The following is a 42,348-nucleotide window of genomic DNA, read 5'->3' on the forward strand; positions in this document are numbered from 1 at the left end:
AGCACCCACCCCTCGCCGGGGCAGTCAGCCGAGGGTGGCCGCGGTCGGGCCGTCCGGGCGGACGGTGATGCCGTAGGCAGCCTTGGTCGGCGCGGCGTCGAAGGCCACGGCGTGGGCCGGGAGCAGGCGTTCGAGCAGGGCGGTGGTCTCGCGGAGCGCGAACTGCAGGCCGAGGCAGGCACGGGGACCGAGGCCGAACGGCAGGTAGCCGCCGGTGACGGCGGGGCGCGCGCCGGGGGTGGTGAACCGGGTGGGGTCGAAGTGCTCGGGGTCCGGCCAGAGTTCGGGGTCGCGGTGGGTGAGGTAGGGGCAGACCAGCACGTCGGTGCCGGCCGCGATGGCGTAGCCGGCCACGGTGTCGTCCGCGGTGGCGTGGCGGGGCAGCATCCAGGCGGAGGGGTAGAGCCGCAGCGTCTCGTGGACCAGCGCCTGGACGGCCTCGCGGCGTTCGGCCGAGCCCTCGGGCCCGGCGGCCAGCACCTGCTCCCGGGCGGCGGGGTGGCGGTCGAGCAGCAGATGGAGCCAGGTCAGGGTGTTGGCCGTGGTCTCGTGGCCGGCGAACAGCAGGGTGACCAGCTCGTCGCGGATCAGCCGGTCGGTGTACTCGGGGCGCTCGGCGGCGGCCGCCAGCAGGACGTGCAGCAGGCCGGGGCCGTCGGGGCCCGCACCGTGGCGGGCGGCCTCGATGGCCAACCGGGCGACGGCGTCGAGCCTGGCCAGCTCGGCGGCGACCACCGGCGGCACCTCGACCGCGTCGGCGGGCAGCGTCGGCAGGGCGCCCACCAGGTTGTCGACGGAGGCCAGTTCGGCCTCGGTGGCGGCGTCCACGGGGTGACCGGTGAGGGAGCGCCAGATGCTGTCCAGGGCGAAGCGGCGCATCTCCTCGGCGAGGTCGAAGCGCTGCCCGGTGCGGGCGTACCCGGCCCAGCGCTCGGCGCAGGTCTCGACCGCCCCGGCGATCCGCTGCTCGTAGCGGCGCATTCCGGTGCCGGTGAACTGGGACTGCAGCAACCGGCGTTGCTGCTTCCAGGCGTCACCGGTGGCGGACAGGACGCCGTCGCCGACCAGCAGCCGGGCGCGGTGCGAGCGCTTGACGTACCGGTCCGGGTGCTGGGCGAGCACGTGCTGGACCGCCTGCGGATCGGTGATCAGGACGGTGGGCCCGGCTCCGAGGCGGACGGCCGCGACCCCGCCGAGCCGCTCGCGGGCCAGCGCCAGCAGCTCGACCAGTTCGCCGCTCTCCGCGTGCCAGCGCTTCACCAGGGCGGGGTCCAGTTCGGGGACCGGGCGGGCGCTGCCCGGGCCGGTGCCGTCGCCGGTGCCGTCGCCGGTGCCGGTGCCGTTGCCTGAGCCGGTGCCTGGACCGGTGCCGGTGGTCGGGCTGGTGGGCAGGGGACTCGCTCCGGTGGCCACGGCCCTCCTCCTGTTTCGGCTGCTGGACTGCGGGGCTGAACGTACTGTCGGCGACGCCGACGGTACGGACTGTACGCGATTCGGCGGGCCGGCTGACAGGCCGACAGAGCGACCGGGCAGCGGGCCGGCCGACCGGCCGGCGGGGGCGAGCGGGCGGCGCAGCGACCGGCCGGCAGTGGACCGCAAGGGGAAAGCAAGCGGTACGGCAAGCCCTCCGCAAGGCGGTCCGCGTACGGTCGCTTCCGCGACACCACCTGCACGTCACGAAGGGCCCTGCGATGACCTCCACTCTGCTGCTGTGCTTTCCGCACGCGGGCGCGGGGCCCTCGTTCTTCGTGCCCTGGCGGTCGCTGGCGCCGGCCGGGCTCGACGTCGCGCCGGTCGCCCTGCCCGGCCGGGAGCAGCGGCTGGCCGAGCCGCCGCTGCGCCGGGTGGCGGACGTGGTGGCGGACGTGCTGCCGTGGGTCCGCGAGCGGGCCGCGGAGCACCAGGGCGTGGCGCTGTTCGGGCACGGCCTGGGCGCGGTGCTGGCGTTCGAGGTGGCGGGCCGGCTGGCCGCCGAAGGCGCACCGGCGCCGCGCGGCCTGTTCGTGAGCGGCGCGGCGGGCCCCGCGAGCCGGCTCGGGCCGGGTGCCACCGGCCTGCCGGACGCGGAGTTCCTGGACCACGTGGAGCGCGCCGAGGGCTACCGCCGCCCGGCCTTCGACAACCCGGCCCTGCGGATGGCGCTGCTGCCGGTGCTGCGGGCCGACATCGCGATGCACGAGCGGTACCGCCCCGCGGCGCGGCGAAGACTGAACGTCCCGATCACCGCGATCCGCGGCTCGCAGGACCAGTTGATCGGCGCCGAGCGCCTGGCGCAGTGGCGCGACCACACCGCGGCGGACTTCCGGTCCGCCTGCCTGCCCGGCGGGCACATGTACCTGCTCGACTTCCCCGCGGCGCTGCTCGGCCTGATCGACGGCCGGCTGCACCACCGCGTCCCGTCCGCCCGGTAGCGAAGGACCTCAGCCCGGGGCCCGCCGGTCAGCGGCCTCGATGGCACTCAGAAAGGAACCAGGTGTCCGGAATCGCCGGCTGGATCGACTTCGAGCGGGACGTGGCGCGCGAGCGGCACGCCGTCCTCGCCATGACGGCCTCGCTGGCCGGGCGCGGCCCGCACGGGGAGGGGATGTGGGCCTGCCCGCGCGCGGTGCTCGGACAGCGCGGCACCGGCGCGGTGTACGAGACCGACGGCGGCAAGCCGCTGGTGGTGGCCGAACAGGGCCGACCGGTGGCGGTGATCAGCTACGACGGGTCGGTCTCCAACATCGCCAGGCTGCGCCGGCAGCTGACCGACGCCGGCGAGCGCTTCAGCTTCGGCAGCGAGGCCGAGGTGGTGCTGCGCGCCTATCTGCGCTGGGGGACGGCGGGGGTGCGGCGGCTCGACGGCATGTTCGCGTTCGCCATCTGGGACCTGCGGGTCAGTCAGCTGGTCCTGGTCCGGGACCGGCTGGGCATCAAGCCGTTGAGCTACCTGCCGCTGGAGGCCGGCGTCCTGTTCGGCTCGGAGGCCAAGGCGGTGCTGGCGCACCCGCTGGCCGAGGCCCGGGTGGACGCCGACGGGCTGCGCGCCGTGCTGACGGCGATCAAGGTGCCCGGGCGCGGCGTCTTCCGCGGCCTGCGCGAGGTGCCGCCGGGGCACCTGGTCCAGGTGGGGGTGAGCGGCATCCACACCGAGGCGTACTGGCAGCTGCGGGCGGCCCCGCACACCGAGAGCCTGCCGGAGACCCTGGACACCGTGCGCCGCCTGCTGACCGGCGCGGTCTCCTCGGCCATGGCCGGCGAGCCGGCGCCCGGGATCCTGCTCTCCGGCGGCCTGGACTCCAGTGTGGTGGCCGCACTGGCGGCGGGCCGGACGCCGGGCGGCGAGCCGCTGCGGACGTTCACCGTGGGGATCGGCGTCAACGCGGACAGCGTGCCGGACAGCCCCTACGCGGCCCAGGTGGTGAACCACCTGGGCACCCGGCACCTCGAAGCGGCACTCGACCCGGAGGTGCTCGCCGACCCGGTGGTGCGCACCGCGGTGCTGATGGCCAAGGACCTGCCGACGCCCTACGGGGACCGGAACATCACGCCCTACCTCTTCTTCCGCTCGGTGGGCGAACACACCCGGGTGGCGCTGTCGGGCGAGGCGGCCGACCCGGTGTTCGGCGGCTTCGACTGGGCCGGGGAGCAGGAGGTGCTGGCGGCCGAGATGTTCCCCTGGCTGACCCGGGCGCGCCGGCTCGGTCCGACCCGCGGCCTGGGCGCCGGGCTGCTCGACCCGGCGCTGCTCGACTGGCTGGCCCTGGACGGCTACTGCGCCGACCAGTACCAGGACGCGATCGCCGAGGTCGAGCACCTGCCGGAGTCCACCGGCCTCGAACGCCGGATGCGCGAACTGGGCCACCTGCACCTGACCCGGTGGCTGGACCCGCTCCTGCTGCACTCCGAACGGCTGGGCACCGCGGCCGGCCTGGAGATCCGCTACCCGTTCTGCGACCACCGCCTGGTGGAGTACCTCTACAACACGCCGTGGGCGATGAAGACGTACGGCGGCCGGGCGAAGGGCCTGCTGCGCGCGGTGGCCGGGGAGCTGCTGCCGCCCGCGATCCTGGCCCGGCCCGGGGCGCCGTTCCCCGCGACCTACGACGACGGCTACACCACACACCTGCGGGACGCGCTGGCGGGCGTGCTGGCCGACCCGCACGCGCCCGTCACGGCGCTGCTGGACACCAAGGCCGCGCGGGCCTTCGTGGAGGACCCGCGACTGGTCGACCGCGGCGGCTGGCCGGACCGGGCCGACGTCGAGATGGCGCTCCAGCTGAACACCTGGCTCGACCGGTACGGGATCCGCCTGACGCTCTGAGCCCCGGACCGGGCCAGGCCAACCCTGGCCCCGGTCACGCCCGGCACGGCCCCACCACTGGCCCGCCGGGCCGATCGCACGCAGCCCCACCGAAGGCGAGAAGCAGCATGACAGACCGTCCGAACACCTCCCGGCCGGCCGGCTCCCGACCGACCACGCCCCGGTCGGCCGGCTCCCGGCTGGACACCTCCTGGGGCGACGGCGCACCGGCCGCCCGGAGCCGGCCGGTCCGGTGATGCCGAGCAACCCACTCCCCCGCCGCAGCACAGCCCCGCACCTCCGGATGGAGACCATGGCGACCAGCCCGCGCCCGCAGAACCCCTGGCACGTCCCCGGGGTGCCCAGCTTCCTGGAGGACCTCTACCGCGGCGAGTTCCGCTGGGACCTCATCCACCCCTTTCCGGTGCAGGACAAGGAGGACCGGCTGGCCGGCGAGCGCGTGCTGGCCGCCTTCGGGGCGCTGCTGCGCGAGCGGGTGGACCCCACCGAGGTGGACACCGAGCGGCAGTTGCCCGCCGGTCTGCTGGAGGCGCTGGCGGCCGGCGGGTACACCCGGCTCCGCAGCGCCCCCGAACTCGGGGGCCTGGGCCTGTCCGGGATGAACGCCTTCCGGATCGTCCAGGCGGCCGCGAGCTGGTCCATGCCGGTGGCGCAACTGCTCTCGGTGCACAACACCGTCGGCGTCGGGGCCTATCTGCCGGCCCTGCCCCCGGGGCCGCTGCGCGAGGCGCTCGGCGCCCGGGTCCGGGCCGGGCACCTGTGCGGCCACGCGGACACCGAGCCGGCCGGTGCCGCCAACCGGCAGCGCGGCACCAGGGCCGTCCCGGTCGAGGGCGGCGCCGCGTACCTGCTGACCGGGCAGAAGGTGTTCACCAGCAACGCCCCGGTCGCGGGCATGCTGAGCGTGACCGCGACGGTGCGGGAGGCCGGCGGCGACCGGGTCCGGATCTTCTTCGTGGACACCACCAGCCCCGGCCTCACGGTCGCCGCGCAGCACGAGTTCATGGGACTCAAGGGGTTCCCGCTCGGAGCGATCACCCTCAAGAACGTGCGGGTGCCGGCCGAGCTGATGCTGGCCGAGGAGGAGCAGGACCAGGGCGTGGCCCCGGAGCCGAACCAACTGATCGTCCGCGGCCGGGTGCACACCATCGCGGCCCCGGCGCTGGCCCTCGGCCGGCTCTGCCTGCACTGGTCGCGGGAGTTCGCGGGCCGGCGTCAGGTGGACGGCCGCCCGCTCGGCTCCTTCGAGGAGATCCAGCGCATGATCGCGGCCACCCTCGGCGAGGTCTTCGCACTGGAGACGCTGGCCCAGTGGTGCCTGCTGGGCGAGGACGCCCAGCCGGGCGAAGGGGCGGTCAACCTGCGCTACGAGCAGCTCGCGGCCAAGAACCTGTCCTCGGTGACCTGCTGGCGCATCGTCGACCGGACCATGTCGCTGCTGGGCGCCGAGGGCTACGAGACCGCGCGGAGCAAGGCCGGCCGCGGAGCGCCACCGCTGCCGCTGGAGCGGGCCTTCCGGGAGGCCCGGGGCCTGCGGATCGCCTGCGGGGTGGACTTCCAGCTCGACAACTGGGCCGCGCAGCTGGGCGTCCTCGGCTGCTACTACCCGGAGCCGGCGAACGCGCGGGCGATCGAGTCGGAGCCGGCCGATGTCGGCTGCCTGGACCACGCCGACCTGACCGAGCCCAACCTCGGCCACCTGCGGTTCACCGCCCACCAGGTCAAGGCCTTCGCCCGGACCTGCCTGGCACTGGTCCGCCGCCACCCGGATCCGCGGGAGCTGTTCGAGCAGGAGCACCTGCTGATCCAGCTGAACCAGGTCGCGGGCGAGCTGCTGCTGATGTCCCTGGTGCTGGCCCGGACCTCGCGGAACGGCCGGCTGGGGCCCGAGAGCACCCAGGAGCTGGCCGACCTCTACTGCGCGGCCGCCCGGCGGCGGATCGACGACCTGTGGCGCCGGATCACCGTGGAGCAGCCCAGCGGGCACGCCGACGCCAGCGCCGCCTGGCTGAGCGGCGAGCGGTGGGCGGACCTGGTGTCCGACGTGCTGACCGACACCCCGCCGGCGGCCGGCTGACGACGGGTCCGGGGCGGGCACGGGGCGGGCACGGGCCGGGTCCGGGCGCCCTTTACCCGGGCGCGGTCCGCGTGTTACTTGTTGACAAGCGACTGGGCTTGCGCCGAGGGCGGTGCGGCCACGCTGCGTGCCTGTTGGATACTCCTCGGTCATGTGCCATGATCCAAAGCAGGTGGTGACGACACGTCTCGTCGCTGACCCGGGGCGGCGATCCAAGGGGGCGTATGTCTGAGTCCGGCGGTCTTCGCTTGCGCGTGTTCGGACCGATGACGGCGCAGCTCGGCGACCGCGAACTCCCGCTGGGGCCGCCCCGGCGACGCGCGCTGCTCGGCCTGCTGCTGATCCAGCTGGGCCGGACCGTCTCCACCGGCCAGCTGGTCGAGGAGCTGTGGGGCGAGCACCCGCCCCGGCAGGCCAAGGCCTCGCTGCAGAGCTACGTCTCCCACCTGCGCACCGCGCTGGCGCCGAAGGCCGAGCCGGGCGGCGCGGAGCCGCTGGTGCGGCACGTCGCCTCGGGCTACGTGCTGGACCTGGACGAGGACCAGGTCGACGCCTACCGCTTCGAGCGCCTGGTCGCCCGGGGCCGCCGGCTGCAGCGCGAGCACGAGTTCCCCGCCGCCCGCGCGCTGCTCACCGAGGCGCTGGACCTGTGGCGCGGGGCACCGTACGCCGATCTGACCGAGTACGGGCCGCTGGCCGGCGAGGGCGCGCGGCTGGAGCAGGTGCGGCTCACCGCGGTGGAGACCCGGGCCGACGCCTGCCTGATGCTGCGCCAGCCCGAGGCGGTGGTGGCGGAGCTGGAGCGCGAGGCGGGCCGGTATCCGCTGCGCGAACGCCTGGTGGGGCAGCTGATGACCGCGCTGTACCGGCTCGGGCGGCAGGCCGACGCACTCTTCGTCTACGAACGCACCAGGGCCAGCCTGCTGGAGGAGCTCGGCGTCGCGGTCAGCGAGGAGCTGCAGGACCTGCACGGCGCGATCCTGCGCCAGGAGCTGGACGGCCGCGGCAGCCCGTCCGGCGAGGCCGAGCGGGCCTGCGTCCATGAGCGCGCCCCGGAGCCGCCCGCCTTCACCGAGGCGCCCAAGACCCGCGGGTTCGCCGGGCGGGAGGGCGAACTGCTGGAACTGCGCTCGCTGGTGGCGGACACGGTCGCCGGCGACGGGCGGGTCGCGGCGGTCCTGGGCGAGGCGGGGATCGGCAAGACCCGGTTGCTGCTGGAGCTCAGCACGCCGTTGAAGAACCGGGATCCGGACGTGATGTGGGGACGCTGCTTCGCCGGCCAGGGCGTCCCGCCGTACTGGCCGTGGGCCCAGGTGCTGCGTCAGCTCTCGGCGCGCCGTCCCGAGGACTTCACGGCTGCCGCCACCCGCTTCGGCACCGCGCTGGCACCGCTGATCCCCGAGCTGCTGCCGGCGACCGAGCAGCAGTCGCCGGAGGAGGCCGGCGCCCAGGAGCGGTTCCGCACCTACGACGCGGTCTGCGAGGTGCTGCTGGCGCTGGCCGACCGGAGTCCGCTGCTACTCCTGCTGGAGGACCTGCACTGGGCCGACGCGCCGTCCCTGGACCTGCTGCGGCTGCTCACCACCCGCCAGCACGGGCGGCCGCTGGGCCTGGTGATGACCGCCCGGGACAGCGACATCGGGACCAACCCGGTCCTGGCCCAGAAGCTCGGCGAGGTGCTGCGCGACCCGCGCACCGAGGCGCTGCGGCTCGGCGGCCTCTCCGAGGCCGAGGTCGGGGTGCTGGTCCGCAGCAAGGCGGGCTCGGGCATCGGCGCCGCCGTGACCCGCGCGCTGTACGAACGCAGCAAGGGCAACCCGTACTTCGTCGCCCAGCTGCTCTCGCTGCTGGGCGGCACCAACGGGCTGCACGATCCGCACGCCGCCCGGCTGCTGCTCACCCGGGTTCCCTCGGGGGTGCGCGAGGTGCTGCGCCAGCGGTTCGCCACGCTGCCCGCCGAGGCGCTGCGGACGCTGCGGACCTGCGCCGTGCTGGGCACCGAGGTCGACCTGCGGCTGCTGAACGAGATCACCGGCGAGGACCGATCCACCCGGGCCGCCGTCGAGTCGGCGGTGCTGGCCCAGTTGCTGCGCGCCGACTCCCACCATCCCGACCTGCTGCACTTCACCCACGCGCTGGTCCAGGAGACCCTCTACGAGGAACTGGACCAGGAGCAGCGCGCCCTGCTGCACGCCCAGGTCGCCCGCACCCTGCTCGACCGCTCGTACGTGCCGGACGAGGACGTCGAACAGGTCGCCCACCACGCCTGGGAGGCGGGCTGCGAGATGCCCGCCAAGGAGGCACTGCCCTCGCTGCTGCGCGCCGCCGAACAGGCCGAGCAGCGGCTGGCGTACGAGCAGGCCGAGACCTGGCTGCGCCGGGCGATGTGCCTGCTGCGCGAGCTGCCGGCCGGCAACCCCGCGACGCCGGGGCTCGACCAGCGCCTGCAGATCCAGCTGGGCCAGGTGCTGGCCCTCATCCGGGGCTACGGCGACGCCGAGGCCGAGATGGCCTTCAACCGCAGCCGCGAACTCAACGCCGTCACGGGCACGCCCGACCGCCCCTCGGTGCTCTGGGCGCTGTGCGCCGCACACCTGGTCACCGGGCGGTACCAGGAGTCGCTGGCGTTCTCCGGACGGCTGCGGGAGATGTCCGCGAGCGATCCGGACCCGGTGGCGGTGCTCGGCGCCGCGTACGGCCAGGGCATCGTGCTGCATGTGCGCGGGGACCTGCCGGAGGCGCTGGCCGAGCTGGAGCGGGGCGTCAGCGCGGCGGATCGTTTCTGCAGCGGGCAGGGCAACACGCTGGCGAAGGCCTTCCAGCACGACCCCCGGGTCTCCTGCCGGTCCTACAACGCCTTCACGCACTGGCTGCTCGGCGACCAGCGGGCCGCGATGGAGCGCCGCGAGGAGCTGCTCGCGCTGTCCGGCCGCGACGCCCGGCCCTCCGACCGGTCCTTCGCGCTCTACGTGGACGCGGTGCTGGCGGGGCTGGAGGGCGACGTCGAGCGGGTCGAGCGGTCCGGCGCGCTGGGCGTGGAGGTGGCGGCCGAGGCCGGGCTGCGGTACTGGAAGGCGATGCTGGAGGTCTGCCTGGGCTGGGCCGACGCGCACCGCGGCGAGGGCTGCGCCGGGGTCGCCCGGATCCGCGCCGCCCTCGCCGTGCTGCGCACCAGCCGGACACTGCTGCGGCTGCCGCTGCACCTGGGCCTGCTCGCCGAGGCCCAGCACCACGCGGGGCAGCTGGCGGACGCCCAGGTCACGCTGCGCTCGCTGATCGCGGAGGTGGAGCAGCGCAGCGAGCACGTCTACCTCAACCCGCGACTGCCCGCGGCGCGGCTCAGCGCGGAACTGCTGGGGACGGACGTCCGGGTGCGGTAGGGGCGGGATCGGGGCTGAGGTTCTCAGAGCAGCGCGGCGGTGGCGGCCGCGCACCCCCAGGAGAGCGTGACGCCCGCACCGCCGTGGCCATAGTTGTGCACCAGCCGGGTGCCCGGCAGGGTGTGCTCGTCCACCGCCAGCCGCACCCCGCCGCGGCGGGCCGGGCGCAGGCCGACCAGGTGGCCGGTGACCTCGGCCCCGGACAGCTCGGGCACCGCGGCGGTGCAGCGACGCAGGATCGACTGTGCGGTCCGCGGGTCGACGGCGGTGTCCCAGCTGTCCTCCTCGAAGGTGCCGCCCAGCACCACGTCGGTGCTGCGCGGGTGGACGTAGGTGTAGCCGGCCGGGTGGCCCTCGATCCGCAGCGAGAGGCGCAGGCCCGGGTTGCGGACCAGCACGATCTGGCCGCGCACCGGATACACCGCCCGGTCGGCGCAGAGCAGGCGGGCTCCCAGCCCGCTGGCGTTGACCACGGCGGGCGCCCAACCGGCCAGCTGGGCAAGGGAGTCGAGGCGCTGCTGGACCACCCGGCCGCCGCCTTCGCGGAACCGGTCGAAAAGCCGGCCCAGGTAGCGCGGCATCTCGATGGAGGGCGCGGTGAACTCCCAGCCGTGCCGGGTCGGCCCGCCCGGCCGGGCCGGGGCGGGCGCCGTCAGGGGCCGCAGGTCCGGGACGGGCGCCGCCCACCACGGCACGGGCGGGCCGTCCTGCCCGGTGGGTGCACCGGACCCAGGCGATTCGGTGAGCATCCGGGTGGGGCTCATCGTCACCCCCGGCACGCCTTGGGCGGCCTGGCGGGCGAACTCGGCGTAGCTGTCCGCCGACCACCGCGCGACCTGGTCCCCGCCCGTCATCCCGGTCGGATACCAGACGGCCGCCGCCACGGCGGAGGTGGTCGACAGCGGCAGGGCGTCGGCGACCACCATCACCCGGGCCCCCTGCTCCTGCAGACTCAGCGCGCTGGTCAGGCCGACCACTCCGGCGCCGACCACTACCACGTCCAGCATGCGTACCCCTGCTTCCCGTCGCTCCGAGTCGATCTGACGCATCGTCAGCACATGCCGGCGGATCACCGCCGGACCGATCACCGCCGGACCGATCACCGGCGGATGGAGGACAGCGTGACCGGAGCACGCGGCACCCGTCCAAGACCAGCCCTGGCGCCGACGATAAGCCGCGCTTATCATCGCCCGCATGGACCTCCGACAGATGCGCTACTTCACGGTACTGGCCGAGGAGTTGAACTTCACGCGCGCCGCGCGGCGGCTGCACATCGCACAGCCCGCGCTGAGCCAGCAGGTCAAGGCCATGGAGCGGCAGCTCGGCGCCCGGCTGATCGAGCGCGGCACCACCGGCTGCACCCTCACCGCGGTCGGCGCGGTGGTGGCCCAGGAGGCGCGGCAGGTCCTCACCCGGGCCGCGGCGGCCGAGGAGCGGATCGCAGCCGCGGTCGCCGGGCGGCACGGCCGCCTGAACCTGGCCTACACCCGCTCCGCGCGCGGGGGCCCCACCGACGCCCTGGTCACCGCCTTCCGTGACCGCCACCCCGACGTCGACCTGCGGCTGCAGACCGGCTGGACGGCCCACAACGTGACCCTGCTGCTCGCCGGGCAGCTCGACGCGGCCTTCGTCCGCCCGCCGCTCGACGTCCCCGATCTGGCCTGCCTCCTGCTCGCCGAGGAGGAACTGCTGCTGGCCGTCCCGGCCGACCACCCCCTCGCCGCCACCCGCTCCCGGATCAGCCGCCGCCGGATCGCCAACGAACCGGTGCTCCTGTGGCCCCGCGAAAACGGCCCCGGGATGCACGATCTGATCATCCGTCAACTCTGGCCCGGGCACGGCCCGCGGATCGTGCGCGAGGAGCCCGACGACGAACAGCTGCTGCTGGCCGTGGCCGCCGGCCACGGCGTCGCCCCGATCCCCGCAGGCCGCGCGCACACCCTGCGCGTTCCGGGCATCCGGCTGCGCCGGCTCACCGCCCCGACACCCACGGTCGGCCTCGGTCTGGCGTACGATCCGCGCGTCGAGTCACGCCCGCTGCGGCTCCTGCTGGCCCTGGCGGCTCACAACCGGTAACACCCGAGAACCGACGAACACGAGGGGGCCCTGATCGATGCCTGCCCGCCCACTGCGATCCAACCGCGACTTCACCATCTTCTGGGGTGTCCAGGCGCTCTCCGAACTCGGTAACGCCTTCTCGCTGGTGGCACTTCCGCTGCTGGTGCTGCACACCACCGGTTCCGCCGCGCAGATGGGACTGCTCACGGCGATCGCCGGCGTCGGGTCCATGCTCACCGGCCTGTTCGGCGGCGCCTTCGCCGACCGGTTCGACCGCCGCAGGATGCTGATGCTCAGTGACACCGCCCGGATGGTGCTCTACGGAGCGATCCCACTCTGCTGGGCGATCAGCCCGCAGATCTGGGTGCTCTACGTGGTGATGGCCCTGGCCTCGGTCTTCGAGATGATGTTCAGCATCACCTACGTGACCGCCGTCTCCAACCTGGTCGACCGGGAACAGATCACCGAGGCCAACGGCAAGTTGGAGGCGACCAACGCCATCGCCTACATCGTCGGGCCCGCGCTGGCCGGGCTGGTGGCCGGGCTGTTCGGCGCCACGGCCGCGATCGCGATCAACGCAGCGAGCTTCGGCATCTCGGTGATCGGCCTGGCGCTGATCCGGCTGCGGCCCACTGAACGTCCCGCGGCCGTGGCGACCGAGGAGGCGCCGGCGCGGCAAGGCCGGCGCAGGATGCACTCCGGCTTCATGACCGGCGCCCGGTTCCTGTGGCACAACCCGGTCCTGCGCGCGCTCACCGTACTGCTGACCATCGCCACCTTCCTCAATCTCGGCATGACCGACGTGCAGATCTACCAGATCCGCCACGGCCTGGGGCAGAGCGAGCGGACGGTCGGCTACGTGCTCGCGCTCTCCGGCCTGGGCACCTGCATCTCGGCTGCCGCCACCGCCCGGCTGCGCCGCAGTTGGGGCTTCGGCGCCTGCTGGATGGCCTCCTACACGGTGTGCGGGCTGGCGGTGCTGCTGCTCGCGCTCACCGGCAGCGTGACGATGGTGGCGGCCTCGGCCTTCCTCTACGGTTTCGGGATGTCGCTGGCCGGCATCTGCTCGATGTCGCTGCGCCAGCAGGTCACGCCGGACCACCTGCTGGGGCGGGTCACCTCCGCGTTCTGGACCATCCACAGCAGCCTGGCTCCGCTCGGCGCTTTCCTGCTGACCGCGCTGGTCGGGCGGGTGGGCGCCCGCGGCCCGCTGCTCGGCGTGGCGGCGGTCCTGCTGGCCCTGGTGGGTGCCGCCCTGTTCACCCCGATCCGGCAGCGCTCCCCCGAGCAGACCTTCGTGGTGCCGACGCCGAGCCCCGAGGTCTGAGACCCGAGACCCGAGACCGGGGCGAGCTGCCGTTGGCACGATCCAATCCGTACGCCATCCTTGACTCGACGTCACGCGATCCGGCCCCAACCGCCCCTGGCGGCAGGCCGGTAGCGCGAACTCAGGTGGGGACGGGGACGAGGAGGGACGGATGACGGACTCGCGGGATCAGCAGGGCTGGGCGAGGCGGGTGTTCGGCGGCGCGCGGCGGGACCGGCGTGCCCTGGCGAACCTCGACGCCCTGCACGGCACGCTCGCCACCATGGGCATGGGCTACCGGGACGTGGTGGAACGCCTGCTGGCCCTGGTCGACGGCGGGCGGGTCGAGGAGGCCGTCCAGCTCGCCGAGCAGGCACGCGCCGGCCGGGAACCGGGCAACCGGGCGGCCGCCGAAGTCATCACCGCTCTGCTGGAGTTGGCCGAGGAACGGTACTCCGAGGCGCTGGCGGCCGCCGACCGGATGGTGGCCCTCGCCGGAGCCGAGGCGGCGCCCGAGGCCGCCTACTACCGCGGCATCGTCCACTTCCAGCTGGACGACCGGCCGCGCGCGATCGAGCAGTTCACGATCGCCGCCACCTCCCCCGTCGCCGCGATAGCCACCTCCGCCGCACTCACGCTCAGCCGCCTCTTCGTGGCGGAGCAGGACGACGGGAGCGCGCTGCCCGCCGAACTCGGCCGGCAGGGGGACGCGGTGGCGGACGCCGTCCCCGCGAGCGGGCCGACGGGCGTCACGGACTCCCTGGCCGCGGTCAAGGCGATGATCGAACTGGCGGACGAGGCACGGTCCAAGGGCGATCAGCAGGAGGCCGAGCGCCTGCTGCGCACCGCCGTCAGCTCGTCCGTCGCCCCCTACCGTCAGCTGGCCGAGGTGCGGCTCGGCGGGCTGCTCAGCGAGACCGGGCGCGTTCCGGAGGCCGTCACGCTCTGGCTCAAAGCGGCCGAGGGCCCGGATCCGCAGCTGCGGCAGGCCGTCGCCGAGCAGTTGGGCCACACGCCGTTCGTCGACGCCGGGTTCCTGGTGCACGCCGACCCGGCGATCGTGCTGCCGCTGCTGCCCGATGCCTGGGGCTCGGCCGGGCGGCTGGGGGCGGCGGTCTACCAGGCCTCCGCCACCCGGCACCGGGACGCCGGCCCGGCGGTGCGCCGCCAGCTGCTGGCGCTGGACGCGGCCCGGTACGGATCGCCGGTCCTGGCCGCGCGGATCGACGCCGTGCCGGTACCGGACGAGCCCGCGACGCACCGACGGGTCGCGTGGTCCAGCGGCACCCAGCTCGGTGCCTTCCGGTGGACCGCGACCGGCCACGAGGAGGGCGTCCGGTCCCTCGCCACCACGACCTTGGACGACCGGCCGGTCGCGGTCACCGGCGGCGGCGACGGCACCGTCCGGCTCTGGGACCTGGCCGGCGGCACCCCGATCGGCGAGCCCATGACCGGCCATCGCGCAGCGGTCCGGGCGGTGGCGACGGGCGAGGTGGCGGGCCGTCCGGTGGCGATCAGCGGCGGCCACGACCAGGCGATACGGATCTGGGACCTGACGACCCGCCGGCTGCTGCACCCGCCGCTGACCGGCCACCGCGGCTGGGTGACCGGCCTGGCCACGGCGGAGCTGCGCCACCGCCCCGTGCTGGTGAGCTGCGGCGACGACCGGACCGTGCGGCTCTGGGACCTGACCACCGGCGCCCCGGTCGGCGAGCCGCTGTACGACCACAGCAGGGCCGACGGCCCGCTGGGCGGCAAGCTGCGGGCGGTGGCGACGGTGCGGCTGGGCCGGCGGACCATCGCGGTGACCGGTGACAACAGCGGGACCGTCCGGGCCTGGGACCTCACCAAGGGACGCCGGCTGAAAGAGCCCGTCGCCAGTGCCGGCGGCGCGGTGGAGGCGCTGACCACGGTGCTGGGCGGCGGTCGGCCGCTCGTGGTCACCGGCGACTTCGGCGGCCGGACCACGCTGCGGGAGCTCGCGACCGGAGTGCGGGTGGGCCGGACCCTGGCCGGCGACGCCGGCTCGACGCAGGCGGTGGCCGTGGCGGAGCTCGGCGGCCGCCTCATGGTGGTCACCGGTAGCGCCAGCGGCATGGTGCGGCTCTGGGACGCGGACAGCGGGCAGCAGCAGGCCCACTCCTTCGCCGGGCCGCGCGGCCCGGTCTCGGCGGTGGCCACGACCGTGGTCGACGGGCAGCCGGTGGCGATCATCGGCTGTGCGGACGGCACGGTCCGCCGCTGGGACCTGCCCGGCGGCCCCCGGCCTGGCGATCCGCTGCCCGGTCACGGCGACACGGTGAACACCCTGACGGCCTCGGTGCGGCGCTGGGGCCCCGGCGGCAGAACCGTGGTGATCAGCGCCGGCTGGGACGGCACGGCCCGACTGTGGGACCTCACCACCGGCGCCCTCGTCGGCGAGGTCTTCGCCGGCCACGACGACCTGGTGTTCGGGGTGGCGACGGCGGTGCTCGACGTCCGTCCCGTGGTGGTCACCGGCGGACGCGACCGGAAGGTGCGGATCTGGGACCCGAGGACCGGCGCACAGCTGGGCGAGCCGCTGGAGCACGACACCGGCGTGGCCGCCGTCGCCACCGCCGTGCTGAACGGCCGCCCGATCGTGGTCACCGGCAGCTGGCGCGGCACCGTCCAGGTGTGGGACCTGACCACCCGACAGCCCCTGTACGAGCCGCTGACCGGCCATGAGGCCGACGTGAACGCGCTGGCCACCGCGGTGGTCGACGGCCGCCCGGTCGCCGTCAGCGGCAGCACCGACGGCACCGTGCGGATCTGGGACCTGGCCACCGGAACGGCGATCGCCGGGCCGCTGCGCGGTGGGGGCGTGGCAGGCGGGGGCGTGGCAGGCGGGGGCGTGGCAGGCGGGGGCGTGGCAGGCGGGGGCGTGGCGGACGCCCGCCCGGTGGACGAGGAGGACGGCGAGGACGGCGACGGCTTCGAGGACGACGAGGACGACTTCGAGGACGCGCCCACCGTCGCGGGTGTGGCCACCGTGCAGCTCGACGGCCGCCCGGTCGCGGTCACCGGCACCTCCGACGGCCTGCTGCGGGTCTGGGACCTGGCCACCGCCGCCCCGCTCGGCGAGCCCGTCACCGTCGCCGAGGACTGGCTGACCGCGGTGGCGGCGGGGGTGCTCGACAGCCGCCCCGTGCTCGTCGCGGGCGGTGAGGACGGCACGGTGCGGACCTGGGACCTGGCCACCCGGGCCCCGCTCGGTCCCGACCTGGTGCTGCCGCTGGGGGTCACGGCGCTGGCCGTGGCGCCGGGCGGCCGGCTGGCTGTCGGCTTCGGCTGGGAGGTCGCGGTCTTCGGGCCGCCGGCCCCCTCGTCCGCGTCCGGCTGAGAACGCGGTGACCGCTGCCGTCCCCGCGGACGGGGACGGCAGCGACCGGTGACCAGGCCTCAGACGCGGTCGGCGGCGATCATCAGGTAGTGGAAGCTGCCCTCCTTGTAGGCGGTGAGGAAGGGGTCCTCCACGCCGGTCGCCACCGAGGACTTGGCGCGCAGCTCCCAGTACGGGATGGTCGCGGCGGTCAGGTCGACCACACTGATCGGGATCAGGTTGTTGGCCGACATGGCGGCGAAGTACTCGCTGCGCGGGTGGATGTCGCAGATGTAGTGCGCGTCGATCTGGCTGACGGCCCGGGAGGGCTGGCGGCCGTGGAGGTCGTTGAAACAGCCGGTGATGGTGACGTAGCGGCCGCCGGGCTTCAGGACCCGGGCATGCTCGGCGAAGAGCTCGTGCAGGTCCACGTACATGGTGCTCTCGTTGTTCCAGATCGCCTGGAAGGTGGCGTCGGGAAACCCGTTGCCGAGCATGTTGCGGAAGTGGAAGGCCACCTTGTCGGCCACGCCCCGCTGCTGGGCCTGGTTGTTGGCGAACTTCACCTGCTCCTCGGAGATCGAGATGCCGTCCACCTGGCAGCCGAACCGCTGGTTGGCCACGAAGCTGGTGCCACCGCGGCCCGACCCGGCGTCCAGGATCCGGTCGTCGGCGCCGAGGGCGCCGAGCTGCTCCACCAGGAAGTCGGCCTGGGCGGCCTCCAGCCGGTGCATCTCCTTGATGATCCGCTCGTCGCGGGTGGCCTCGTCACCCTCCAGCACGGACCAGTCCACGTCACCGATGCCGTAGTGGTGGTGGAAGGTGCCGGAGACCTCGCCGAGCCGGATGTTGACCGGGTCCTTCTCCTGGTTCCAGTAATCGGCCACGGACTGCTGGTACTTGGTGGCCAGTACCGGGGCGGTGGTGTCGGAGATCGTCATGTGTCGGTCCTCTGGTCTCGTTGGATCGGGGATACCGCTCGTTGCGGTCGGGAAGGCTAGGCGTTGTAGCGGGGGCTGCTGGCGTGCCACTCCCGGTTGCCGCCGAGCCAGGCCCACAGGGCGCCCAGGTAGCGGGTCAGGATCGGGTCGCCGGTCAGCGTGAGGGCGGCCGAGGCCGCCTCGAAGGAGCGCACGAGTTCGTTGTGGAGTTCGACGGAGCGCCGGGTCGCCTCGACGAGCGAGCAGCCCTCCTCCGCCGCCAGCACGGTGGGCAGGTTGTACTCGACGCCCTGGGCGTCGCCCTCCTTGTGCATCGAGTAGATGTCGTTGAGCAGCACGGAGGCGAGGGCGGCCTGCAGGGTCGCGCGGCGCACGTCGGGGCGGCCGTAGACGTCGGCGGGCAGTTCGTAGCCGCCGACGGCGTCGACCAGGGTCATGCAGGGCAGGAAGCTGTTCATCTGACGGTTCGCCAGGTATTCGGAGACCGACGGCGCGCTGCCGCCGATCCGCCAGCCCGCCTCGGCGTCCATGCCGAGGAAGAGGCCGGCGATCTCCTGCCGGAGCCGGTTGACCTGCGAACCGCTGGCGTAGGCCGCCAGGTCCCGCACCGAGCAGCGCAGCGCGTTCAGCACGGGTTGCTCGCGCATCGAGCGCTCGTAGCGCTCCTGGTAGCGGCCGGGCAGCCGGGGCGGGTCGATCGCCGACTGGGCGAGCATCAACTGCGGCCCCAGGCGCTCGGGGTGGTCGCCGGTGGTGGCGTCCTCGCAGAAGTAGTCGTCGACCGCGAACTCCGCGGCCAGGCAGCGGCCGGCGGCCAGCAGCCGGTCCGGGTCGTCGGTGTCGGGGTGGGTCAGCATGAGGAGCCGGCCGAAGTCGGCCTGCCGGAACTTCTCGGTCCGGCCGGCGTAGATGCCCACCTGCCGGGTCCAGTCGACCAGGCGCTCGTTGACCTCCTCGGCCAGCGCGCGGTCGTCGCGCAGGTGGGGCGGGCAGTACAGGCCGGGGACGGCGCGGCCGCCGGTCTGCGAGACGGGGGCCGGTGGCGTGACGAACGGTGGCGTGACGGGCGGTGGCGTGACGGATGGTGGGGCAACGGCCAGTCGGGCGAGGGACGGTGGGGCAACGGCCGGTCGGGCAACGGTCTGCGGGGTGGCGGCCGGCAGGGTGGGGGCGGCCGCGGTGCGCGGGCGCAGCAGGTCGGTGATCCGGGCGGCTGAGGTGCCCAGGCCGGTCGGGCCGGTCGGAATCGTCCGGCCCGCCCCAGCGGCGGTGTCGAAGGCTGCCATCGGGTCTTCTCCTGACCGCCGGATCAGGACCGCGGCGCGGCGATGTCGACGTTCTCCAGGATGCCGACGGCGTCGCCCACCAGGATCGCCGCCGAGTAGTAGGCGGTGACCAGGTACTTCATGATCGCCTTGTCGTCGATGCCCATGAACCGGACGTTCAGGCTGGGCTCGAACTCGTCGGGGATCCCGGTCTGGTGCAGCCCGATGACGCCCTGGTCCTGCTCGCCGGTGCGCATCGCGAGGATCGAGGAGCTGTGGCCGGCGATCGGGATCTTGCCGCACGGGAAGATCGGCACGCCGCGCCAGGCGGGCACCTGGTGGCCGCCGACGTCCGTGCTGTCGGGGTAGATGCCGCGCTTGGTGCACTCGCGGAAGAACGCGGTGATCGCCTTGGGGTGGGCGAGGAACAGGTCGGTGCCGCGGCGCATCGACAGCAGCTCGTCCATGTCGTCCGGGGTCGGCGGGCCGGACCAGGTGTTGATCCGCTGGTCGTAGTCGGCGTTGTGGAGCAGGCCGAAGTCCCGGTTGTTCAGCAGCTCCCACTCCTGACGCTCGCGGATCTCCTCGACCGTCAGCCGCAGTTGCTGCTCCAGCTGGTTCATCGGCTCGTTGTAGAGGTCGGCGACCCGCGAGTGCACCCGCAGGATGGTCTGGGTCAACGACAGCTCGTACTCGCGCGGCGCGAGGTCGTAGTCGACGAAGGAGGTGGGGACGTCGGGTTCGCCCTGGTGGCCCGCGGCGATGGCGACCTCGACCTCGCCCTTGGAGTTGACCTTCCGCGCGGAGCTGGCCAGGAACCGGTCGACGTGGTCGCGCAGTTGCTCCGAGCGGTCGAACAGCTCCAGGAAGGTCGCCCAGGGCAGCACCATGACGGTGCCGGCCGTGCTGGCCCGCACGGTGGCCGTCCACCGCGGGTCGGGACGCAGCAGCGCCTCGTCGCCGAGGTGGTCGCCGTCGGACAGCACGCCGAGGGTCTTGCTGTCGCCGTACTTGCCGGTGGCGATCCGCTCGATCCGGCCGTGCGCGACGATGAACACCTCCTCGACCGGCCGGCCCTCCTCGACCAGCACCTCGCCGCTGCTGACGTCGCGCGGCGTGAAGCGGGCGGCCAGCTCGGTGAGCAGCGCGTCGTCGTCGAAGCCGCGCAGCGCCGGGATCTCGCGCAGCGTCTCGGGGATGATCCGCACATCATCGGCCCCGGCCTGGACGAAGCCGACCCGGCCGCGGCCGACCGCCAGCGAGAGCCGGCGGTTGACCCGGTAGGTGCCGCCGGAGACCTGCACCCAGGGGAGCTGCCGCAGCAGCCAGCGCGAGGTGATGCCGCGCATCTGCGGAGCGGACTTGGTGGTGGTCGCCAGGTTCCGGGCGGCGGCGGTGCTCAGGCTCAGCTGTGAGGGGGTGGGGCCGGGCACGAGACCCTGGGCGAAATCCGGATCCGCTGCTATCGACATCGGGGTTCTCCTGTGGGACGGGCCGGGTGGCGAGGGAGGGACCTGCGCGGGGCTGGTGTCGTACCGTCAGCCATAAATGGAGAAGGTCATTCCGGTTCGACGGCAGCCGACGCTACCGAAAACCGAACAGCGGGGAACGAAGATTCGACGCGAACTCGCCAACACCTGACACAGGTGTCCCTCTTGGCCACAGCAGCACCTTGTGGGACGCCCCGTCAGCAGTGCGGCAGGCCGGCCCGGCCCCCATGTCCGGCGGACGGCAGGGCAGTTGCCGATCCGCGGGAGGCACCCTCCGCAGCCGCGGGCGACCGGAACGTCACGGCTCACGGGCGGCGGATTCTGGCTGGAACTATCTGATCACGGTGCGTGATGGCCGCAGGGCATGCTAAAGGACCCGGCGGCGTCCCGGGGAGCGCCGCCGGGGCGCGGCGCCGTGTCGGGCCGGGGTGGGCCGGGGTGGGCCGCCGGGTCGGGCCGGCGCGGCCGGCGGGCCCGGGCCCGGATCAGGCCTGGCGCGACTGGCGGGCCCGGAAGGCCGCGGCCTTGGTGCGGTTCTGACACGCCGTCGAACAGAACTGGCGCGCGCCGTTGCGCGACCCGTCGACGTACACCCGGTCGCAGTGCGCGGCCTGGCAGACGCCGAGCCGGCCCGCGAGATCGCTGCCGACCGCCAGGGTCAGGCCGGCCGCGCAGCCCGCACTCCAGCCCACTGCCAACGAGTCGTCCGCGCCGTGGAAGTGGACCTGCCAGGGCTCGCCGGGGACCTGGTCGAGCTGCGGGCGGGCCCCGGTCGACAGCAGCAGCCCGTTCAGCACCCCCGCCGCCTCGTCGATCCGCCCCGCGCTCGCGGCCTCGAAGATCCGGCGCAGCCGGTGCGCCGTACCGGCGAGGTAGGCCGCCTGCTCCGGATCGATCGCGCGCGGACGCGTGCCCGTGCCCGTGCGCGGCAGCGCCGCGTCGACCGCCGCCGGCAGGTCGGCATCGTGCGGCGCTACATACGGCCGGCCGCGCGCCTCCCCGTCGGTCAGGGAGTTGACGAGCGAGACCGCCGCCTCCAGCAAGGTGGCGAGATGACTGTCGAACATCACTTGACCAGTTACTCCTTCCAGCCCTAGCGTTCGTCACTGACGATATCAGCTTAGCCAGTGACGAAACACGGGGTGACCCATGCCCACCCGGACGGGCCCTGGCGGCGGGCGACTGCCACGCGGGGTACGACTACTGATCGCCGCCCGAGCCGTCAACCGGCTCGGCGCCTTCTCCCTGCCCTTCCTGACGGTGCTGGTCAGCACCGAGTTCGGCGCCGGCCTCGCCACCGCCGGGCTGATCTCGGCCGCCTTCGGGCTCGCCACGATCCCCTCCCGACTGGCCGGGGGCCGGCTCGCCGACCGGCTGGGCCGCCGCCGCACGATCCTGCTCGGCCTCGGCGGCTGCGCGATCGCGGAGCTCGGGATCGCGGCGGCGGGCTCACTGACGGCGGTCGCGCTCTTCGCGGTGCTGCTCGGCCTGGTCTTCGAGCTCTACGAACCGCCGAGTCAGGCGATGATCGCCGACGCGGTCGAGCCCGCCGAACACGTCCGCGCCTACGGAGCGCTGAACGCCGCGCTGGCCGGCGCGGGCATGGGCGCCGGACTGCTCGCCGCCACCGTGGGGCGCCTGGACCTGCGCTGGCTCTTCGTCACCGACGCGCTGACCAGCCTGGCCTGCGCGATCGTGGTGCGCGCCGTGCTGCCCGCCGACCGCCCGCACCCGGCCGCCGACAGCGGCCGCGACCCGGCCGGCCGGTCCGCCTGGCGCGACCGGGCCCTGCTGGCCATGCTCGCCTGCGGCACCCTGTTCGCCGTGGTCTACCTCCAGGTCATGGTCTCGCTGCCGCTCTCCCTGGTCCGGCGCGGTCTCGCCGCCTCGCAGGCCGGCCTGCTGCTCACCGTCTCCGCCGTGACCGTGGTCGCCGGACAGCCGCTGCTGCGCCTGCGCCGGACCGCCGCGCTCCCGGCCCCCACCGCGCTCGCCCTCGGCTACCTCCTGCTCGCGGGCGGCCTGACCGGCTACGCGGCGGCGCGCACCCTGCCCGGGTTCCTGGCGGCCACCGTCCTGTGGAGCCTGGGCGACCTGCTGATGATGGGACGCATCTACGCCGCGGTGGTCGACCTCGCACCGGCCGAGGCCCGCGGCCACTACCTCGCCGTCTACGGCACCAGCTGGGGCCTGGCCGGCATCGCGGCCCCGCTGCTCGGCACCCAACTGCTCGCGCACGTCGGGGTGACCTGTCTGTGGAGCGTGCTGGCCGCCGGCTGCGTGCTGCTCGCCGCCGCGCAGCCCCTGCTCGGCCGGGTGCTGCCGGGCGGGGGCCGGCCGGCCGGTGCGGTCGGGCCGCCCTGACGGTGACCCTCCCGTGCCGTGACCGGACGACGCGGCGCCCGGGGACCACGCGGCGCCCGGGCGGGAGCCCGGGCGCCGCTACCGGCGGGCGGCTGCCGGCAGGCAGCTACCGGCGGGCAGCTACCGGCAAGCCGCTGCCCTACCGGTGGACCGGCCTACCGGACACCGGTCGCCGCCTCGGACGGGGCCGGGGCGTAGCCGGTGGGTCGGGCGGTGAAGGTGCCCCGGCCCTGGGTGCGGCTGCGCAACCGGGTCGCGTAGCCGAACAGTTCGGCCAGCGGCACCGTGGCCGTGACCGCCACCGTGCCGCCCCGAGCGGTCGAGCCCAAGACCCGGCCGCGCCGGGCCGCCAGATCGCCGAGCACCCCGCCCACCGCGTCCTCGGGCACCGTGACCGTGACCTCCACCACCGGTTCGAGCAAGGCCAGCGCGCAGGCGCGCAGCGCCTCGCGGAGCCCTTGCCGCCCGGCGGTACGGAACGCCAGCTCCGAGGAGTCCTTGGGATGGGTGGCACCATCGGTCAGGGTGACCAGCAGCCCGGTCACCGGGTGCCCGCCGAGCGGCCCGTCGGCCAGCGCGTCCCGGCAGCCGGCCTCCACCGCCCGGACGTACTCCTGCGGCACCCGTCCGCCGACGACGGTCGACCGGAAGACAAAGCCCTCCGGGCTCTCCCCCGCCGGCCCGGCATCCACCGTCAGTGGTGCTACATCGAGCACCACATGGGCGAACTGGCCGGCGCCGCCGTCCTGTTTGACGTGCCGGTGGACCAGGCCCGACACCCCGCGCAGCACCGTCTCCCGATAGGCCACCTTCGGCCGGCCGACATTGACCTCCAGCCCGTGGTCACGGCGGACCTTCTCCACCGCCACCTCCAGATGCAGCTCGCCCATCCCCGACAGGACCGTCTGACCGGTCTCGGGATCGGTGCGCACCGCCAGCGAGGGGTCCTCCTCGACCAGCCGCGCCAGTGCCGAGACCAGCCGCTCCGTCTCGGTCCGGCGCCGCGCCTCGACCGCCACCGAGACCACCGGGACGGCCACCGAGGGCGGTTCGAGCAGCAGCGGGGCCGCCGGTGCGCACAGGGTGGCACCGGCCCGCGCGGCCTTCGGCCCGATCACCGCGACGATGTCCCCGGCCACCGCCCGGTCCACCTCCGCGTGACGGTCGGCCTGCACCCGCAGGATCCGGCTGATCCGCTCGCTCCGCCGCGCGCCCACGTCCAGCACCGCCGCTCCCTTGTGGATCGTGCCCGAGTACACCCGCAGGAAGGTCAGGCGGCCGGTGCTGGTCGAGTTCACCTTGAACACCAGGGCCGCGAACGGTGCCGCCGGGTCGGCGGCGCGCTCCTGCACTACGTCGTCGGCATCGTCGCCGGCGCTGTCACCGACGCTGTCAGCACCGCGCACCGGCGGCACGTCCAGCGGCGAGGGCAGGTAGGCCACCACGGCCTCCAGCAGCGGCTCGATGCCACGGTTGCGGTAGGCCGAACCGCACAGCACCACCACGCCCTCGCCCGTGCGGGTGAGGTCGCGCAGCGCGGCGGCCAGCGTCGGCGCCTCGATCGTCCCGGTCGCGCAGAACTCCTCCAGCGCGCCCGGGTGCAGCTCCGCCACCGCCTCGACCAGCAGCCGACGACGACGCTCCGCCTCCGGCAGCAGGGCGTCCGGGACCGGGCCCTCGGCGAAGCCGTCACCGTCACCGTCCTCGTGGAGGTCGCGCCCGTCGGCCCAGACCAGCGCGCGCAGGCGCAGCAGATCCACCACGCCGGTGAACCCGTCCTCCGCGCCGATCGGCAACTGCACCACCAGCGGCGCCGGGTGGAGCCGCTCGCGGATGGAGGCGACCGCCGTGTCGAGGTCCGCGCCGGCCCGGTCCAGCTTGTTGACGAAGGCGATCCGGGGCACGCCGTGCCGGTCGGCCTGGCGCCACACCGACTCGCTCTGCGGCTCCACGCCCGCGACGGCGTCGAACACCGCGACCGCGCCGTCGAGCACCCGCAGCGAGCGCTCCACCTCGTCGGCGAAGTCGACATGGCCCGGGGTGTCGATCAGGTTGATCAGGTGACCGTCCCAGGCACAACTCACCGCCGCGGCGAAGATGGTGATGCCGCGATCGCGCTCCTGGGAGTCGAAGTCGGTGACGGTGGTGCCGTCGTGCACCTCGCCGCGCTTGTAGGTGGCGCCGGTCCGGTAGAGGATCCGTTCGGTGACGGTGGTCTTGCCGGCGTCCACGTGGGCCAGGATGCCCAGGTTGCGGACGGTGCCGAGGTTGTCGGTGTGCTGGGTGTGTTTGGTGTGCTGGGTGTGCGGGTTGGTGCGCATGGCCCATGGCCTTTCAGGGTGGTCCCGGAGCGGGCAGCGCGATTGCCGGACGAAACGGCCCGTGACCGGCCCGGGTGGGTCACCACCGGGCGGGGCGGGGTCAGGAGTTCGTCGCGGAGCTCCGGTGCCCGCCGCGCAGCGGGCACCGGGCGCACGAAGACACCAGGATCACCTCGTACCGGGACGAGGGAACGACGACAGCGGTGCGGTACCGCATGGCCACTCTCCCCTCAACTCGTCCCGGTGCGCGCCCCGCTGACGGTGCGGGGCGCGATCAGTGGCGAGCATAGTGAGGCCGGCCCGCCGGGGGCACCAGGTTTTCCGGCAGGCGACAGCGGGTCAGGCGGCCCCGAGTGCTTCCAGCGCCTCCAGTGCTTCCAGTGCTTCCAGTGCCTCAAGCGCCCGGGCGAGCACCTTCGCACGGAACGGATCCGCGGCGTCCAACGCGCGGGCCACCGCCACCGCCTCCTCCAACAACGCCCTTCGCACGGCGGGCAGTTCACGAACGCGTGGCGAGCCGCTCACCGCCACCAGCACATGGGCGAGCTTCGAGCCGTGGACCGCCGGGTCGACCTGGGTCAGCACCCGGTACACCCACAGCGCGTCCGGCCCGCGCAGCACCCGCCGATCGGTGCTCAACAGCTTCATCCGCGCCCGAAGTACGATTTCCCGATCCATCGCGACCCCCTCGTCCCAGCACCTCCCGGGCCGGTCCCCGCCGGCGGCGGGGCAGCACGGCGTCCGTGCCGGCGCCCGGAGACGGGCACCGGCACGTGAGCCGGGAGGTGGATGACGTCGAGTCTGCGGGCGTCAGGGTGCCCGGACAAGGGCGGAACCGCGTGCGCTGCGTCCTACCGCCGAAGCCCTGGACCAGGCATGATGGAGTCGACACGCTGCCGGCGGCTGCCGGGAGGGCTCAACTCAGATCGGCTCGACTCGACTCGGCTCGGCTCAGATCGGCTCAGCTCAGATCGGCTCAGCTCAGATCGGCTCAGCTCGGCTCGGCTCAGCTCGGCTCGACTCAGCTCGGCTCGACTCAGCCCTTCGCCTTGGCCAGCCGGCTCTTCAGCTCCAGGGCGCGGGAGAACTGGTCGTCGGCCGTGGTCGTCCCCTTCGGGAAGTCGACCTTCATCAGCGTCTGGTAGGCGTCCGGCCGGAACTCGGTCATCAGGAGCCAGCCGCTGCGCACATAGCTGGTGGGCGCGCTGTTCCCGGCCCCGTCCGTCCCGTCCACGCGGCCCGCGTAGTGGCCCGCCTTCGTGCTCATCACGTCCACGAAGGTGTTCGCGAACGGGGCCATCATGGCCGGGGTGATCTGGTAGCGGCCGGACAGGTAGGCCCGGTACAGACCCGCGGTGTCCAGGCTGCCGTGGTCGTTGTCCTCGATGTCGCCGCCCGACGGTGCGTACATCCACTTGTAGGCCGGCTTGCCCGCGCTGTCGGTGTACTTGTGCGCCTGCGAGAAGAACCAGTCCACGCTGGTCTGCACCAGCCCGTCGTACTTCGTGACCCGCTGCGGGTCGTCGCCCAGCAGCTGGTGCGCGATCGCCAGGTTCTGGAAGCCGTAGTCGAACATCATCTGCTGGTTCCACGGCACCGGCTGCCCGCCCTTGTAGGGCGAGTCCGACGCGAAGTACATCCGGTTGCCCTGCGAGACGTCCAGCAGCCGGGACAGGATGTGCTGGTCGACGGAGGTGTCCGCCTCGGCGACGAACCTCTTGGCCCGGTCGAGGTAGCTGGCGCCGTACCCGTGCGGGTCGCCGCCGGTCACGGGCTTGTCCCAGATGGCGGGGGTCTGCAGGATGAGCCGGGCGCAGTTGGCGAGGTGGCCCACCGGGTCGCCCTGCTCGCCACCGGTGCCGATCGGGTCGGTGGTGACGTTGTTGGGCCACGCGGGGCCGATGTCGCCGGTCCAGAGCACGTGCTGGCCGACCGGGGCCGCCGCCAGGTCGTCACGCTCGGACAGGACGGTGTCGCAGTAGCCGATCATCCGGTCGAGGATCGCCTGGTCGCCGGAGATCTCGTACACCATGCCCATGGCCTTGGTGTCCTCACCGCTGTGCCCCTGCGCCCACTGGTTGCCGATGTTGTCCCCGGCCGGGGTGAGCGTCTTGATGTAGGACTCGAACGAGTTGACCTCGTCCGGCGTGACCGGGCCGGTCAGGCTGCTGAGCTTCATCACCGGGTGCGCGCTCGCCGCCGACGCCGGCGCGGCCGCCACGGCTGCCGACGCCGACCCGCCTCCCGTGCACCCGAGCGCGAGCAGTCCCGCGCTCAGACAGATGAGTGTCGTGCTGCCGAGCAGGACCTTCGCGGGCTTCCGTGGCGCCATGTGCGGACCTCCTGATGAGCGGTCAGGCCTGCTGACCTGGTGAGCCGTTGTCCGGCACGGGCCTGGGGCGGGCGTGTCCGGACCGGGCCGGCCGGATGGCCGACGCCTGGGTTGACGGCGCTCGTACAGGTCCGGGTTCACCGCCGGTGCGGGCGGCGCGAGCGGCCCTGTTCCCGTCGAGCCTCCCACCGCCATACCCTGAGCACGCCACACGTCACATGCCATGCGCCACACGCCACACGTCACATGCCATGCGCCATACGTCACATGCCAACGGAAAAGGGGTACCCCATGCTCCCGTGGTCGGCCGACCTCGCGGGCCGGATGGACCGGCAGGTCATCACCAGTGAGCTGCTGCGCGGCAACCCCCTGGGCGACCCGTTCGAACGACCGCTGCACGTCTACCTGCCCCCGGGGTACGACGACGAACCCGGGCGGCGCTACCCCGCGGTCTACGTGATCCAGGGCTACACCGGTCATCTGGCCATGTGGGACAACCGCACCCCCTTCCGCCAGCCGTTCCCGGAGACCGCCGACGCACTGTTCGCCGGTGGCACGCCGCCCGTCATCCTGGTCCTCGTCGACGCCTGGACGGCCTACGGCGGCAGCCAGTTCGTCGACTCGCCCGGCACCGGCCGCTACCACTCGTACCTGTGCGACGAGGTCGTCCCGTACGTCGACGCCCGCTACCGCACCCTCGCCGCGCGCGAGCACCGGGCGATCGCCGGCAAGTCGAGTGGCGGGTTCGGCGCGATGATCACGCCGATGCTGCGGCCGGATCTCTTCGGCGCGCTGGCCACACACGCCGGTGACGCGCTCTACGAGTACTGCTACGTACCCGAGTTCCCGCAGGTGGTGCGGACGCTGCGGCAGTGGGGCGGCGACGTGGGCAAGTGGTGGGACGACTTCCGGCAGCGGCCCGCCATGACCAGGCCCGGCGACGACGTCACGCTCTGCGCGCTCGGCGTGGCCGCCTGCTTCTCGGCGGACCAGGACGGCACACCGCGGCTGCCGTTCGACACCGTCACGGGCGAGCTGATCCCACCGCTCTGGCAGCGCTGGCTCGACCTCGATCCCGTCCGGATGGTCCCCGAACACGCCGAGGCGGTCCGCTCGTTGCGGGCCGTGTGGATCGACGCCGGCACGCGGGACGAGTTCCACCTGGACGTCGGAGCCGAGGCCTTCCACCGCGCGATCCGCGCCGCCGGGCTGCCGGAACAGGCGATCCACTTCGAGCTGTTCGACGCCGGCCACGGCGGCATCGACTACCGCTACCCGCTCGCCGTCGACTGGCTCGCCCGGCGGATCCAGGCCTGACAGCGCCTCACAACCTGGACTACCGTCACTCCTCATGCGAATCCTGGTACTTGGCGGCACCGCCTTCGTGGGCCGCGCCATCGTCGATGAAGCGCTGCGGACAGGAGCGGAGGTGACCCTGTTCGGCCGCGGCCGGACCGGAACCGGACTCTTCCCCTCCACGCCCAGGCTGATCGGGGACCGGGAGACCGGCGACTACGACGCCCTGCGCGGCGCCGGCGACTGGGACGCCGTGGTGGACGTCAGCGGCTACGTGCCGCGCCACGTCGGCCAGGCGATGGCGGCGCTCGGCGACCGGATCGGGCGCTACCTGTTCATCTCCAGCCACGCCGTCTACACCCGCACCGGCGTCGGGCCCGGCTCGGACGAGGACACCCCCCGGCGGCCGCCGGTGCGGGACACCGAGGAACTGAGCGAGGCCAGCTACGGTCCGCTCAAGGTCGCCTGCGAGGACGACGTGCTGGCGCGCTACGGCGAGCGGGCCACGATCGTGCGCCCGGGGAAGGTGGCCGGTCCGCACGACGCGCAGACCGGGCTCACCTACTGGGTGCGCCGGGCCGCGCGCGGCGGACGGGTGGCGCTGCCCGGGAGCCCCGAGCAGCCGATCCAGCTGGTCGACTCGCGTGACCTGGCCCGCCTGGTGGTGCGGCTGCTGCTGGACGACCGGCCCGGCGCCTTCCACGCCGTCGGCCCGGCCGAACCGACCACGTTGGCCGGGCTGATCACCACCTGCGCGCGGGTGGCGGGCAGCGAGGTCGAGATCGTGCCGGTGCCCGCGGAGGCGGCGCCGTCGTTCTTCCCGCTGATCCGCCCCGCCGCGCAGTGGACGGACCAGCAGCGCAGCCCCGCCCGCGCCCGGGCCGCCGGCCTGACCGCGACACCCCTGGCGACCACCATCGCGGACGTGCTCGCCTGGGACCGCGAGCGTGGCGAACCGCCGCTGGAGCACGGGCTGTCCGCGGCGCAGGAGGCGAAGCTGCTCGGGGCCTGACCTCCTGGGCTCCTGGGCTCCTTAGCCCCTGGGCTCCCGGGCTCCCGGGCTCCCGGGCTCCTGGGCCCCTGGGCTCCCGGCATCCTGGCCGTGGGACATCGGTTCCTTCGGCACCGAAAATCGGCCCGGCCGACATCGAGGTTGCCGCTAGTATCGGCGTCGTTCTTCGACCGGGGATGGTGGGCGTGACCGGCTTTCAGGATGGTGTCGTGCTGGCCCAGTTACGGCCCGACGAACCGCGCGAGGTGGCCGGCTACCGGCTGCTCGCCAGGATCGGCGAGGGCGGCATGGGGTCCGTCTACCTGTCGCTCACCCGCGGCGGACAGCCGGTCGCGCTGAAGCTGATCCGGCGCGAGCTCGCCCAGGACGAGGAGTTCCGCCGGCGCTTCCAGCAGGAGGTGCGCTCCGCCCGCCAGGTGCAGGGCCACCACGTCGTTCCCGTCCTCGACCACGACACCACCGGCGACCGGCCGTGGCTCGCCACCGCCTACGTCCCCGGCCTGCCGCTGGACCAGGCGCTGGCCGCCCACGGCACCCTGCCGCTGCCGGTGGTGCTCCACCTGGTCTGCGGCACCGCCGATGCGCTGCAGGCGGTGCACGCGGCCGGCGTCATCCATCGCGACCTGAAGCCCGGTAACGTCCTGCTCGCCGCGGACGGGCCGTGGGTGATCGACTTCGGCATCGCGCGGGCGGGTGACCACACCCAACTCACCCGCAGCGGCGGCCTGATCGGCACCCCGCAGTACATGTCGCCGGAGCACGCCAACGGAGCCGAGCTGACCCCGGCGACCGACGTCTTCTCGCTCGGCCTGATCATGGCCGTGGCTGCCACCGGACGCCACCCGTACGGCGACGGCGGCGCGATCACCACGGCCGCCCGGATCGCCAACACCGAGAGCCGCCCGCCGGACCTGTCCGGCTACCCCGACCAGCTCCGGCCGCTGCTGGAGCGCTGCCTGGCGGCGGACCCGACCGCCCGGCCCACCGCCGCCGAACTGGCGCGACTGTGCGAACGGGCCACCGGCCGCACGCCGCGGAACTTCGACGACTGGCTGCCGGACCCGCTCGCCGCGGACATCGACCGCCGCGGGGCCGCGGTGCGGCGAGCGACGGCGGTGACTGGTACGGGGGACGGCGCCGGGGACGGGGCCGGGGCTGCCGCTTATACGCCGACCGAGACCGATCACCCGACCGACGGCGCCGCGCGGTTCGCCGCCGCGCCAACCCGCACGAACCCGGTACCGCCGCCCTCCTCACCGCCCCTGTCACCGCCCTCCTCACCGCCCCCGTCGTACACCTCCGGACCCGAGCGCGAGAGCCGGGGCGGCAAGCCACTCGTCATCGTCGGCATCGCGATCGGCGCGCTGGTCATCGGCGCGTTCGGCTACGCGCTCACCCGACCGCACAACACGCCGACCCCGCCGCCACCCACCGCCGGGCCGACCACGGTGTCGTCCTCGGGATCGGCCTCGGGATCGGCCTCGCCAACCCCGGCCGCCTTCCAGGTCGTCTTCCAGGACGTGCCGTTGGCCGTCGCGCCGCCGGACACCATCAGCATGGGCGTGCAGGTCGATCTCGACGCCCCCAAGGTCGATCCCACGCACCAGATGTCCGACTCCGACGCGGAGTTCAACTACGACGACGATTTCCTGACCTTCAACACCCCCACCGGCAAGGCCGCCAACGCCACCCCCCAAGCCTGCCTGGCCGCCGCGAACACCACACCGCTGCCGCAGCAGTTGCCGGGCAAGGCGCTGGGGCCGGACGGAAACGCCATCAAGGTCGGCGACCTGCTCTGCACGGTGACGAGCAAGGGCAACCTCGCCATGTGGCACATCACGGGCGCCACCCCCTCGAACAACTACTACCGGACCCCCGACTTCACCGGCACCCTCACCCTCTGGAAGGTACCCGCAGGCAGCTGACGGCAAGTCAGCCAGGTGGAAGCCCCGTTGCTCCGCGTGGGCGGCGCCAGGAACTCCTCGATCCGCGCCCGGGACGCGGGAGGTCGGAGGCAACCGGCCTCAGTGTTGTTGAAGCGGTGTCGGGAGCCTCCTCGCCTTCAACCGGACCGCAGATCGGTCACACAAACCGAGAGTGCTGCAGGAATCCCGAGGTCACGTCACAGCCGGGCAGAACACCCGGAGGCGGAAGAAGCCCCTGGCCACGGCCCCGGGATCCCAGCGTGACTCAGGAGAACTCGCGGGATTCGCGCGGCCAGAGGGGAAGTGTCAGGCAAATGTCAGGTCAACTCGGTGGCTCACGTGCTCGCGCGAAGAGAGGATGACCACCGGACTGGCTGCTTCGGGGGGACGCAACGGGCTGACTCCCGCGCCTGACGGAGGTTGAATGCTCATGCGGAAGGTCACCAAGCGGGTCGCGCAGGGTGTCATGGCCGGCGCGCTCGCACTCGGCGGCATCGGTGTGACGGCGGGTACCGCCAATGCCAACAGCGACACGTACTGCCAGCACAGCACGTGCGTCACCGGCTACAACTACTTCACCCAGGACTGGAGCGGCTCCTGGGGAGAAAGCGTCTCTGAGACGATCTGCAACTACCAGTCGGCGCCGAACTCCTTCAACATCTGGATCTATATTACGGGCACCGACTACCACCTCGTGGACAAGACTGTGGGGCCCATCAACCCAGGGGTCTGCCTGAACCAGGTCCTTTCCGACTGGATCGCCACTGGACACGTCGACGTCCCGGTGCAGGTCTACGCTCAATCGAGCGGCAACTGGACCTATGGCACCAACCCGATCGACGCGAGCTAGACCCAACGCCGTTCAGTTTCGGTGTGGGCTCGGCCGCCACGTACTGGCTCAACTCCTGCCCCAGCGGCGGGTCCGCAGCAAAAACCGCATCGTCAAACGAGCGATCTCCACGTACAACGCTCGCGGACCCGCCATCGACCGAGCCACCTACAAGGCCACCATCAGCATCACCATGCTCACACCCGACCCCTGACACAGCCCGACCCGCCCGAACTGAACGGCGTTGGGGCTAGAAGAACGTGGGCCGGCGCGTGACGTAGGGTTCTTCGAGGGATTCGATCTCCTCAGCGGTGAGCGTCAAGTCGAGCGCGGCGACGGCGTCGGCGAGGTGGTGCGGCTTGGTCGCGCCCACGATCGGGGCGGAGACCACCGGGTTCTTCACCACCCAGGCCATCGCGACCTGCGCCATCGACACACCGCGGGCCAGGGCGATGCGCTGGACAGCCTCGACGATGGCCCGGTCGCTGTCCAGGAAGATCGGCCGGTCCTGCTGATCGACTGTCCGGTTGAGCTGCGCACGCTGCGTGGAGCGTTCGCCCCAGGGCCGGGTGACCAGTCCCCCGCCCAGGGGACTCCACGGAATGCTTCCCACGCCCTGGTCGGCGAGCAGGCCGAACATCTCGCGTTCCTCTTCGCGGTGGATCAGGCTGTACTGGTCCTGCATGGAGACGAACCGGGTCCACCCGTGGGCCTGCGCGGCATGCTGCATCTTGGCGAACTGCCAGGCCCACATCGACGAGGCGCCGATATAGCGGGCCTTGCCTGCCTTGACCACATCGTGCAGCGCCTCCATCGTCTCCTCGACCGGCGTCTGCGGGTCGAAGCGGTGGATCTGGTAGAGGTCGACGTAGTCGGTGTCCAGACGCCGCAGCGAGGCGTCGATCTGTTCCATGACGGCCTTGCGGGACAGCCCCGACCCGCCCGGCCCCTGGTGCATCGGTGCCCACAGCTTGGTGGCCACCACGATGTCCTCACGCTGGGTGTACTCGCGCAGCGCCCGCCCGACGACCTCCTCCGAGGTGCCCAGACCGTAGATGTTCGCGGTGTCCCAGAAGGTGATGCCGAGCTCGACGGCCTGGCGGAAGACCGGCTCGGCCGCGTTGTCGTCGAGCGCCCAGGTCGTCCTCTCGGCGGGGTCGCCGAAGCTCATGCAGCCCAGGGCGATCCGGCTGATCCTGAGCCCCGACGTTCCCAAGCGCGTGTACTCCATGGCGTACTCCTCCTCGGTGATATGGACGTGTGCACCTGCTCCGGAAGGCTGCCGCCCTCACTCCCCCACCGTGGCACGAACTGCCGAGCCCGGCCTCCCACCAGGGGATTCCTCCTGTTACAGGTACTGCCAGGACCCCTCACGCGCGCAGCATCGAACCTATCGTGGTAGCCATGGACGCCCGCACCGAGTTCCGCGACTTCCTCACCTCCCGCCGCGCCAGAATCACCCCCGAACAAGCCGGCCTGCCCACCAACGGCGGAAACCGCCGGGTGACCGGTCTGCGCCGCGAGGAGGTCGCGCTGCTGGCCGGCGTCAGCGCCGACTACTACATCAAGCTCGAACGCGGCAACGCCCGCGGCGTCTCCGACAGCGTCCTGCAAGCCCTCTCCCGCGCCCTTCACCTCGACGAGGCCGAACGCGCCCACCTGTTCGCCCTGGCCGCCGCCGCCAACACCAGCGCACGGACCCCCACGCGCACCCCCAAGCCCCACGTGCGCCCCAGCATCCAGCGCATCCTGGACTCCATGTCCACCGCCCCGGCCTATGTACGCAACCGCCGCCTGGACATCCTGGCCACCAACCCACTCGGAAAGGCCCTCCTTGCCCCGATCCTCGCGACCCCGCGCCGGCCGCCGAACGTAGCCCGCTTCATGTTCCTGGACCCCACGGCCACCGACTACTACCCCGACTGGGAACGCATGGCAGCCGGCACCGTCGCGATCCTGCGCGCCGAAGCCGGACGCGACCCCCACGACAAGGCCCTGATCGACCTGGTCGGAGAACTCTCCACCCAGAGCGACCTGTTCCGCACCCACTGGGCCACCCACAACGTCCGCCAGCACCGCGGCGGCGTCAAACGCCTCCACCACCCCGTCGTCGGTGAACTCACCCTCAGCTACGAAGCCCTGGAACTCACCGCCGACACCGGACTGACCCTCATGGCCTACAGCGCCGAACCCGCCACACCCGCATGCGACGCCCTGAACCTGCTGGCCAGCTGGGCCGCGACCATGGACCGGAACCACATCTCCGGCCTGTGACCAGCACTTTCGAAACACTCTCCGGTCCTCGCCACTGCTCTCACGGAGCGACCTGCGGACAGTCGGGGCGCAGGCGCAGCAGGTGCGGGCCGTCAGGCAGCACGAACGTGAAGTTCAGCGCCCCCTCACGTTCCAGCCGCTCGGTCACGTACTGCGTGGACCTCGGACGCGCGAGGATCAGCTCGAACGCGCAACGGCTGGCGTGATCCAGGGGCAGGCACTTCATGACTGCCCAGGTGGCGGCGAGCGCGGTGGGCAGGACCAGACGCGCTTGCCGATACCCTCACGCGGCCCCCAGCCCCACTTCAGCGAGAGCATCTCGACCAGCAGGAGGCCGCGCCCGGACGTGCCCTCGGCCCCAAGGCCCATCTTCGGCGCATCGCCGCAGGCGTCTTCGACCCAGATCAGCAGCCCGTCGCCGGAGACTTCGAATCCCAGCTTGATCTTCTTGCCGGGCGGGGTTCCGTGCACCACAGCATTGGTGACCAACTCGCTGACCACCAACTCGGCGTTCTCTTCGTAGCGTTCGCCGTCGCGCACGTTGCGCAGGAAGTCACGCAGCGCCCTGCGGGCCACCCCCGGGGACTGGGGGCTGCGCGGCAGCCAGCGGTGACTCTGCCCGGTGGGCGATGGCGGTCTGTCGGGGTTTTCAGGCATGGCGAAGCTCCCTTTGCGGCACAGCTGTTGATTGATGCGGGCGCGAGACTGGGCACCCCAGGGGCAGCCGGACACGGGCAACGGAATGCCCGGTGACGAGCCGCCATGATCACGATCTGTCGTGACGTCGTGTACTGCCTGTAGCAGGCTCTCGCTCGGCGACCATGCGCAAGTGCCCTTCCGCGCGATTGCGCAGCAACTTCCTAATCGCGCAATTGCGCGGATCTGCAAGAGTCTTGTGATCATGCAAGGAGGTGGCAGACTGTGACTCAACGTCAATCAGCGGGGAGCGGCCAGCGTGGACAGTCCGACAGTGCTCCGGCGTAGGCTCGGTGCCGAGCTGCGCCGACTACGCGAGCCGGCCGGACTCCAGGCGAAGGAAGCCGCAGAGGCCACCGGGTTCAGCGGAACCAAGATCTCCAGGATCGAGTCCGGTCAGGCCACCCTGAAAGAGGTGGACGTTCGCTCCCTGCTGAAACTCTACGGGGTCACGGACGCTGCCGATTTGCAGAAATTCATCCTGCTTACTCGCCAGAGCACTCAGCGGGGCTGGTGGCACGACTACGGCGACAGCCTGCCCGAATGGTTTCAAACCTACGTTGGCATGGAAGGCGACGCCTCCGAGATTTGCGCTCACGAAACAGAGCTGGTGCCGGGGCTCTTGCAGATTCCAGAGTATGCGCGTGGCGTATTCGAAGTCTGGCCACGGAGGCTTTCTGAGCACGAGATCGAGCACCGGGTAAACCTGCGCTTGCAGCGTCAGGAAATCTTCAACAGCCCCAATCCGCCGCAGTTTCGGGCGATCCTCAACGAGGCAGTTCTCACACGCCCCGCCGGCGGGCCGGAAGCCATGAACCGGCAGATCCAGCACCTGATCAGCCTGAGCGAGCGGCCGAGCATCACGATCCAGATCTTGCCGTTGAGCGCTGACCCTCATCCTTCCATGGGGCTTTCTTTCCAGATCCTCTCTTTCTCCGATGTGCCTGGCGACATCGTCTACCTTGAAGGACTGACAAGCGCCTTGTACATCGAGAAGGAGACAGACATCGCACTTTACAGGCTAGCGTTTGAGCAGCTGGAACGATCTGCGACGACTCCAGAAGAATCATCCTTGTGGATGCGCAAGGTAGCAGCAGAGAGGTACGGATATGGCGGTTGACCTGAGGTGGCGGAAAAGCAGCTTCAGCGGAAGCGCGGGCGGCAACTGCATCGAAGTAGCTGACGGCCTCCCCGACGCCGTGCCAGTACGGGACAGCAAGAACCCCAATGGGCCTGCCTTGATCTTCAAGACGGGAGCCTGGCAACTGTTCGTCACCAGCCTGCAAACAGGCGATCTGCCCGGCCGCCTCTGATACTTGCCATGATCTTCGAACGGCCCCCAAGTCCACTTGCCATGGGGGCCGTTGTGCTACCTGCGCCGAATAACTGCCAGTGCGCTGCGTGACGCTGGGGTTACATTTGGCTACTGCTTGGAGCGCAATCGATGTTCGGCAGTTCAGGCTGGGGGCAAGGTCATGGACGATTGGGCGAGTGAGGGCGACGACCTCAAGGAAGACGGCTCGTTCTTCCTGGGTGGCGGCGCGGTGGTTGCAGGTGTGGACTACGAGGCGGCTTGGCTGGAGGCGCGGGCCGCTGCGAGCGAACTGAACCTGCTGCTGGGCCGGTTGGAATTGCGTGGTGTTGATCTGGTGCGCGCACAGGCCGGGTGGTCCGACGACGGGCAGGGCGTGGTGTTCATGGAGGGCACGCTGTCCGGGGCACGGAAGCTGTGGGCGGTCGTGGACCGAATGCTGGTACGCGGGGAGATCGAGCCTCGGCAGTCCTCGTGATGACTGGATGGCTCTCCGGCCCGCCGGCTGATTCGGATCACGTGTGGGCGTCCGCGCGCGGGGCGTACCTGGCGCCCGGCCGGGACCGGCCGCCAGGCCGCATGCCCGGCCGGGGCGACGAGACCGCCCCGGCGGCGCGCAGCGCCGCCTCTTGAGTATGTATAGAAAGCTTTCGACGGATCGGCCATGGTCGGCGAAGAGCTCTACTGATTCCGCGTGGGATGGCTCGTCCCCGGCGACTACGTTCGGTTGTGTGGGCGCCAGGGGCTCTCCGTACTGCGGCCGGTGAGGGCCAGGGTTACCCGATGGCCGAGAGCACCCCGCCGAGGAGACTGAGGACGCCTGCGAGCAGGCCGGTGACGGTGCCGAGGACCGAGGGGATAAGAGCCATGATGTTCTCCTAATATCAGTCGCAGGAACGCACTTAGCGTCCATCTCGGCAGGATAGCGGCTAACGCTATTAATCTACCGACCCTGTTGCTCCAAATGGCGTATCCGAGGTCGCGCTAGGGCGCGTGATGAACTGCGGACTGTCCGCGTCCTGGCCCGCAACCAGGACGAACGTCAGCGGGCGGCCGCGATCGCGGCATGGTGGACCTTGCTGGTCTGCCCATCTTTGGTGTGCCCGGGTAGAGCCGTCTTCAGCCGCAGTTTTCGCCGACGCCGAATGCGCCGTCGCTCCTCCCGCTCGGGACGACCTCCTACGTCCGGCCCGTTTTCTTCGAGACCGCCCGTTACCTTCTTTTAGTGGCGGCTGGGCCATAGGTGAATGCCAGATGCGCTGAGCCTGCGCCCATCGTGGTGGTTTCCAGCATGAGGCGGCGGGTGTCGGCCTGGGTCTGCGTGATGCACTGAGAGATCAGAACCGGTACGCCTTCGGGCACGTGGAGGGCCGCGCGTTCGTCCGGGCGAGGCATGCGGGCGCCGACGGCTTCACACCATTCGATGGGGCCGTGCGCTGCGGCCAGCCGGGCGTAGGCCTCTGCGGGGGGCAGGTTGGGCTGTCGGGCGAGTGTGGTGCTGGTGATCTGCTCCATGGGCAAGAGTGCGGCGTAGCGTGCCCGGATACAGCACCTGCGGGACGAGCGGGCGGCGTACCTTCGTGTGCTCACCGGCCGGGAGCCGTTTACGGCGGTGGGCGAAGTCACCGAGAGCGCCTGGCGCTTCGTCGGCTCAGGGCACTCGGTCGCGGAATCGCTGATCGCAGCCGGCATCGCTGAGGACCTGAAGCGGGCCCGGGAGCTTGCCCATGGCAACCTGTCCCCCGGGCGGGCGGGTGGGGCACGGCGGGAACCCGAAAGGGCTGAGAGCGAGCGGCACTCGGGGGCGGACTATGGACCGTGACACGGTGGGGTGCGCCCTCGCCCATGCCCTCGGGGACGGCGCTGTGTGGCGCTTCGCCGCACTCTCAAGTGAGGTGGCGTCGGTGGTGGTCGGTCTCCTCGGCGGTGCGGCGCAGAACGGCGGTGACAGCGGCTTGGAAGTCGTCACGGCGGCGTCCGCACTGCGGGTGTACGTCCTGGCGGCCGGTGAGGCGGCGCTGTACTTCCGGCTCGCTGAGTCTGCGGCGCTGGGTGCGTTCGAGCTGCGGTTCCGCCATTGGAGCCTGGTAGAAGTCCTCGGCCCTGAGGCTGGCGCACTCATCGATCAACTGTCTGACACGACGCTGTGCGAACTAGCCGTGCGGTCGGTGGACTTCACTACCCTGGGCGGTCGGATCGTGCGCTTCACGGCTCCCTCGCTGGTGCGCTGCCCCTAAGCGCCAACCACGGCCCCGGAGAGTCGACGTTCTCTCCAGGGCCGTCGGCTGCCTAGGCGGCGATCGCGTACGGGTTGATACCGGTGATCGTGTAACGCTTCTCGGCTTCCTCAGGGAAGAGCACCACCCGAACGTTGAACTCGTTCAGCAACTCGCGCCGTGCCGCGTCGTCCGGGGCGGCGTGCCACCGGGTGGCGACCGTGCGGCCGGTGGCCTGCATGCGCATGCCCGGCGGGCGCTCGGGCAAGGCCCTCAACTCCTTGATCTCCTTGCCCATGCGCGCGTATTCGGTCCGATACCAGGTAGCATCGTCTGGCTCGTCGTACAGACCAGCCTGCCGGTCATCCCTCAGACGCTGGCGGTCAGCTTCGAGAGAAGCGATCTTGGCGGCGTAGCCAGTGCCCGGGTCGTAGACCTTCTTCATCTCCTGCATGGCGCCATAGCGGCCCAAAAACCACGCCTCAACCTTCTTGTCGAGAAGGCTGATCGTCATGCTTGGGGCGGGCTTGCAGTTGGCGCTGGCGGGGATGCCGCGTACCCGGGCAGTGCAACCGTAAGCGAGCTCACAGCTCCGGCCTGCGATGTAGAGGCGGGCGCCGCAGTTGCCGCACCACGCCACCCCGGACAGGCGATGTGTGCTCTTCGGCGCCCTGTTGCCCGTCCGCTTCGGAGCGGTCTTGGCGATCAGCGCGTCATGAGTCGCCCGGTCCCACAGCGGATCGGCAAGACGCACCGGGTGCCCGTCCCGACGAATGACCGCCCGCCCCCCGTGCATGAGGTACCCCAACGCGGCCTCACTGATGAGAATCGAGAGCAGCGACTTGGGGGTCCACGGGCCTCCCTTCAGCGGGTGGCCATAGAGCTGTGCGCGCCGGTCGCTCGGGCAGGGCACTCCCATCCGCGTCAGTCGCGCTGCCTCGGTTGCAACCGTGATCTTGCCCGTCTCATCGGCAAGGATGCGCTGTGCAACGTCCCGGATGACCTCCACCGCGACCGGGTCGAGGGCTACGTGATCGACCTTCCCGGTCGGGACCAGCCGTACGTACATGTACCCGTATGACGGCTTCTGCTTGGGCTGTCCGGCTGCCCGCGCCCGTAGCGTCTCGTCCCGATTGCGCTTCTGGATCGCTCGCAGCTCCATCTGGGAGCCCCAAGCCTTGGTCAGCCATTCGTTCTCCTGGTTGGTGTCGGTGAAGTCCCAGATCCCGTGGTGGTCAGCAGTGACGATCAACCGCCCCTGACGGGTCAACAGGTCCTGAGTGTTCAGCGTGTCGCGCACGTTGCGCCCGATCCGGTCGACGCTTGCGGCGGCGGTCCCGTCATACGGACCCATCTCGCCGCGCAGCCACGGGCCGAACCCCGGGCGGGTCATCGGGTCGGTAGCTCCCGACACCTCCATGTCGTCGGCCCACGCGATGATGTGGCCGCCGACCATGTCAACTGCCGCAAGGATCTGGTCCTGCTGCCTGGTGGGGCTGCTGGTCGCGTCAGTCTTCCGGCTGAGCCGCCGCACCCCGACGAAGCACTTGCCGCACCCGTCATAGTCGGTGGTGATCACATCGCCCATTGTGACGACTCCCGCTCTGTGTTTTGCGGAAGTACCTCGGTGGCAAGGACAACTACGCCGCCGACCGCGCCGTCGGCGAGCGGATCGAGCAGACGCTGCCCGCCGTCCACCTCGGGGTGCAGCAGCAGCGTGCCGTGCTGCGGCGCGTGGTGCGGTACCTGGTCGACGAAGCGGGCCTTCGGCAACTGGTGGACCTCGGGTCGGGGCTGCCGACCGCGGACAACGTGCACCAGGTGGCGCACGCCGTCGACCGGTCCACCCGGGTCGTGTACGTCGACAACGACCCGGTGGTGCTCACCCACGCCCGTGCGCTGCTGGCCGACAACAAGGAGACGACGGTCCTCGCCGGCGATCTGCGCGAGCCCGCCGCGCTGCTCGCCGATCCGGTGCTGCGCGGCCACATCGACTTCGACCAGCCGGTGGGCCTGCTGCTCTGCGGCATCCTGCACTACGTCCTGGACGAGGAGGAGCCCGCGCGCATCGTCCGCGAACTGGTCGACGCCCTCCCGTCCGGCAGCTACGTCTTCATCCACCACCTGCTGGCCGCCGGCGAGGACGCCGAGGCCGCCGCCGCAGAAGCCGTGCTGCGCCAGGGCGTGGGCCGCGCGCAGTTCCGCACCCCGGCCGCCGTCGCCGCCTTCCTGGACGGCCTGGACCTGGTCGACCCCGGCGTGGTCACCGTCGCCGAGGCGCCCGGAGGCCGACACCCCGCCGCTGAGCGCCAACCCGGTGCTGCGCCTGGCGGCCGTGGGCGTGGCACGCAAGCCCTGAGGCGAGCGCGGGGTGTGCGTCACCGGTCGGGTGCACAAGGGCCGGGCTCGTGCGGAGCACGTACCACCGGGCAACGCGACAGGTGAACAAGGGACAGGGCTGCCGCCCGCCGAAGTCGGCGGGCGGCAGCCCTGCTGTCAAGCGTCCGGGTCGAGACTTCCGCTGCTATTTCCCCGCACAGGTCGGCGACTTGGACGCGGCCTCAACCCGCGAAGCCGCATACAGCGCGTCCGCCTTCGCCATCTCCTTCGAGATGACCAGACAGCCGACAGGCTCGTACGAACCGCCTTCTTCGGAGAGCTGACACGACGCCGCCTCATAGTTGTTGATCATGAGGTACTGCGTGGCACCCGGTGGGATCGTCACTGCATCCCCACAGCCAGCGACCCGCAAGGTGTAGGCCTTGTCGTTCGATATCTCGATCTTCGAGGTCAAGTTACCCGAGACGATCGTCACGATTGCGATGAGGAGCACCGGGACTCCGATCGCAAGAGCCACCAGTGCGAACTTCTTCCGGGAACTCAACCCCGAGCGTCGGGGCCAGGACGTTCCGTAAGGCGCCATCGATCCATTCCCAGTCACTTGAGCCACGAGAAGGTCATTCAGAAGTCGAGCTTATAGTGGCCATGATCCTCACTGAGACCCGGCAAATAGCCGACGATGAGATTCTGCGGCAGTGGATTGGGCAGGTACGACCCACGCATACCCTCGTCCGCAATGCTCTCGCCGTTATGGAAGACGCGATTCTTTGCATAGTCCAGCATAATGTCCGTCCCCAGACCGTCGGCCTCTATCACTTCCAGCTCAAAGTTGAACGGCGTCTTGTCCCCGCCGTTCTTGCGTAGCCACCAAGCGCCCGCGTACATGGCGTACGGCGGGACGGCCGCGAAGTTCACGGCGATCCGCACGGGATTGTAGCGAGACGTCCAGTTGTTCGCCACGATCTTGGTCACGCAACTGCCGGGGTCGAGCGCGCAGCTGATCGCGCTGCCGATCTTGCTCTTCGTGCTGGACTTGGGCTTCGGCTTCGGCTCCGGCTTCGGCGGGGTGTCCGAGACGCAGGTGCTGCCGCTGAGGTGGGTGCCCGGACCGCAGTAGGGGAGGGGGTCGGAGATCGGAACCGGGTCGTGGTAGTTGGGCGCGGACCGGATATCTGTCTCCCGCTTCTCGATGGCCTGGACGTTGCCGCCCTCCGCGCCGGTGTCCGGGTCGTAGAGGCTCAGGCCGGTCGGGTCGCTGTTGGTCACCGGGT

Annotated in this window: 35 protein-coding genes; 19 read left to right on the forward strand and 16 right to left on the reverse strand. The window is 72.0% G+C overall.

The features are described from left to right. Positions 1-24 precede the first annotated feature (24 nt). A complete protein-coding gene (locus tag ACFZB9_RS25605) occupies positions 25-1,275 on the reverse strand; it encodes a cytochrome P450 (RefSeq protein WP_391450871.1) in 1,251 nt (416 codons plus the stop codon). A gap of 416 nt (positions 1,276-1,691) precedes the next feature. On the opposite strand from ACFZB9_RS25605, the gene ACFZB9_RS25610 reads away from it, so the two are divergent. From ACFZB9_RS25610 to ACFZB9_RS25630, 5 genes are all read left to right on the forward strand, one after another. Beyond that, positions 1,692-2,411 (forward strand): thioesterase II family protein, encoded by a 720-nt coding sequence (locus ACFZB9_RS25610; protein ID WP_391450810.1) that lies wholly within the window; start codon positions 1,692-1,694, stop codon positions 2,409-2,411. Positions 2,412-2,473: 62 nt separating this feature from the next. Then, entirely contained in the window at positions 2,474-4,303 is a 1,830-nt protein-coding gene (asnB, locus tag ACFZB9_RS25615; protein ID WP_391450812.1) for an asparagine synthase (glutamine-hydrolyzing), read from the forward strand. Positions 4,304-4,410: 107 nt separating this feature from the next. Then, positions 4,411-4,539 (forward strand): hypothetical protein, encoded by a 129-nt coding sequence (locus ACFZB9_RS25620; RefSeq protein ID WP_391450813.1) that lies wholly within the window; start codon positions 4,411-4,413, stop codon positions 4,537-4,539. A 56-nt stretch (positions 4,540-4,595) separates the two neighbouring features. Further along, positions 4,596-6,380 (forward strand): acyl-CoA dehydrogenase family protein, encoded by a 1,785-nt coding sequence (locus ACFZB9_RS25625; RefSeq protein WP_391450815.1) that lies wholly within the window; start codon positions 4,596-4,598, stop codon positions 6,378-6,380. Between the two features lie 266 nt (positions 6,381-6,646). After that, a complete protein-coding gene (locus ACFZB9_RS25630; protein WP_391450817.1) occupies positions 6,647-9,760 on the forward strand; it encodes a BTAD domain-containing putative transcriptional regulator in 3,114 nt (1,037 codons plus the stop codon). A gap of 23 nt (positions 9,761-9,783) precedes the next feature. Here the strand turns inward: ACFZB9_RS25630 and ACFZB9_RS25635 are convergent, their stop codons facing one another. Continuing rightward, positions 9,784-10,767 (reverse strand): FAD-dependent oxidoreductase, encoded by a 984-nt coding sequence (locus ACFZB9_RS25635; protein WP_391450819.1) that lies wholly within the window; start codon positions 10,765-10,767, stop codon positions 9,784-9,786. 187 nt (positions 10,768-10,954) lie between these two features. Between ACFZB9_RS25635 and ACFZB9_RS25640 the strand changes: the two genes are divergently transcribed. From ACFZB9_RS25640 to ACFZB9_RS25650, 3 genes are all read left to right on the forward strand, one after another. After that, entirely contained in the window at positions 10,955-11,836 is an 882-nt protein-coding gene (locus ACFZB9_RS25640; protein WP_391450821.1) for a LysR family transcriptional regulator, read from the forward strand. Between the two features lie 37 nt (positions 11,837-11,873). Beyond that, on the forward strand, positions 11,874-13,145 hold the full coding sequence (locus tag ACFZB9_RS25645) for an MFS transporter (protein WP_391450822.1): 1,272 nt from the start codon (positions 11,874-11,876) through the stop codon (positions 13,143-13,145). A 151-nt stretch (positions 13,146-13,296) separates the two neighbouring features. Next, positions 13,297-16,485: a hypothetical protein gene (locus ACFZB9_RS25650; RefSeq protein WP_391450824.1), complete on the forward strand. Its 3,189-nt coding sequence runs from the start codon at positions 13,297-13,299 to the stop codon at positions 16,483-16,485. Between the two features lie 59 nt (positions 16,486-16,544). On the opposite strand, the gene ACFZB9_RS25655 is transcribed toward ACFZB9_RS25650, so the two are convergent. The 4 genes from ACFZB9_RS25655 to ACFZB9_RS25670 all read right to left on the reverse strand — a co-directional run bounded on the left by ACFZB9_RS25655 (position 16,545) and on the right by ACFZB9_RS25670 (position 21,227). Next, a complete protein-coding gene (locus tag ACFZB9_RS25655; RefSeq protein ID WP_391450825.1) occupies positions 16,545-17,405 on the reverse strand; it encodes a geranyl diphosphate 2-C-methyltransferase in 861 nt (286 codons plus the stop codon). A gap of 56 nt (positions 17,406-17,461) precedes the next feature. Then, positions 17,462-18,691, reverse strand: a complete 1,230-nt coding sequence (locus ACFZB9_RS25660) for a family 2 encapsulin nanocompartment cargo protein terpene cyclase (RefSeq protein WP_391450827.1) — start codon at positions 18,689-18,691, stop codon at positions 17,462-17,464. A 23-nt stretch (positions 18,692-18,714) separates the two neighbouring features. After that, the gene (locus tag ACFZB9_RS25665) at positions 18,715-20,142 is read right to left on the reverse strand and encodes a family 2B encapsulin nanocompartment shell protein (RefSeq protein ID WP_391450829.1); all 1,428 of its coding nucleotides are present in this window, start codon (positions 20,140-20,142) and stop codon (positions 18,715-18,717) included. Positions 20,143-20,645: 503 nt separating this feature from the next. Beyond that, positions 20,646-21,227 carry a CGNR zinc finger domain-containing protein gene (locus ACFZB9_RS25670; protein WP_391450830.1) on the reverse strand — a complete coding sequence of 194 codons (582 nt, stop codon included), beginning with the start codon at positions 21,225-21,227 and terminating at the stop codon, positions 20,646-20,648. 82 nt (positions 21,228-21,309) lie between these two features. On the opposite strand from ACFZB9_RS25670, the gene ACFZB9_RS25675 reads away from it, so the two are divergent. Continuing rightward, complete coding sequence (locus ACFZB9_RS25675) at positions 21,310-22,524, forward strand: MFS transporter (RefSeq protein WP_391450832.1); 1,215 nt, start codon at positions 21,310-21,312, stop codon at positions 22,522-22,524. A 155-nt stretch (positions 22,525-22,679) separates the two neighbouring features. Here the strand turns inward: ACFZB9_RS25675 and fusA are convergent, their stop codons facing one another. The 3 genes from fusA to ACFZB9_RS25690 form a co-directional block, all read right to left on the reverse strand. Then, a complete protein-coding gene (gene fusA, locus ACFZB9_RS25680) occupies positions 22,680-24,845 on the reverse strand; it encodes an elongation factor G (RefSeq protein ID WP_391450833.1) in 2,166 nt (721 codons plus the stop codon). Between the two features lie 339 nt (positions 24,846-25,184). Continuing rightward, on the reverse strand, positions 25,185-25,493 hold the full coding sequence (locus ACFZB9_RS25685; RefSeq protein WP_391450835.1) for a hypothetical protein: 309 nt from the start codon (positions 25,491-25,493) through the stop codon (positions 25,185-25,187). 388 nt (positions 25,494-25,881) lie between these two features. Further along, on the reverse strand, positions 25,882-27,177 hold the full coding sequence (locus ACFZB9_RS25690) for a hypothetical protein (RefSeq protein ID WP_391450836.1): 1,296 nt from the start codon (positions 27,175-27,177) through the stop codon (positions 25,882-25,884). A gap of 291 nt (positions 27,178-27,468) precedes the next feature. Between ACFZB9_RS25690 and ACFZB9_RS25695 the strand changes: the two genes are divergently transcribed. The 4 genes from ACFZB9_RS25695 to ACFZB9_RS25710 all read left to right on the forward strand — a co-directional run bounded on the left by ACFZB9_RS25695 (position 27,469) and on the right by ACFZB9_RS25710 (position 32,260). Next, positions 27,469-28,494 (forward strand): alpha/beta hydrolase, encoded by a 1,026-nt coding sequence (locus ACFZB9_RS25695; protein ID WP_391450838.1) that lies wholly within the window; start codon positions 27,469-27,471, stop codon positions 28,492-28,494. A gap of 34 nt (positions 28,495-28,528) precedes the next feature. Beyond that, positions 28,529-29,485, forward strand: coding sequence for an NAD-dependent epimerase/dehydratase family protein (locus ACFZB9_RS25700; RefSeq protein ID WP_391450840.1), 957 nt, complete (start codon positions 28,529-28,531; stop codon positions 29,483-29,485). Positions 29,486-29,670: 185 nt separating this feature from the next. After that, positions 29,671-31,410, forward strand: a complete 1,740-nt coding sequence (locus ACFZB9_RS25705) for a serine/threonine-protein kinase (RefSeq protein ID WP_391450842.1) — start codon at positions 29,671-29,673, stop codon at positions 31,408-31,410. A 430-nt stretch (positions 31,411-31,840) separates the two neighbouring features. Beyond that, positions 31,841-32,260 (forward strand): hypothetical protein, encoded by a 420-nt coding sequence (locus tag ACFZB9_RS25710; protein ID WP_391450844.1) that lies wholly within the window; start codon positions 31,841-31,843, stop codon positions 32,258-32,260. Positions 32,261-32,489: 229 nt separating this feature from the next. Here the strand turns inward: ACFZB9_RS25710 and ACFZB9_RS25715 are convergent, their stop codons facing one another. Further along, the gene (locus ACFZB9_RS25715) at positions 32,490-33,470 is read right to left on the reverse strand and encodes an aldo/keto reductase (RefSeq protein ID WP_391450846.1); all 981 of its coding nucleotides are present in this window, start codon (positions 33,468-33,470) and stop codon (positions 32,490-32,492) included. A gap of 173 nt (positions 33,471-33,643) precedes the next feature. On the opposite strand from ACFZB9_RS25715, the gene ACFZB9_RS25720 reads away from it, so the two are divergent. Continuing rightward, positions 33,644-34,513, forward strand: coding sequence for a helix-turn-helix domain-containing protein (locus ACFZB9_RS25720; RefSeq protein WP_391450847.1), 870 nt, complete (start codon positions 33,644-33,646; stop codon positions 34,511-34,513). Positions 34,514-34,553: 40 nt separating this feature from the next. On the opposite strand, the gene ACFZB9_RS25725 is transcribed toward ACFZB9_RS25720, so the two are convergent. Then, complete coding sequence (locus ACFZB9_RS25725) at positions 34,554-34,739, reverse strand: hypothetical protein (protein ID WP_391450849.1); 186 nt, start codon at positions 34,737-34,739, stop codon at positions 34,554-34,556. Next, entirely contained in the window at positions 34,736-35,170 is a 435-nt protein-coding gene (locus ACFZB9_RS25730) for an ATP-binding protein (RefSeq protein ID WP_391450850.1), read from the reverse strand. Before ACFZB9_RS25730 ends, ACFZB9_RS25725 begins: the two co-directional genes overlap by 4 nt. A 298-nt stretch (positions 35,171-35,468) precedes the next feature. Between ACFZB9_RS25730 and ACFZB9_RS25735 the strand changes: the two genes are divergently transcribed. From ACFZB9_RS25735 to ACFZB9_RS25745, 3 genes are all read left to right on the forward strand, one after another. Then, positions 35,469-36,329 carry a helix-turn-helix domain-containing protein gene (locus tag ACFZB9_RS25735; protein WP_391450852.1) on the forward strand — a complete coding sequence of 287 codons (861 nt, stop codon included), beginning with the start codon at positions 35,469-35,471 and terminating at the stop codon, positions 36,327-36,329. Continuing rightward, the gene (locus tag ACFZB9_RS25740; protein WP_391450854.1) at positions 36,319-36,522 is read left to right on the forward strand and encodes a DUF397 domain-containing protein; all 204 of its coding nucleotides are present in this window, start codon (positions 36,319-36,321) and stop codon (positions 36,520-36,522) included. Before ACFZB9_RS25735 ends, ACFZB9_RS25740 begins: the two co-directional genes overlap by 11 nt. 162 nt (positions 36,523-36,684) lie before the next feature. Continuing rightward, a complete protein-coding gene (locus ACFZB9_RS25745) occupies positions 36,685-36,999 on the forward strand; it encodes a hypothetical protein (RefSeq protein ID WP_391450856.1) in 315 nt (104 codons plus the stop codon). A gap of 734 nt (positions 37,000-37,733) precedes the next feature. Here ACFZB9_RS25745 and ACFZB9_RS25750 read toward each other — a convergent pair. After that, entirely contained in the window at positions 37,734-38,036 is a 303-nt protein-coding gene (locus tag ACFZB9_RS25750; RefSeq protein ID WP_391450857.1) for a hypothetical protein, read from the reverse strand. Between the two features lie 296 nt (positions 38,037-38,332). Between ACFZB9_RS25750 and ACFZB9_RS25755 the strand changes: the two genes are divergently transcribed. Beyond that, positions 38,333-38,758, forward strand: a complete 426-nt coding sequence (locus tag ACFZB9_RS25755) for a hypothetical protein (RefSeq protein ID WP_391450859.1) — start codon at positions 38,333-38,335, stop codon at positions 38,756-38,758. Between the two features lie 52 nt (positions 38,759-38,810). On the opposite strand, the gene ACFZB9_RS25760 is transcribed toward ACFZB9_RS25755, so the two are convergent. Further along, positions 38,811-40,325, reverse strand: coding sequence for a recombinase family protein (locus ACFZB9_RS25760; protein WP_391450860.1), 1,515 nt, complete (start codon positions 40,323-40,325; stop codon positions 38,811-38,813). Between the two features lie 23 nt (positions 40,326-40,348). Between ACFZB9_RS25760 and ACFZB9_RS25765 the strand changes: the two genes are divergently transcribed. Then, on the forward strand, positions 40,349-41,182 hold the full coding sequence (locus ACFZB9_RS25765; RefSeq protein ID WP_391450861.1) for an SAM-dependent methyltransferase: 834 nt from the start codon (positions 40,349-40,351) through the stop codon (positions 41,180-41,182). A 79-nt stretch (positions 41,183-41,261) separates the two neighbouring features. Here the strand turns inward: ACFZB9_RS25765 and ACFZB9_RS25770 are convergent, their stop codons facing one another. After that, complete coding sequence (locus ACFZB9_RS25770) at positions 41,262-41,594, reverse strand: hypothetical protein (RefSeq protein WP_391450863.1); 333 nt, start codon at positions 41,592-41,594, stop codon at positions 41,262-41,264. 104 nt (positions 41,595-41,698) lie between these two features. Continuing rightward, the coding region (locus ACFZB9_RS25775) for a hypothetical protein (RefSeq protein ID WP_391450864.1) at positions 41,699-42,348 on the reverse strand (650 nt) is incomplete at its 5' end.

This window comes from Kitasatospora sp. NPDC008050, from assembly GCF_042957465.1.
Taxonomy (GTDB): domain Bacteria; phylum Actinomycetota; class Actinomycetes; order Streptomycetales; family Streptomycetaceae; genus Kitasatospora.

Bases quoted from the DNA above. Each gene is read 5' to 3' on its own strand.
- ACFZB9_RS25610 (WP_391450810.1), top strand. From the start codon at position 1,692: ATGACCTCCACTCTGCTGCTGTGCTTTCCGCACGCGGGCGCGGGGCCC.
- ACFZB9_RS25620 (WP_391450813.1), top strand. From the start codon at position 4,411: ATGACAGACCGTCCGAACACCTCCCGGCCGGCCGGCTCCCGACCGACC.
- ACFZB9_RS25625 (WP_391450815.1), top strand. From the start codon at position 4,596: ATGGCGACCAGCCCGCGCCCGCAGAACCCCTGGCACGTCCCCGGGGTG.
- ACFZB9_RS25630 (WP_391450817.1), top strand. From the start codon at position 6,647: ATGACGGCGCAGCTCGGCGACCGCGAACTCCCGCTGGGGCCGCCCCGG.
- ACFZB9_RS25635 (WP_391450819.1), bottom strand. From the start codon at position 10,767: ATGCTGGACGTGGTAGTGGTCGGCGCCGGAGTGGTCGGCCTGACCAGC.
- ACFZB9_RS25640 (WP_391450821.1), top strand. From the start codon at position 10,955: ATGGACCTCCGACAGATGCGCTACTTCACGGTACTGGCCGAGGAGTTG.
- ACFZB9_RS25645 (WP_391450822.1), top strand. From the start codon at position 11,874: ATGCCTGCCCGCCCACTGCGATCCAACCGCGACTTCACCATCTTCTGG.
- ACFZB9_RS25650 (WP_391450824.1), top strand. From the start codon at position 13,297: ATGACGGACTCGCGGGATCAGCAGGGCTGGGCGAGGCGGGTGTTCGGC.
- ACFZB9_RS25655 (WP_391450825.1), bottom strand. From the start codon at position 17,405: ATGACGATCTCCGACACCACCGCCCCGGTACTGGCCACCAAGTACCAG.
- ACFZB9_RS25660 (WP_391450827.1), bottom strand. From the start codon at position 18,691: ATGGCAGCCTTCGACACCGCCGCTGGGGCGGGCCGGACGATTCCGACC.
- ACFZB9_RS25665 (WP_391450829.1), bottom strand. From the start codon at position 20,142: ATGTCGATAGCAGCGGATCCGGATTTCGCCCAGGGTCTCGTGCCCGGC.
- ACFZB9_RS25670 (WP_391450830.1), bottom strand. From the start codon at position 21,227: ATGTTCGACAGTCATCTCGCCACCTTGCTGGAGGCGGCGGTCTCGCTC.
- ACFZB9_RS25675 (WP_391450832.1), top strand. From the start codon at position 21,310: ATGCCCACCCGGACGGGCCCTGGCGGCGGGCGACTGCCACGCGGGGTA.
- fusA (WP_391450833.1), bottom strand. From the start codon at position 24,845: ATGCGCACCAACCCGCACACCCAGCACACCAAACACACCCAGCACACC.
- ACFZB9_RS25685 (WP_391450835.1), bottom strand. From the start codon at position 25,493: ATGAAGCTGTTGAGCACCGATCGGCGGGTGCTGCGCGGGCCGGACGCG.
- ACFZB9_RS25690 (WP_391450836.1), bottom strand. From the start codon at position 27,177: ATGGCGCCACGGAAGCCCGCGAAGGTCCTGCTCGGCAGCACGACACTC.
- ACFZB9_RS25695 (WP_391450838.1), top strand. From the start codon at position 27,469: ATGCTCCCGTGGTCGGCCGACCTCGCGGGCCGGATGGACCGGCAGGTC.
- ACFZB9_RS25700 (WP_391450840.1), top strand. From the start codon at position 28,529: ATGCGAATCCTGGTACTTGGCGGCACCGCCTTCGTGGGCCGCGCCATC.
- ACFZB9_RS25710 (WP_391450844.1), top strand. From the start codon at position 31,841: ATGCGGAAGGTCACCAAGCGGGTCGCGCAGGGTGTCATGGCCGGCGCG.
- ACFZB9_RS25715 (WP_391450846.1), bottom strand. From the start codon at position 33,470: ATGGAGTACACGCGCTTGGGAACGTCGGGGCTCAGGATCAGCCGGATC.
- ACFZB9_RS25720 (WP_391450847.1), top strand. From the start codon at position 33,644: ATGGACGCCCGCACCGAGTTCCGCGACTTCCTCACCTCCCGCCGCGCC.
- ACFZB9_RS25725 (WP_391450849.1), bottom strand. From the start codon at position 34,739: ATGAAGTGCCTGCCCCTGGATCACGCCAGCCGTTGCGCGTTCGAGCTG.
- ACFZB9_RS25730 (WP_391450850.1), bottom strand. From the start codon at position 35,170: ATGCCTGAAAACCCCGACAGACCGCCATCGCCCACCGGGCAGAGTCAC.
- ACFZB9_RS25740 (WP_391450854.1), top strand. From the start codon at position 36,319: ATGGCGGTTGACCTGAGGTGGCGGAAAAGCAGCTTCAGCGGAAGCGCG.
- ACFZB9_RS25745 (WP_391450856.1), top strand. From the start codon at position 36,685: ATGGACGATTGGGCGAGTGAGGGCGACGACCTCAAGGAAGACGGCTCG.
- ACFZB9_RS25750 (WP_391450857.1), bottom strand. From the start codon at position 38,036: ATGGAGCAGATCACCAGCACCACACTCGCCCGACAGCCCAACCTGCCC.
- ACFZB9_RS25755 (WP_391450859.1), top strand. From the start codon at position 38,333: ATGGACCGTGACACGGTGGGGTGCGCCCTCGCCCATGCCCTCGGGGAC.
- ACFZB9_RS25760 (WP_391450860.1), bottom strand. From the start codon at position 40,325: ATGGGCGATGTGATCACCACCGACTATGACGGGTGCGGCAAGTGCTTC.